Below are 55,518 nucleotides of genomic sequence, written 5' to 3'. Positions count from 1 at the left end.
ACCCCGAGAACGAGGCCCGGGTCGTCGCCGCGCTGCACGAGTGGCGCGACAACCGCGACGAGGCGCGCGCCTCGGAGGCGCTGGCCGCGCTGAAGAAGGCGGCGGCGGGCACCGAGAACATGATGGAGGCCACCGTCGAGTGCGCCCGCGCGGGCGTCACCACCGGCGAGTGGTCCTGGGCGCTGCGGGACGTCTTCGGCGAGTTCCGCGCCCCCACCGGGGTGTCCTCGGCCCCGGTCGCGGTCACCGCCGAGCCGGGCAGCACCCTCGCCCTGGTCCGCGAGAAGGCCGCCCGGACCGCGGCCGACCTCGGCGTGGGACGGCTGCGCCTGCTGGTGGGCAAGCCCGGCCTGGACGGGCACTCCAACGGGGCCGAGCAGATCGCCGTACGGGCCAGGGACGCCGGGTTCGAGGTGGTCTACCAGGGCATCCGGCTGACCCCCGAGCAGATCACCGACGCGGCGCTCGCCGAGGACGTGCACTGCGTGGGGCTGTCCATCCTGTCCGGCTCGCACGCGGAGCTGGTGCCCGACGTGCTGCGCCGGCTGCGCGAGGCCGGGGCCGCGGACATCCCGGTGATCGCGGGCGGCATCATCCCGCCGGCCGACGCCGCCTCGCTCGTCGAAGCCGGTGTGGCCGCCGTCTTCACCCCGAAGGACTTCGGCATCACCGAGATCATCGGCCGTATCGTCGACGAGATCCGGAAAGCGAACAAGCTCGACCCTCTGGAGGTCCCCGCATGACCACGCCCGCCCACCCGTCGCCCGCCACCGCCCCGGCAGGGAGCGGCTCCGCCGCGCACTCCCCGGTCAACCGGCTGCGCCCGCGCCGTTCGTGTCTGGCCGTGCCGGGCTCCAACCCGCGCTTCCTGGAGAAGGCCCAGGGGCTCCCGGCCGACCAGGTCTTCCTGGACCTGGAGGACGCCTGCGCCCCGCTCGCCAAGGAGGGCGCGCGCCACCACATCGTGGACGCGCTCAACAACGGCGACTGGAGCGGCAAGACCCGGGTCGTGCGGGTCAACGACTGGACCACGCACTGGACGTACCGGGACGTCGTCACGGTCGTCGAGGGCGCGGGGCCGAACCTCGACTGCATCATGCTGCCGAAGGTCCAGGACGCCCAGCAGGTCGTGGCGCTGGACCTGCTGCTGACCCAGATCGAGAAGACGATGGGCTTCGAGGTCGGGAAGATCGGCATCGAGGCGCAGATCGAGAACGCCAAGGGCCTGGTGAACATCGACGACATCGCCGCGGCCTCGCCCCGGCTGGAGACGCTGATCTTCGGCCCGGCCGACTTCATGGCCTCCATCAACATGAAGACCCTGGTCGTCGGCCAGCAGCCGCCCGGTTACCCGGCGGACGCCTACCACTACATCCTGATGCGCATCCTGATGGCCGCCCGCGCCCACGACCTCCAGGCGATCGACGGCCCGTTCCTCCAGATCCGCGACGTGGACGCCTACCGCGAGGTGGCGGGCCGTGCCGCCGCCCTCGGTTTCGACGGCAAGTGGGTGCTGCACCCCGGCCAGGTCGACGCGGCCAACGAGGTGTTCTCGCCCTCGCAGGAGGACTACGACCACGCCGAGCTGATCCTCGACGCCTACGACTGGTGCACCTCCGAGGAGGGCGGCAAGAAGGGCTCCGCGATGCTCGGCGACGAGATGATCGACGAGGCCAGCCGCAAGATGGCCCTGGTCATCGCGGGCAAGGGCCGGGCCGCCGGAATGCAGCGCACGTCCAAGTTCGAAGCCCCGGAGGCCTGATCATGCAGTTCGGACGCACGTATGAGGAGTTCGAGGTCGGGGCGGTCTACAAGCACTGGCCCGGAAAGACGGTCACGGAGTACGACGACCACCTCTTCTGCCTGCTGACCATGAACCACCACCCGTTGCACATGGACAGCAATTACGCGGAGAAGACGACCGATTTCGGGAAGAACGTCGTCGTCGGCAACTACGTCTATTCGCTGCTGCTCGGCATGTCGGTGCCGGACGTCTCCGGAAAGGCCATCGCCAACCTGGAGGTCGAATCGCTGAAGCACATCGCGCCGACCTTCCACGGCGACACGATCTACGGCGAGACGACCGTGCTGGACAAGACGCCGTCGAAGTCGAAGAGCGACCGCGGGATCGTGTACGTGGAGACCCGCGGCTACAAGCAGGACGGCACCGTGGTCTGCGTCTTCCGGCGCAAGGTGATGGTCCCCACCGAGACGTACATCAAGGAGCGGGGCGGCGAGCAGCCCGGCCGCCCCACGCCGTCCAACTAACCGTGCGCGGCCGTGCGGCCGTCCGCGTGAAGCCACAGGAGAAGCAGCCATGACGCGACTCGCCCAGACCGCCGGTCTGAACGACGTACAGCGGGAGATCCTCGCCACGGTCCGGGATTTCGTCGACAAGGAGATCATTCCGGTCGCGACCCGGCTGGAGCACCGGGACGAGTACCCCACGGAGATCGTGGAGGGACTGAAGGAGCTCGGCCTGTTCGGGCTGATGATCCCCGAGGAGTACGGGGGCCTGGGCGAGTCGCTGCTCACCTACGCGCTGTGCGTGGAGGAGATCGCACGCGGCTGGATGAGCGTGTCGGGCATCATCAACACGCACTTCATCGTGGCCTACATGCTCAAGCAGCACGGCACCCAGGAGCAGAAGGACGCCTTCCTGCCGCGGATGGCGCTGGGCGAGGTGCGCGGGGCCTTCTCGATGTCCGAGCCGGCGCTCGGCTCGGACGTCTCGGCGATCTCGTCGAAGGGGGTGAGGGACGGCGACGAGTACGTTCTCAACGGCCAGAAGATGTGGCTGACCAACGGCGGCACCTCGACGCTGGTGGCCGTACTGGCCCGGAGTGACGAAGGCCACCCCGAGGGGACCGCGCCGCACAAGTCGATGACGACCTTCCTGGTGGAGAAGGAGGCCGGCTTCGGAGAGGTCCGGCCCGGCCTGACCATTCCCGGGAAGATCGACAAGATGGGCTACAAGGGGGTCGACACGACCGAGCTCATCATGGACGACCTGCGCATTCCGGCCAATCGTGTTCTCGGCGGCACGACGGGCCGGGGTTTTTACCAGATGATGGACGGCGTCGAGGTCGGCCGGGTGAATGTCGCGGCACGTGGCTGCGGTGTCGCACAGCGTGCATTCGAACTGGGCGTTTCGTACGCGCAGCAGCGCCACACCTTCGGCAAGCCGATCGCCCAGCACCAGGCGATCCAGTTCAAACTGGCCGAAATGGCCACCAAGGTCGAAGCCGCCCATGCCATGATGGTGAATGCGGCCCGCAAAAAGGACTCCGGGGAACGTAACGACCTGGAGGCAGGGATGGCGAAGTACCTCGCCTCCGAGTACTGCAAGGAAGTCGTCGAGGACGCCTTCCGCATCCACGGCGGTTACGGCTTCTCCAAGGAGTACGAGATCGAGCGCCTCTACCGCGAGGCGCCGATGCTGCTGATCGGTGAAGGTACCGCCGAGATCCAGAAAATGATCATTGGCCGGCGCCTCTTGGAGGAGTACCGATTCCAGGGCTGATTGTCCGTTCTGGGGTGATTTGGTGGCGAAGAACATCACACCGGGTCACCCTCGACGGGCGGCGTTCGACAGTCCGACTCGGCTGCTGGCTTGCCCAGTTGCGCCCGGCAACCGATAGCATCTTCGGAAAGCCGCCGTCCCCCGTTGCCAGCGCGGCATCATCCGCTACGAAGGTCATCCATGCCCGACAGCACTTCCTCCGCATCCCGCGGCGGGGTCCGCATCGCCCGCGGAGCATCTCCGTGGCTCCTGCCGACCGTCGCCACCGCAGCCCTCAGCCTGGCCCGCGCCCGCACGTCGGGGCGCTGGGCGGCTGCGGCTGTGCCCACCACCGCGCTCGCGGCGGGCATGCTGTGGTTCTTCCGTGACCCCGAGCGCGAGATCTCCGAGGGCCGGGTCATCTCCCCGGCCGACGGCGTGGTGCAGAGCATCATGCCGTGGAAGGACGGGCGCACCCGCGTCGCGATCTTCATGAGCCCGCTCAACGTCCACGTCAACCGCGCCCCGCTCGCGGGCACCGTGACGTCGGTCGAGCACATCCCGGGCGGGTTCGTTCCGGCGTTCAACAAGGAGAGCGAGAACAACGAGCGGGTCGTCTGGCACTTCGACACCGAGCTGGGCGACATCGAGATGGTGCAGATCGCCGGAGCGGTCGCCCGTCGGATCGTGCCGTACCTCCCCCAGGGCACGAAGGTGGAGCAGGGCGAGCGCATCGGCCTGATCCGCTTCGGCTCGCGCGTGGACATCTATCTCCCGGAGGGGATCGATGTCGCGGTCGAGGTCGGCCAGGCCACCACCGCGGGGGTGACTCGAATTGACCGTGATTGATCCTGATACCAAGGCCGGCTGGGTGCCGGAGGCCGACGAGGAGAACGACGCCGACGGCACGGAGGACATGCCGCTGTCGATGCGGCTGTCGATAGCGGACACGCTCACGCTCGGTAACGCGACGTGCGGTTTCATGGCGGTGTACTTCACCACCACCGGCATCCTGATCCCGCACCTCACGGGCAGCGACGAGACGGGCATGGCCCGGCACTCGGCCGCCACCGCGGTGATCCTCATGCTGATGGCCGCGATCTTCGACCTGTTCGACGGGCTCGTGGCGCGCAAGCTGCGCTCCTCCCCGATGGGCGCCGAGCTGGACAACCTCTCGGACCTCATCAGCTTCGGGCTCGCGCCGGCCTACTTCGTGCTCGTGTACGGCATGGTCGCCGACGACGCCCACCAGAGGGTGTCGGCGCTGGCGGCGATCGTGGTGCTGCTGGCGGTGGTGCTCAGGCTGGCCAGATTCTCCTGCGTGACGTTGAAGGACGGCATGTTCCAGGGGATGCCGAGCCCCTTCGGAGCGCTGACGGTCGTCTCGATCGTGCTCTTGGAGCTGCCCTTCGTCCCGACGCTGCTCGCGATCGTCGGGGTGGCGTGGCTGATGGTGAGCCGGGTGGAGTACCCCAAGCCGCGGGGCATCCTCGCGGTGGCGATGCTCAGCTGGATCGTGGGCGCGATGGGGCTGCTGGCCGCGTGGGCGTTCGACGCGCCGGGCGGGCAGCTGCTGCTCCAGACGGGCTGCGCGCTCCAGGTGGTGCTCGGCGCGGTGATCCCGCTCTTCGCCACCGCGCGGCGGGTGAACACGTTCCGTGACAACCGGCGCGAGGCGCGGGCGGCTCAGCTCCCGTAGCGGCGGACACGCGAAGAACGACAGGGCGAGGGCCCGGATGCTCCCCGGCATCCGGGCCCTCGCGCGTTCCCGGTCCACGGGCGCCCCGGGGCGTCCCGCGTTCTCCGGCGCCGTGGTCAGGAGGCGTCCCGGGGCTCCAGGGCCCAGATCAGCTCGGTGCGGAGGGGGCCGTTCCGGTCCAGGAAGGCGCCGTGGGCGGGGGCGAGGCCGGCGAGCTGGGAGGCGTGGCACAGGACGGCCTCGCGCTTGGCCGCCCACTGCTCGTCGGTGAGCGTCAGCTCGTGGCGGACGGTGAGCCGGTGGGTGCGGTTCAGCCGCTGGTAGGCGGTCCCCCACTTCTCGCTCGCGGCCAGGGCGGCGCTCGCCCCGGGGGCGCCCCACCCCGGCAGGTGTCCGGTGTAGGGCAGGTCGGCGTAGACCAGGGGCTGGGGCGCCCCGGCCTCGGCAAGGACCCGCTGGGCGCGCAGCCGTACCGCCTCGTGGTCCGGCTGGTTGGTGGCGAGCGGTACGAGGACCAGGGCGTCGGGGGCCAGTGAGCGCAGCAGGGGGTCGAGCCCGGTCGGTTCGTCGCCCTCGCGGACGTACGGGCCGTCGGGGTGGCCGACGAGGACCTGCTCGGCCCCGAGGAGCGCGCAGGAGCGGGCGTCCTCGGACCGGCGGGCCTCGTACGCCTCCCGGGCGGAGCTGAAGCCGCAGAGGGCGTCCCACCCGGAGACCGGCAGGCCGTCGGCGGGCGGGCCGCCGTGGACGGTGACCACGGCGAGCGGGCCGGGGAGGGTGGGCAGCAGCCCGGCGAGGGAGAGGGCGGCGTCGTCGAAGTGCGGCGAGACGACGACGGTGCGCCAGGGCGGGGGTACGGCGGGGGGCACGGGTCCTCCGGAGGGGTGCGGGCGGCTGGTGTGCGGGCTTCGGTGGGCGGCGCCGGGCGGTGGCGTCCGGGGCGGCGGTCGGCCGGGAGCGGGCGGCGGCGTCAGGGGCGGCGGCCGGCCCCGGAGGCTCGGGGGACGTCCAGGGGGGCCAGGGCGGCGTCCCAGGCGGCGTCGTCGCCCTCCCAGCGCCCCGGGCTGAGGGGGACCGTGCCCCACAGGACGCCGGGCGGGAGGGCGGCGGCGTCCGGCGGGGGCGTCCGGCGCAGCCACAGCAGATCGAAGGCGTGGTCCGGGTAGCGGGCGCGCAGCAGGGCGTGCAGGGCGGTCAGCTCCGGGGCGCCGCTCTCGTCGAACGCGTCCTGGTGGACGTACAGGACCCGGGAGCGGGAGGCGGTGAGGGCGCGCCAGCGGGTGGCGAGGTGGCTGAACTTGGCCCGGACCGCGTCGAACTGCTCGGCGATGACGGCCGGGGTCAGCGGAGCGCCGTCCGGGGCTCGGAAGTCGTGGAAGAAGCGGATGTTCGAGCCCCGGTCCCTTACGCAGGCGCCGTCGCTGAAGGGTTCGCACAGGCCGGGGCGGAGGACGTTGGCGAAGTCGGCCGCGATGGTCTCCCGTACGGCGGCGAGGTCGAGGTCGAGCCAGTCGAAGAAGTGGGCCCGTTCGGCGCCGGTGACGCGGCGGAGCTGGTGGGTCGACTCGCAGTGGTAGCCGAGGCCGACGCAGACGTCGTACATCGCGTACCCGGTCAGGCGGCGGTGCGCCGCAGCAGGACGCCGATGGAGCCGCGTTTGCCCAGGTAGGCGCGGCCGCCGCAGACGGTTTCCAGCGCCGGGGCGACGAGCGGGGTCTCGTCGGCCTTCTCCCAGTGCGGGGTCCGCTCCAGCCAGGGGGCCAGCCCTGCGGCGAGCGCCTCGGGTTCCAGGGCGACGAAGACCAGGCCGGCGGGGAGGCGGTCGAGCAGGTCGAGGTCCTGGCCGTAGTAGAGCATCTCGATCAGGAGGTAGGCCGCACCGGGGAGGGGGCGGGCGGCCAGCTCCTCCAGGGACTCCGGGTGGACGTGCGCCGTCTCCCCCGCGCGGGCGGTGAGCCGGCGGCGGAAGGCCGCGTTGGGTTCGGTCGCGTGGACGGTGAACCCCTTGTCCACGAGCCGGGCGGTGAGCGCTCCCTCGCAGGCGCCGACCTCGACCAGGGGGCCGCTGCCGGGCGGGCAGTGCCCGGCGATCCAGGCGACGGTGGTGTCCAGCCGCTCCGCCTCGTAGGCGGAGGTGGCGAACTCCCAGGGGTCGTCCACCGCGGCGGCGTCATCGTCGAGGCTGGCCAGGAGTGCGAACAGCCGCTCGCGCTCCTCGGGTCCGGCCGCGAAGAAGCGCTCGGTGGCGTGGACCCGGCCGGTGCGGACGACGTGCTCCTCCGAGGCGGTGCGGAGCAGGTGCCCGCAGTGCCGGTTGACGAAGGCGAGTTTGGCGGCTGCCTCGGTGCGGTCCAGGGGCCGGTCCAGGTCGCTGAGGAACTGGAGGTACGGGGAGTGGCCGACGGCGTGCAGCACGGGGCGGCCCCCGGCGGCGTCGGCGGCGTCCCTGCCGAGGCGGCCGCGGCTGCGCCGGGTGTCGGCGGGCGAGTGGGTCCAGAGGCGGGCGGCCCCTCCCCCGTCCGATGCCTCGACGAGCGCTGCCAGGGCCTCGGTCCCCGGCGACGCGGCGTGCTCGTCGACCGGGCGGACCAGCGGGGCCAGGGCGTCGAGGCGGTCGGCGAGCGGCCGGCCGGCGGGGAGCACCAGGCGCTCGCCGGTGTCGCCGCACAGGACGTGGACCTCGTGCTCCTCCCCGCCGAGCACGGAGAGGAAGTCCAGGGCGGCGTCCTCGGCCCTGAGTACCGCCACGATATCGATCACGGAAGGATCCCCTCAGCAGAACGCAACAGGACTCGGCAGCGGACGGGCGGAGTTCGGTCCTGGGCGGGCCGGCTCCGGCCGTACGTGGGCGAAAGCGGGCGGACCCGGTCCCGAAGGCCTGGAGTCCGGAACGAGCTAACCACCACCGCCCCAGGTGGTCCAGACCAATTTTCCGCCGATCACGAGGGCCCGCCGGGGCGGCCGGACGGCGGCGGAGCCCCGCCGCCGCCGCTCCGGAACCGGCTACTCGCCCGTACCCCGCAGTCGAGTTCCGGCCACTGCCGTTCCCCTTCGGCTCCGGCTCCTACCATCCCGCGCGCCGGGCCGCCAGAGGTGGAGCCCCGTGGTCGGCTGAGCCGTTCCGCGTCCGGGATGAGTAGCGGATTCCCGTCACCGGGGCGCGATCCGCTTCTAGGATCGCGTCGCAACCGACGCCCGGACCACGACGGACGGAGCGCGGGCTTGTGGGACCAGGGGGGTCCGATGATGAGGCTGATGCTGGTGGGGCCACGCGTGGTGGCGGTCGCGGCGGCGGGGGTGCTGCTGGCCGGCTGCGGCGGGTCGGCGGCCGAGGACGAGGACGGGCCCGGTCCGCAGCCGAGCGGATCGGCGGAGCAGGGCGGCCCGGTGACCGGCGGGGGGAAGACCGGGGCGGCGGGGAAGCCCGATCCGCAGCGGTCCACGCTGCCGGGAGCGCTGCCCGGCGCCTACGACTTCACGCCGGACCCGGCACGGATCCCGAAGAACGCGGCCCAGGCGCGGAAGCTGACCCGCGGCGCCGCGCTCGGGGAGGACGACTGGACGGCGGGGATGGTGCGCCACACCCCGTACGAGAGCGGCGGCAGCCGGCCCGTGCTCTCGGACTCGTGCGTCTGGACCCGGTCCGCGCTGCCCCCGGGGATCCTGGACAGCTTCACGCGCCGGCTCGACATCCCGGCGGGGGACGGCAAGGGCCGGGTGCAGGGAGCGGTGACCGTGACCGTGCACCGGACCGAGGCGGGGGCCGAACGGGAGATCGAGGACACCGTCCAGGAGAGCTTCCGCTGCCCGCGGCAGGAGCTGGGCGGCGGGCAGCGCCTCAGCGGGCTGATGTCCCTGCGGTTCGACCAGAAGGACGTGCGCAACGCGGACGCCTCGCTGTTCGAGGCGGGGAAGTACACCGGGCCCGAGTCGGGCGGGGTCCAGGACTACGTGTGGTCGAAGTCCCGGATCGGCCCGGTGACGACGGCCGTGTCGGTCAAGGGCGCGAAGGGCTACCGGAACAGCGACCTGCTGCGGATCGCCGCCGAGGGCGGCGCCAAGGTGCTCTACCGCGTCGAGCTGGAGCTGAAGTGAGCGCGGACCGGAACGAGAGGCACTGATCCCTGATGGAACCGCTCCGTCCCACCGACCCGGCCCGGATCGCCGGGTACCGCGTCCTCGGCCGCCTCGGCGCCGGGGGCATGGGCGTGGTGCTGCTGGGCCGTTCGCCCGGCGGCGCGCTGGTGGCGATCAAGCTGATCCGGGCGGAGTACGCCGACGACACCGCCTTCCGGGCCCGGTTCCGGCGGGAGGTGGCCATCGCCCGGCAGGTCCGCAACCGGTGGGCGGTGCCGGTGGTGGACGCCGACACCGAGGCCCCGGCCCCGTGGCTGGCCACCGAGTTCGTGCCGGGGCCCGCCCTGAGCGAGGCGGTGTCCGGCGGGGGCCCGCTGCCGGAACGCGGGGTGCGGGCGCTCGGCTCGATGCTCGCGGAGGCGTTGGAGGCCGTCCACGCGGCGGGGCTGGTGCACCGGGACGTGAAGCCGGGCAACGTGCTGCTGGGCCTGGACGGGCCCCGGCTGATCGACTTCGGGATCGCGCGGGCGCTGGACGACACCGTCCTCACCGCCACGGACGTGATCGTCGGCTCCCCCGGCTTCCTCTCCCCCGAGCAGGCGCAGGGGAGGCGGATCGGCCCGGCGAGCGACGTCTTCTCGCTGGGCTGCGTCCTGGTGTACGCGGCGACCGGGGGGCGGCCGTTCGGCACCGGGCCGGTGGAGGCGATGCTGTTCCGCACCGTGCACGACACGGCGGAGCTGAGCGCGCTGCCGCCCGGTCTCCTCCCGGTCGTCGAGGCGTGCCTGGCCAAGGACCCCGAGGACCGTCCGGCGGCGGGCCGGGTCCGGGCCGCGTTCGCCGAGGACACGGCGGGCGGCGGCTGGCTGCCCGGTCCGGTCACCCATCTGATCGCGGAGCGTTCGGCGCGGCTGCTCGCCCTGCCCGGCATCGACGCGACCAGCCTCGACGCCCGGTCCGGCGACGCCCCGGACACCGCCCCGGGGACCGGCGCCGGGAGCACCACGTCCGTCCCGGCCCCGGTCGGCCGCCGCCGCTTCCTCGCGTACGTCACCGGAGGTGCGGCCCTCGCGGCGGCCGGGGGGACCGCGGCCTGGCTGGCCTCCTCCGGCGGCGACGAGGCCCGCGGCGGCGGGGAGGGAAAGGCGGCCCGCCCCGAACTGCACATCGGGCTCCAGGCCGATCTGAGCGGCCCCTCGGCGGCGGTCGGCAGGGGCCAGGAGCGGGCGGCGCGGCTCGCCGTGGCGGAGCACAACGCCCGGCGGGACGCCCCTTTCACGCTGCGGCTGACGGCGGTCGACGACGGGGGCGAGGAGGAGCGGGCGACGGCGGCGGTGCGCCGGTTGGCCGAGGACCCGCTGCTGGTGGCGGCCATCGGCGCCACCGGAACCGACGCGGCCCGCGAGGCGCTGGTCGCCTACGACGAGGCGGCCCTGCCGCTGCTCAGCGTGGTCGACGGGGACATCCGGCACCTGAACCGGATCTTCCTGTGCGCCCGGCCGCGCAACGACATGCAGATGCTGCCGGTGGCCGAGTACCTCGGGGCGTACGGGATCGACAGGGTCGCGCTGGTGGACGACGGCACCGAGTACGGCCGGCAGACCACCCGCTTCCTCGACGCGGGGCTGCGCGGCAACGGCCGCACGGTGTTGGCGGAGACCGTACGCGAGGGCGCCCGCGACCTGGACGCGGAGGCGGGGCGGATCGCCGCGAAGCGGCCGGGGGCGGTGGTGTACGGCGGCGGGTGGCGGGACGCGGGGCGGTTCGCCAGGGCCCTGAACAAGGCCGGCCACCTCGGACCGAAGATCGCCACGCAGGCCGCCCACGATCCGCGGTTCCTCGCGGAGGCGGGCGAGGACGCGGCGGGGTGGCTGCTCGTCTCGACCGCCGCCGACCCCGCCTCCGTCCCCTCCGTACACGCCTTCACCGCCGCCTACCGCGAGCGCTACGACGGCGCGCCCCCGCTGTTCGCGGCCGAGGCGTACGACGCGGTCGGGCTGATCGCCTCCTGCGCCGAGCGGCTGGGCCGGGAGAAGCCGACCCGTCAGGACCTGCTGCCGGCGCTGCGGACGACCTCGTACAAGGGGGTGTCCAAGAGCTACGCCTTCGAGCCCGCCAACGGGATGTACACGGGGACCGGGGTGTTCCTCTACCGCGTGGAGCGGGGGCGCTTCCGGTACATCGGGATGGACGGCCGGGAGGTTTGAGCACAGGGGGGCGTACGGACCGGGCCGTCCGTACGCCCCCGCCGGGCCGCTTCCGGCCGCGGGGCTCAGGAGCCGGGGGTGAAGGACTCGGCGACGGCGGCGACCTCGGCCGGGCGGACCACCTTCAGCCCGCCCGCGGCAGCGGCGTCCGGCTTCATGATGACGCTCTCCCGGGTGGACGGCGCCTTCGGGTCCGAGAAGTCGTGCGTCACCCCGAACTCGGTCCCGTACCCCTTGATCGTGAGGAGCGCCTTGTCGATGCCCTCGCGGGTGAGGTCCTTGTCGTCGCACGCCTTGGACAGCGCCTCGCCGAACAGGGAGGCGGCCGTGTAGCCGGCCACGACGCCGTTGTCGAGCACGTCCTTCGGGTACTGGGCGGCGTACTCCTTGGCGAGCTTGGCGGGGCCGTCGCCGGGATCCCCGATGGGCAGGGTGGAGGAGGCCACGTAGTAGTTCTTGAGCAGGGCGGGACCGGCCTGGGTCTTCAGCAGCTGGGGGGCGAAGGCCGAGTTGTTGCCGACGACGGGGACGTCGAAGCCGGTGGCCGCCGCGACGCCGACGAGGGAGGCCGCCTGGCGCGGTCCGGCGCTGATGATCACGGCCTTGACCCCGGCCTGCTTGAGGGCGGCGACCTGGGCCGTCATGTCGTTGTCGGTCGGCTTGATCTTCTGCTCGACGACGGTGAGCCCGGCCTCCTTCGCCGCGTGCTTCGAGCCGGCGAGCGCGTTCTCGCCGTAGTCGCCCTCGAAGTACACATGGCCGATCCTGTCGCCCTTCGCGATCCGCTTCTCCGCGAGGAGGTAGTCGATCAGGTTGATCGTCTCGACGTCGTAGGTGGCGCCGATGACCCGGATGTACGGGGAGCCGAGCAGGTTGGCGGACCATGCCTGGGGCAGGACGACGCCCTTGTCCTGGCCGTCGATGCGCTGCTCCACGGCGGCGACGAAGGGGGAGCCGATGAACTGGGCGAACCCCACGACCTCCGGGGCCAGTTCGGTGTACGCGGCGATCGCCTTCTGCGGGTCGTAACCGTGGTCGCGGACGGTCAGTTCGATCTTGCGGTCGCAGATGCCGCCCTCGTCGTTGGTCTGCTTCACCCACAGCTGCTGCGCCTGGGTGACGCTCTTGCCGAGCGAGGCGTAGACCCCGGTCATATCGGTCAGCACGCCGAGGGAGATCGTGGAGGAGGAGACTCCGGGGCCGGTCTTGATCCCGCCCTCGCCCTCCCCGTCCGTCTTGCCGTCGGTCGTCTTGCCGCTGCACCCGACGAGGGTGACGGCGAGGGTCGCGACCACGGCCGTGAGCACTCTCAGTTTCATGACTTCTCCCCTGGATTCTTCGGAGTCGCTGGTTGGTTCGGAGCCGCTGATCGCTCAGGAGGCTTCGGCTGCCGCGGGACCGCCGGCCTCTTCGGGACCGCCGGCCTCTTCGCGCGGTCGAGGCTGAGGCGGGCGAGGCCGCCGGGCAGGAACAGGACCACCGCGACCACCGCGGCGCCGTACAGGTAGCGGGACGCCTCACCGGGCGCCAGCCCGCCCGTGCCGGGGGCGGAGACCAGCGGCAGGGCGTCGCTGTAGTGCGTGAACACCTGCGGGAGCAGGGAGACGAAGGCGGCGCCGACCACGGCTCCGGCGACGCTGCCGAGCCCGCCGATGACGATCATGGCGAGGTATTCGAGGGACAGGATCATGCCGAAGTACTCGGGCACGGTCCGCTGGAAGACCAGGGCCAGCAGGACGCCCGCGAGGCCCGCGTACATCGAGGACAGGACGAAGACGCCCGCCCGGTAGCGGGCCACCGGCACGCCCATCACCCCGGCCGCGATCCGGTGGTCGCGGATGGCGTTCATGGCGCGTCCGGGGCGGCCCCGCAGCACGCCCCGGGCGAACAGCGCGCTCAGCAGGAGCGCGAGGAGGCCCGCGTACCAGAGCTTCTCCGACGCCCCGAACGGGACGGCGGCCACGACGAGTTCGGCGTCGTCGAAGGTGAACCCGAAGACGGACAGGGGTGGTACGGCCCGGCCGTTGTAACCGCCGGTCAGAGAGCCCGCGTTGAACAGGACGTGCTGCCCGATGAAGATCAGCGCGAGCGTCGCGATGCCGAGGTAGGCACCGCGCAGCCGCCCGGCGATGGGGCTGAAGATCCCGCCCGCCACTCCGGCGAGCAGCACCGCGAGGATCGCGGCGAGCCAGGTGGGCAGCCCGAGTCCGGTCAGCGTGTGCCCGTTCTCGGTGCCGCTCTCCCCCGCCAGGACGCAGTAGCCGTACGCGCCGACGGCGAGGAAGAACGCGTGTCCCATGGAGAGTTGGCCGGTCGCGCCGGTGAGCATGTTGAGCCCGATGGCTCCGATCGCCGCCGCCATCGCGAACAGCCCGGCCTGGAGCCAGAAGCGGTCCACGTAGAACGGGAGCGCCAGGAGCACGAGGGCGCCGATGAGGACGGCGTACGTACGGGGGCCGTGCAGCCGGGCGGCGAGGCCCCCGGTCCGGGCGGTCGCCGGGGCGGCTTCGGCGGTGGCGTCAGACACGGGCCAGCTCCTTCGTGCCGAAGAGTCCCGCGGGCCGGATGAGCAGGACCGCGACCATCACCAGGTAGGGCGCCAGGTCTCCGATGCCCCGGCCGAGGAAGGAGAGGTCGCTCTGGTAGCCGGTGGCGAGCGCCTCGGTGACGCCGACGATCAGTCCGCCGGCCAGCGCCCCGGTGGTGGAGTCGAGTCCGCCGAGGATCGCCGCGGGGAACGCCTTGAGCGCGGCCAGGGAGGTGGCGCGTTCGAGGCCGGGGGTCGGGAAGACGGTGAGGAAGAGGGCGGCGACGGCGGCGAGGGCCCCGGCGACCGCCCAGGCGGCGAGCGACACCCGGCCCAGCCTGATCCCCATGAGCGCCGCCGTCTGCGGGTTCTCGGCGGCGGCCCGCATCGACACGCCCCACGAGGTGTAGCGGAAGGCGAGCAGGAAGACCGTGATCAGCAGCCCGGCGGCGAGGAACGCGGCGATCCGGGTGTGGGCGAGGGTGACGCCGCCGACGGTGAGGACCTCGTTGCCCCAGGGGTCCCCGAGGGCGAGCACGTCGGTGCCCATCCGGCGGGTGAGCTCGGTGATCAGGAGGATGTCGACGCCGATGGTGACGATGGCCAGGACGCTGTGGTCGCTGCCCCGGTAGCGGCGCATCACGAAGAACTCGATGCCCGCCCCGACCGCCGCGGCCCCCGCGATCCCGACGAGCAGCGCGGGCCAGAACCCGATGTCGTCGTGGAGCACGGCGGTGACGTACCCGCCCGCCAACAGCAGGGAGGCGTGGGCGAAGTTGACGACCTCGGTGGCTTTGAAGATGACGACGAAACCGAGGGCGATGAGGGCGTAGACCGAGCCGATCGACAGGCCGCCGAGGAGGAGTTCGACGAAGGTGGTCATTGCGGTGCTCCCAAGTAGGCCTGGACGACGGCCGGATCGTTCTGGACCTCGGCGGGGGCGCCGCCGGCGATCCTGCGGCCGAAGTCGAGTACGGTCACCGCGTCCGCGAGCCGCATCACCACCCCCATGTCGTGCTCGACCAGCACGATGGAGATGCCGAGGCTGTCGCGCACGTCGGCCACGACGGCCGCGGTGCGCCGGCGCTCGTCCGCGGTCATCCCGGCGATCGGCTCGTCCAGCAGCAGGACCTTCGGCTCCATGCACAGGGCGCGGCCGAGTTCGACGAGCTTCTGCTGCCCGTACGGGAGCGAGCCCGCCGGGCGCTCCAACTCCTTGTCGAGGCCGATGAATTCGGCGATCTCGCGGACCCGCTCCCGGTGCCGCCGTTCCTCGCGGGCGGCGGAGGGCAGCCGCAGGCCGGTGGCGAGGAACCCGGCGCGGGTGAGCCTGTGGCGGCCCAGCAGGAGGCTGTCGGCGACGGTGGCGTGCGGGGGCAGCGCCAGGTTCTGGAAGGTGCGGGCGACCCCGAGGTCCGCGATGGCGTGCGGCGGGAGGCCGGTGAGTTCGGCGTCCCCGAGGCGGACCTGCCCGGAGGTGGCGCGGTAGACCCCGGACAGGACGTTGAAGCAGGTCGACTTGCCGGCGCCGTTGGGTCCGATGACGGCGTGCACGCTGCCCGGTTCCACGGTGAAGGAGACGCCGTCGAGGGCGGTGAGCCCGGCGAAGCGCACGGTGACGTCCCGCACGGCGAGGGCCTCCGCGACGGCGCCCGAGGGGGCGGTCGCCGCGGCGGTCACGCGGACCACCTGCTCAAGGCGTGCCGGCGCGGCTCGGCCGGGGCCCACCTGCTGAGGGTGCGCCGTCCCCGGTCGGCCGGTTCGGCGTCCGCCGCCGTCTCCTCGTCGACGACACCGAGGTAGCGGCGGCGCACCTCGTCGGAGGCGGCGAGTTGGTCGGCCGGCCCGGACAGGGCGACCTCGCCGACGTCGAGGACGTACGCCGTGGAGGCGAGCCGCAGGGCGATCGCCGCGTTCTGCTCGACGAGCATGACGGAGGTGCCGCCCGCGTTGATCTCCCGCACGGTCTCCGCGATCCGGGCCGCCATCAGCGGGGCGAGCCCGAGCGAGGGCTCGTCCAGCAGGAGCAGCCGGGGCCCTGCCATCAGGGCGCGGCCCATCGCCAGCATCTGCTGCTCGCCGCCGGACAACAGCCCGGCCCGCTGATGCGCGCGGTCGGCGAGCACCGGGAACAGTTCGTGCACCCGGGCCAGGGCGGCGCTCGTCTCCTTGCGCCCGCCGCGCGCCCCGAGGGCGCCCGCCCGCAGGTTGTCGGCCACCGTCATCCGGGCGAAGACCTGTCGGCCCTCCGGTACCTGGACCACTCCGGCGGCCACCACCTGGGCGGGACGCAGTCCTTCCAGGGGGCGGCCGTCGAACCGGATGGTCCCGGTGCCCGTCCCCCGGTGGAAGCCGAGGGTCCGTGAGACGGCCCGCAGCAGGGTGGTCTTGCCCGCGCCGTTGCCGCCGAGCACGGCGGTGATCCCGCCGTCCGGCACATCGACGGAGACATCGCGCAGCGCCCGGACCGGGCCGTACCCGACGGACAGCCCGCGGATCTCCAGCGTCGCCATGTGTGCTCCTCCTTCCGCCATGTCGTCTCGTGCACAGCTCGTCGGTCGTGCTCCGCCGTGCCCCCGCCGCCGGGTGGTGCTCGTGCAGGGGCGGGGGCCACAGACCAGCACCGGGCGGGCCCCCCGGTCCACGGCGCGGGGCCGACTCGATGCGGGCGACCAGCCAACGGGGGGCCTCGTTGTGCACGTGCACAAACGCGCGTACGGGCGGGGCGCCCGCCGGGCGGCCGGTGGCATCCTCATCGGTCGTCAGGGGCGCCCGGACCGGGGACGGAGCGGCGGATGCGGCGTGGAAGGCGGTACGGGGCGCTGCTGGGCCCGCTGCTGGCGGGCGGGGCGCCGCCGGACGTGGTGGCGGACGCGGCGCACGGCCTCGGGCTGCCGGAGCGGGGGCGGTTCGCGGTGGTGGTGCTGGGCGCGCCCGTGCCGGAGGCGGTGGCGGCGGAGGGCCCGGACGCGGACGGGACGCGCTGGTGGTGGGGCCGGGCGGAGCGCTCCCGGGGCGCGGAGGAGGGGGACGTCGCGGTGGTGCTGCTGGGCGGGGCGGGCCCGGCCGGGGCGGTGGCGCGGCTCATGGAGCGCGGTGCGGGACCGGGCGGCATGAGCCCGGTGGTGGGCTCCCCCGCGGAGCTGGGCACGGCGCGGCGGCTGGCGGGCACGGCGCTGCTGACGTGCGCGCCGGGCGGCCGGGAGGTCGTACGGCTCGACGAGCGGCTGCCGGCCGCCCTGCTGGTGAGCCGCCCCGAGCTGGCGTCCCGGCTTCTGGCGCAGGTGCTGGGGCCGCTGCTGGAACGGGGCCCCGCGGAGCGTGCGGTGCTGGTGGGGGCGGTGGAGGCGTGGTTGGAGTGCGGGGGTTCGGTGGGGCGGGCCGCGGTACGGCTGGGGTGTCACCGCAACACGGTGTTCAACCGGCTGCGGCGGCTGGAGCGGCTGACCGCGCGCTCGCTGACGCGGCCGCCCGAGCTGGTGGAACTGGTGCTGGCGCTGGAGGCGCTGAGGCTGTCGCCGGGGGCGTCCTGAGGGGCGGCTTCGTCGGGACCGGGTTCGTCGGCGGCCTGGACGCGCGAGGGCGGGGGGCTGGGGGCCGGCCGCCGGGACCGGAACCGCCCGCCGGGACCGGGACCGGGGCCGGCTCCCGGGACCGGGGCCGGCTCCCGGGACCGGGGAGGCCGCCCGTCCCGCCGTGCTCGCCGGGGGCCGCCGGGCCGGTACGTCGCGGGCGGGGCGGCACGGCCTCCGCGGTGCGCCGCCGCAGAGGCGTCGCACCGCGGGGGAGGCCGGTCTCAGGCCGTGCCCCGCCAGGCGCCGGTCGCGGTGCCGCGCTTCTCGATGAACTCCTTGAAGTTCTTCAGATCGCCCTTGGCCTGGCGGCGGACGAAGCCGAGCTTGTCGCCGACGGTGTCGGCGATGCCCTGCGGGTCGTGGTCGAGCTGGAGCATCACCTTGGTGTGCGTGTCGTCCAGGCGGTGGAAGGTGACAACGCCGGCCTGACGGACCTCGCCCCCCACCGTGGCCCACGCGACCCGTTCGTCGGGGATCTGCTCGGTGATCTCCGCGTCGAACTCACGGCTCACCCCGTCCACCTTGGTCTCCCAGTGGGTCAGGGTGGGCGTGCGCTGCTCGATGCGCTGCACCGCGTCCATGAACTGCGGGAACTCCTCGAACTGCGTCCACTGGTCGTACGCCGTGCGCACCGGGACGGCGACCTCGACGGACTCCTCGATCTTCGACATGTTCGCTCCCTGGAGTGATCGGGTTCGGATGGTGACGCACTGCCGCGTACCCGGGTCTGCCCGCACGACACCGGGCGGGACGCGATGTTCTCGGTCGGCGCGGCACGGCCGGGCCCCTCGCGTTGTGGTCCGGGCGCGATGAGGCGAACCTGGTGAGCAGGGGGTTTCCAGGATCGGAGGCGCCATGATCGTCCTCGGCCTCATCCTTCTGATCATCGGCCTGATCACCGGCATCGGCGTGCTGTGGACCATCGGGATCGTCCTGGTGGCCGTCGGCGCGGTGCTGTGGGTCCTCGGGGCGCTGGGGCACGCGGTGGGAGGACGGCGGCACTACTGGTAGCACGTCCGCCCGCGCGCTCCCCCGCGGAACCCGCGCGCCCCCGTGGAAGGGGCCGGGCCCCGTCCACGGGACGAGGGGGAGGCCCGGAGTCCGCCGGGCCCTCTCCCCCTCCCCGGAGCCTCTTCGGCCCCGGGCGCGTCAGCCGTGCAGGAAGTCCCGGGCGATCGCCTCGGCCGCCCGCTCCAGGAGCGGGCCGGCCTGGGCCATGGAGACGGCCGGGTCCGGTTCCAGCTCGGCCAGGGCGTAGGCGCGCCGGATACCCGCCTGCTGAAGGGCCTCCCGGGACAGGGCGAGCCGTCCGCAGACGGCGACGGTCTCGATCCCCGCCGCGCGGGCGGCGGCGGCGACCCCTGCCGGGGCCTTGCCGTGCAGCGTCTGCTCGTCGAGGGAGCCCTCGCCCGTGACCACCAGCGTGGCCCGGGCGAGCGCGGGGGCGAAGCCCAGCACGTCGAGCATCACCTCGATGCCGGGGCGGAAGCGGGCGCCGAGGGCGACGAGCGCCCCGTAGCCGATGCCTCCGGCCGCCCCGGCGCCGGGCAGCTCCGCCGCCTCGGGGCCCAGGATCGAGGCGTAGTGCGTCAGGGCCGCGTCGAGGACCGCGATGTCCTCCTCGCCGGCGCCCTTCTGCCGCCCGTACACCTCGGGGGCGCCCTTGGGCCCGGTCAGCGGGTTGTCCACGTCGCTGGCCAGGACCAGGTCGATGTCCTTCAGCCGCGGATCGAGCCCGGACAGGTCGGCCTCGGCCAGTTCGGCGAGGGGGCCGCCGCCGGGTCCGACGGGGCTGCCGTCCGCGTCCAGGAACCGGGCTCCGAGAGCGGCGAGCATGCCCGCGCCGCCGTCCGTGGTGGCGCTGCCGCCGACCCCGAACACGATCGTCGTCGCCCCCGCCTCCAGGGCAGCCCTCAGCAGTTCGCCCGAGCCGTAGGTGGTGGCCGTGAGCGGGGCGAACACCCCCGCGGGCAGGTGCTGGAGGCCCGACGCCTCCGCCATCTCCACCACGGCGGTGGACCCGCGCAGCGCGTACGCCGCCGTCACCGGTTCCCCGAGCGGGCCGGTCACCCGGGCCTCACGGCGTTCGAACCCGGCGGCCACGGCCGCGGCGACCGTGCCGTCGCCGCCGTCCGCGACCGGCAGGGTCTCCACCGCCAGCCCGGGGACGACGCGCCGCAGCCCGGCCGTCACCCGCTCCGCGACCTGTACGGCCGTGAGCGAGCCCTTGAACTTGTCCGCCGCGACGAGCACGCGCGCGGTCTCCACATCTGCTCCGTCCGTCACCTTGCATCCCTTGCTTTCGAACAGGCAGTCGCGCCGCCCCGACCCTATCCGCACGACCCCCGGTCTGCCCATGGCCGTCCACGGCGGTGCGATCGGCCCCTGCGCCTCGGGCGGTCCCGTTAGGCTGGCCGCCGTGACGACTCCCGATGCCGACTACGCCGTGTACATCGCCGGCCTCCCGCGGGTCCTGGCGGGCGCCGCCTCGCTCTTCCGGGACGCCGAGGGGCGGGTCCTCCTCGTCGAGCCGAACTACCGCGAGGGCTGGGCGCTGCCCGGCGGAACCGTCGAGTCGGAGGCGGGCGAGAGCCCCCGCCGGGGCGCCCGGCGGGAGACGGCGGAGGAGATCGGGCTCGACGTCGCGCCGGGGAGGTTGCTCGTCGTGGACTGGGTGCCGGGCGTCGGCCGCCCTCCGATCGTGGCGTACCTGTACGACGGCGGGGTGCTCGCCCCCGAGCAGTTGGCGGAGATCCGGATCCAGGAGGAGGAGTTGCTGTCCTGGCGGCTGGTGGCCCCCGCCGAACTGGACGGCTACCTGCGGGGCCCGCTCGGCGCCCGGGTGCGCGCGGCGCTGGAGGTGCTGGCGTCCGGCGAGGGGGCGGCGGAGCTGGAGAACGGCGAACGGGTCGGGTAGGAGCGCCCTCCCGCGCCGGGGCGGTCCACTGGTCGCCGACGACAGGAAGGGCGTCCTCGAAGCGACTTCCCGCGAGCAGCCGGTCAGCCCTGCTGGGCCTCCGGCTTGATCTCCACGTCGCGGGCCGTCGCCTCGTGCTCGGCGACGAGCGCTTCGGTGCGGTGGCCGCGCGCGATGTAGTCGCGGACCACGAGTTCGACGGCGTCCTGGGGGCTTCCCACCCCCGCGAGCACCATGACTTCCACGACGAGTTCGGCATCCAGACTGACGGTCACCTTGGCCATGGGCGGACCTTACCCCGGCGCGTTCCCCCTGAGGCCGTGTTCTGCACGATCAGTTAGTCGCTGTGTTCGCCTTGGGGGTGGGACGGTGGGGATGAATCGCTCCGGACGGACTGTGATCGACTCCAGCGAACGGCTCGGTCGCCGCAGACGGGTCATCGAACGCACCGTGCCCTGGCCGACCGGCTACCGCCGGCTCAACCACCGCTGCGAACGCCACCCCCGCAACCACCTGGCCTCCTCGGCCACGCCGCCGCTCTCTGCCGCTCTCTGCCGCTCTCTGCCGCTACAAGCGGTTCCTCTAACTGGCCGTGCAGGACACGTCCTTACTGCCCCGATTCCCCGAAGAGCCCCTCCCGGCCGGCCCGTTCGGAAGTCGCGGCGGCCGGCCGAGTCCCCTCCGGCCCACCGGCTCGTGGGCCTGTCCCGCCGGGCGGCGGAGCCGCCGTACCCCGTCGAAGGTCCACGGCGGCGGGACGGGTCCTCAGCCGTCCAGGCCCGCCGCGACCCGGCGCGAGGGCTTGAAGACGTACAGGTCGAGGATGTCCGGGGCGTCCGCGAGCCCCGGGCCCCCGGCCGCCGCCCAGGTCACGATGTCCTGTTCGGCGTGCTCGTCGTTGACCAGGCCGAGCCAGACCGGCCGCCCGCCGGCCCGGCGCCCCTCGGCGGAGGGCTGCACGACGATCACGTTGCCCTGCTCGCACGCGTCCAGGCACTCGACCGCCCGTACGGTGGCCGCGCCCTCCAGGTCCGAGCGGAGCCGGGCCAACTGGGCCGCGTGGTCGACGCCCGGGATCTTCCCGGTGCCGCAGCAGCAGCCTCGGCAGACGCTGACGGTGGGGCGGCCGGCGCCCGGGGCGGGCACGTCCTTGCGGCTGCGGCGGCTCATCGGGGCACTTCCCGTCGCGGTGGGTGGGGTGGGTCGGGACCACCATGGTCCGGGTGATCACCGCGACTCTACCGAGGAGCCCGCCGTCCGAACACCAGAGCCCTCCCCGGGCCGGTTGGGGTATCGTTGACGGCTGCGAAGGGGAGTAGCCCCGCAAACCGGTCGTCGACACACTGGAGCCCTCGGGTTCCCGGTGGCCGGGCTCGTGGATGCTGAGAAGGCTTCACGGGCGGGCGAGACCTTCGGTCCTGTATGACACGTCCACGCCCGTGGACGTCGCCGTCATGCCGGGCCGAGTGGTCCTCCGAAAAGCCCGAGCGGCGCTTCGCGAAGATCCGGGGCCCGGCTCGCACCAGAAAGCCGACCCGAATGCACCTCGACCCCCTGGCGATCATCACCGCCTTCGGGCTGATCTTCCTCGCGGAGCTCCCCGACAAGACGATGTTCGCTTCGCTGGCCATGGGCACGCGGATGCGCCCCCTCTACGTGTGGTTCGGAACATCGTCCGCGTTCATCGTGCACGTCGCCATCGCCGTGGGCGCGGGCGGCCTCCTCGGGCTGCTGCCCGACTGGATCGTCAAGCTGGTCTCCGCCTCGCTCTTCGCGCTGGGCGCGTTCCTCCTGCTGCGGGGCAGCGGCGGGGACGACGCCGAGGAGACCGAGGTGAAGACCGTGACCGGTTTCTGGCCGGTCTACTCGACCGCGTTCATGGCGGTCTTCATCAGCGAGTGGGGCGACCTGACGCAGATCACCACGGCCAACCTGGCGGCGAGCAACGGCGCGTGGTCCACGGCGATCGGTTCGGCCGCCGCCCTGATGTCCGTCTCCGCGCTGGCGCTGCTGGCGGGCAAGTTCATCGCCAAGCGTGTACCGCTGAAGACCGTGCAGCGCATCGGCGGGCTCTGCATGCTGGCCCTCGCCCTCTGGACGGCCGTGGAGATCTTCACCGGCTGAGGTACGGTCCCGCGCCGGGGGGGGCGTGCCGGCCGGGGCGCTCCCCCGCGCCGGCCGGGGAGGCACCGGCGCCGGCCCTCCACCGACACGGAACCGGGGGCGTACCGGTGCCGGCGCTCCCCCGGCCCCCGGCCCTCCACCGGCCCCCGGCACGCGCCCGGTTCAGAAGAGGGGCTGGGCCCCGCCCCGCGTTCCGCCGCTCTCGAACGCGAGCAGCCGCTGCTTGCGGTCCAGGCCGCCGCCGTAGCCGGTGAGGCCGCCGGAGGCCCCGATCACCCGGTGGCACGGGACGATGATCCCGACCGGGTTCTTGCCGTTGGCCAGGCCGACCGCCCGGGACGCGCCCGGCTTGCCGAGCTCCCGGGCCAGTTCGCCGTACGTGCGCGTCTCGCCGTACGGGATCTTCGCCAGCGCCGCCCAGACGCTCTGCTGGAACGGTGTGCCCGCCAGGCTCAGCGGGAGGTCGAAGGCCGTGCGGTCCCCGGCGAAGTACTCGCCCAGCTGCCGGACCGCCTCCCCGAAGGGTTCCGGGTCCGGGGCGCCGAAGGTCTCCTGAGCCGGCCGGTGGCGCTGGCCGGCCATGTAGAGGGCCGACAGGACGCCGTCGGTGGCGACGAGCGTCAGCGGCCCGTAGGGGCTGTCGACGACGGTGTGCCGCTTGGTCGTGGCCATGGGGTTCTCCTTCAGGCGGGGAAGTGGTTGACGGGGTGGTCGTCCACCGTCCAGAGGTACTGCACGGCGTACGCCCGCCAGGGGCGCCAGGCGGCGGACCGTGCGGTGAGGGCGGCGGGGGTGGCCGGGAGGCCGAGGCCTCGGGCCGCCCGCCGGATGCCGAGGTCGGTGGGGAGGAAGGCGTCGGGGTCGCCGAGGGCCCGCATCGCGATGGACTCGACCGTCCAGGGGCCGAATCCGGGCAGCGCGGACAGGGCGGCGCGGGCCTCGTCCCAGTCGGCGCCGGCGCCGAGCCGCAGCCGGTCCTCCGCGAGGGCGGCGACGAGGGTGGTGAGCGTGGTGCGGCGGGTGCGCGGCAGCGCCAGCGCCTCCGGGTCCAGGCCCGCCAGCGCCTCGGGCGCCGGGAAGAGGTGCGTGAGCCCGCCCCCGGGGTCGTCGACGGGGACGCCGTGGGCGGTGACCAGCCGGGCGGCGTGGGTGCGGGCGGCGGCGGTGGAGACCTGCTGGCCGAGTACCGCGCGTACGGCGAACTCCGCCCCGTCCACGGTCCGGGGCACCCGGCGGCCGGGCCCCGCCTTAACCAGCGGGGCGAGCAGCGGGTCGGTGCGCAGGTGTGCGTCCACGGCCACCGGGTCCGCGTCCAGGTCGAGCAGCCGGCGGCAGTCGCTGATGGCCCGGGTGAGGTCGCGGAGGTCGGTGAGGGAGAGCCGGCAGGCGATGTGTCCGGGCTCCGGCGCGAGGGTGACGACGCCGTGGCCGTAGGGGAGGGCGAGGGTGCGCCGGTACGCGCCGTCCCGCCACTCCTCGACTCCGGGGACGGCGGTCGCGGCGAGGTGGCCGAAGAGGTTGCTCGGGTTGAGCGGGGTCCGGTACGGGAGGCGGAGCGCGATGACGCCCGGCGCGGCGGGTGCGCGGGGGCCCCGGGCGGCTCGGGTGCGCAGCTCGCCGGGGGCCTGGCCGAAGACCTCGCGGACCGTCTCGTTGAAGGTGCGGATGGAGGAGAAGCCGGCGGCGAACGCCACCTGGGCCATGGGCAGTGCGGTCGTCTCGACGAGGAGGCGGGCGGTCTGCGCCCGCTGGGCGCGGGCCAGGGCCAGCGGGCCCGCGCCCAGCTCGGCCAGGAGCTGGCGTTCGATCTGGCGGGCGGAGTATCCGAGCCGGGCGGCGAGGCCGCTCACCCCCTCGCGGTCGACGACCCCGTCCCGGATGAGGCGCATGGCGCGGGCGACCGAGTCGGCGCGGGCGTTCCACTCGGGAGACCCGGGGCTGGTGTCGGGGCGGCACCGCTTGCAGGCCCGGAATCCGGCCTGCTGGCAGGCGGCGGCGCTCGGGTAGAAGGTCATGTTGCGGACCTTGGGCGGCACGACGGGGCAGCTGGGGCGGCAGTAGATCCGGGTGGTGAGGACCGCCGTGAAGAACCAGCCGTCGAAGCGGGCGTCCTTGGAGTGGACGGCCCGCACGCAGCGCTCGGTGTCGGTGTGCATGGGTCCAGGATGGTGCACCGGCCGGCGGCGTGGCTGGCGGAAATCCGACACGGCGGTCGGGGCGCCGCCGCGCGGCGGCCGGGTCTCCGCCCGGCCGCCGCGCGCGTTCTCAGCGCATCGCGAGGACTTCCTCGAACTCCACGTACGCGTGCGCGTCGAAGAGCACGAAGCGCACCTCCTCGACCGGCTCCACCGTCTCCGCCAGCACCGTGCGCACCGCGATCCGCGCCCCGTCGTCCATCGGCCAGCCGTAGATGCCGGTGGAGATCGCCGGGAACGCGATGGTCCTGGCCCCCAACTCGGCGGCCAGGCGCAGGGATTCGCGGTAGCAGGAGGCGAGCAGGGCGGAGCGGTCCTGGGCGCCGGAGAAGACCGGGCCGACCGTGTGCACGATCCATCGCGCGCCGAGGCGTCCGGCGGTGGTGGCGACGGCCTGGCCGGTGGGCAGGCCCTTGCCGTACCGGGAGGCGCGCAGTTCGCGGCAGGCGGCGAGGATGTCGGGGCCGCCGCGCCGGTGGATGGCGCCGTCGACGCCGCCGCCGCCGAGCAGCGAGGAGTTCGCCGCGTTGACGATGACGTCGACGGACTGGTCGGTGATGTCGCCGCGGACCAGGCGTACGACGGGGGAGACGGAGGTGCTCATGCGGACATCATGCCGCGCGGCGGGGGCCTTCGCCGCCCGGTCGGGACGACCCGTGGGGCGGGCCCGCGGCCGGCTCCCGCGGCCGGTTCCCGCCGGACGGCGACATGCGGCCGCGCCCTGCTCCTCGCCCGTCGGCCGGAGGGGCAGAATGCACCGGTACGCAACCGTTCCGCCGGAGCGGGCGGCAGCTCGGGAGGAAGGCCACGCCTCGGTGCCCTCGAACAACCCGGTCTCCCCGGACGGCTCCTCCCCGCAGGGCGCCGCGTCCCCGCCCGGCTCCGGGTCCTCGGACCGCGAGCACATCGGCAGGCCGCCCGGCGACGGTACGTTCCTCGGCCGGCGCCGGGCCCGGCGCGAGCAGTTGGCCCGGCTGCGGGGCGACGAGTCGACCCTGCTGGACCGGCTCTACGGAACCGAGTTCGAGGGGTACAGCTTCCCCGAGCCGCGCGACGTGGGCGAGCGGACCGCCGTCGCCTGCATGCGGTTCGCCCTGCGCCAGGGGCGGGAGCTGTTCCTCGCCGGGGCGGAGACCCGGGCCGTCGAGGCGGCGATCGTCGCGATCACCGCGCGCTGGGAGATGGACCACCTGACGGTCGACGTCACCTCGCGGACCCTCCAGGTCCAGTACGCGCCGCCGGGCGCCCATCCGCTCATGATGATGATGGTGACGGGGTCGGAGGACAGCCGGGACCTGAGGCAGCTGGACGATCTGAGCGCGCTGACGCACCGGGTGCTGGAGAAGGGGCTGCGGCCGCTCGAAGCCGAGCACGAGCTGACCCGGATCATCTCGCGCAAGGGGTTCTGGCCCTGGTGGACCACGGTGCTGGGAGGGGCGCTGCTGGCCGCCATGCTGTGCGTGCTCGCGTCGGGCACCCCGCAGGCCGCGGTCGTGGCGCCCGCGGTGTTCCTGGTGAGCAACCGGTTCGGCTGGGCGCTGGGGGCGGGCGGCCTGCCGTCGTTCTACGTCACCGCGCTCCAGACCGCCGCGGTGATCGGGCTGACGATGTTCCTGGCGGACGCGCACGTGCTGACCGGAGGCGAGGCGGCGAGCGTCGCGGCGGCCAACATGGTGCTGCTGCTGCCGATCCTGTCGCTGGTGAGCCTCTCGGAGGACGCCATCTCCGGGTTCCGGGCGATGGCGGCCGGGCGGCTCATCAGTGTGGGCATGTTCCTGGGGGCGATGGTCGGGGGGGTCGCCCTGGTCGGCTTCCTGCTGCGGGACGCCGACGTGGACGCCCGCAACACGGCGTTCCGCGCCCTGCCGTTGGCGCTGTCCCTGGTGACGTCGGCCATCGGGGCGCTGGGCAACGCGATCTTCATGGGCGGCCCGCCCCGGCTGCTGCCCTGGGCGGCGGGGGCGGGGGTGCTGGCCGGGCTGGTCAACGGCGTTCTGCACCAGGAGTTGGGGCAGCCCACCCCGATGGCGGCCCTGGGAGCGGCGGCGGTCCTGGGCGCGGCGGCCGGGGCGGTGGCGCCGTCCCTGCACATGCCGTCGCGCTCCCTGGTGGTGCCCGGCATCGCGGGGGCCCTGCTGCCGGGGCCCGACGTCTACCGCAGCCTGCTCCAGTACGGGCTGCACGTGCCGGGGGCGGGCGGCTACGCGGTCATGGCCTTCGTCACCACGGCCGCGATCGGGGTCGGGACCGTGCTCGGCAGCCAGACGGGCGGCGCGGCGCGGCGCCGCTGGGCGCCCGCGCCGTAGGCGGGGGGGGCTGCCGGGGACACCACCGGGCCCCGGCGCTCCGGGCGCTCGCGCTCGGGGCCGCACGGCCGGGGCCGCGCGCCGGGTGGGTCAGGAGGCGGCCCGCAGCCGTCGCCATACGGCCTTGGCGGCGTGGTGGCCGGACATGCCGTGCACCCCGGGCCCGGGCGGGGTGGCCGAGGAGCAGAGGAACACCGCGGGGTGCGCGGTGGCGTACGGGACGCGGGCGAGCTTCGGGCGGATCAGGGTCTGCAGGCCGGCGAAGGCCCCGCACGCGATGTCGCCGCCGACGTAGTTGGCGTTGCGCGCGGCGAGTCGGGGCGGTCCGGCGAGTGCGCGGGCCAGCACCAGATCACGGAACCCGGGCGCGAAGCGCTCCAGCCGGCGTTCGATGACCTCGGTGGCGTCGCCCTCCCAGCCCGCCGGGACATGTCCGTACACCCAGAAGACGTGCCGCCCCTCGGGGGCGCGGGTGGGGTCGGTGAGGCTGGGCTGGGCGGTGATGAGGAAGGGCTTGTCGGGGTCGCGGCCCTCGACGGCGGCGCGCAGGGCGGCGTCGATGGCCCCGGCGGTGGGCCCGATGTGGACGGTGCCGGCCCGGCGTGCCGCCTCCGCGGTCCAGGGGACGGGGCCGGAGAGGGCGTAGTCGATCTTGAAGGCGGAGGCGCCGTAGCGGTAGCCGCGGTAGGCGCTGCCGAGCCCGGCGATGCGGGCGAGGGCCGAGGGCGAGGTGTCGAAGATGTAGGCGCGGGCGGGAGGGAGTTCGTCCAGGCGCTTGACCTCGCTGCCGGTGCGGATCGTGCCTCCGTGTTCGCGGAGCAGGGAGGCGAGGGCGTCCGAGATGGCCTGGGAGCCGCCGCGCGGCACCGGCCAGCCGTTCTCGTGGGCGGCGAGCGCGAAGACGAGGGCGATGGCCGAGGTGGCGAAGCCGCTGGTGGGCGCTATGGCGTGGGCGGCGAGCCCGGCGAAGAGGCCGCGCGCCTTCGCACCCCGGAAGCGCCGGGCGACCCAGGTGGCGGGCTGGAGGCCGAGGAGTCCGAAGCGGGCCAGCCGGTACGGGTCGCGGGGCAGGCCGTCCCAGGGGGTGCGCAGGAAGTCGGCGGCCAGGGTGTCCCAGTGGCCGACGAAGGGGGCCATGAGGCGGCGGTAGGCGCCGGCGTCGGCGGCCCCCAGCGACATGGCGCTCTCGCCGACGGAGCGGGTGAGCGTCGCGGCCGTCCCGTCCGGGAAGGGGTGGGCGAGGTCGACCTCGGGGCGCAGCCATTCAAGTCCGTGCCGGGCCAGGGGCATCGCCCGGAACGCGGGCGAGCCGATGCCGAGGGGGTGCACGGCGGAGCACGGGTCGTGCCGGAACCCCGGGAGCGTCAGCTCCTCCGTACGGGCCCCTCCGCCGACGGTGTCGTGCGCCTCGTGGACCTCCACGGCGAGGCCCCGGCGGGCCAGTTCGACGGCGGCGGTGAGCCCGTTGGGCCCGGCCCCCACGACCACCGCATCGAGCATCGAGGTCACCTGGGACTCCTTCGTCGGCCGGCGGGCGGACACCCAGGATATTCGGGCGCGCCTGCCGTACGGACGCGGGGATCCCGGCCCTCGGCCCGCGCCGGGGCGGGGGCCGGTCCGAGGGGCGGTCCGGGCCGGGGGGGCCCGGGCCGGGGGCCGGGGGCTGCCCGTTCCCGGGAGTCTCCCGGCCCCCGGGGGCGCCGGGTCAGGCGCCCGAGCGCAGGGCGGCCAGGACGCGCCGGGCGGTGGCCTCGTCGCGGGCGGCCGTGAACGGCAGGTCGTTGCCGCCCGCGATCCGGAACGGGACGCCCGAGAGGGTGGACTGGACACCGCCCGCCTCGGTGACCAGGAGGAGGCCGGCCGCGTGGTCCCACGCGTACTCCCAGTTGAAGGCGGTGGCGTCCAGGTCGCCGCGGGCCACCGCCAGGTACTCCAGCCCCGCCGAGCCGCAGGGGCGGGCCGCGATGCCCTCCGTACGCAGGCCGAGCAGGGCCCGCTTCTGCGCGTCGGTGGTGTAGTCGGGGTGCGACATCGCCACCCGCAGGACGGCTCCGGGGGCGGGCGAACCGGACCGTATCGGCGCGCCGTTGAGCGTGGCGCCCCGGCCGCGCACGGCGACGGCCATCTCGTCCAGGACCGGTGCGTAGGTCCAGGAGGCGTGGATCTCGCCGCGCCGGGCGAGGGCGACGAGGGTGCAGAAGCCGTCCTCGCCCCGGACGAACTGGCGGGTGCCGTCGACCGGGTCCACGATCCAGACCGGGTCGTCGCCGCCGAGGGCGTCGTAGACCGCCGGATCGGCGTGCACGGACTCCTCGCCGACGACGACCGACCCGGGCAGCAGTGCGGTGAGGGCCGCGGTGAGGTGTTCCTCGGCCAGCCGGTCGGCGGCGGTGACCAGGTCGTGCGGGCCGCTCTTCTCGATGATCTCGTGGGCGGCGAGTCTCCGGTGGCGGGGCACGATCTCGGCCGCCGCGGCGGCGCGCACGGCCGCCTCGACCTCGGCGAGCGGCCCGGCGTGTCCGGCGGTCCCGTACAGGAAGTCATCGATCATGGGCCCAGCCAATCACGTCGGTACGAGCCCTCACCCGTCGGGTGAATGGGGACATCCCCGGCGCAGGGCCGGATGCCGGACAGTGTTCGCAAAGTGCAACCATGAACAAAGGACGCGTCAATTACCGGCGGATATCCTTGACCACCGGGTAAAAATCCGCTGCGTGACAAGTGGAGGCTCTGCGGTTAGTGTTGGCCTGGATTCGGGGCCCGAACTCTCGTATTGGTTCACCCCGCGCGGCCTTGACCGGCCATCGGCTGGAACGCACCACCAGGGGGAGGAAGCCGTGCCTCAGCCAGCTACCCTCTCAGGGTTACGCGACATCTGCGGGACCAGGTGGATGACCGCACCGAACCGCCGCGATCCGGGCCGGGCCCGACCGCCGTACCGCCGCGGACGCACGCCGGGACCACTGTTCCCGAGGATGTCACAGAGCCTTAACGTGCACATTCAAACCAGGAATCAAGGTCCCACGAAAGTGGAACCGGACGCGGGGCGCCAGCGTCTTGTACGGGGAATTCTCTGCCCACACACGTTGTCTACGCGTCAGTAATAAATACCGGTCCGGAATCCGATTCCCGCTTGAATACCCGGCGGTATCCCGGCACTCATAGGTGCACACCCGCGCGCTCCGCAGTTCCGCCCTCCGCCCCACCGGAGCGGACTTCGCGTCCGCGGGCGGACATCATCCCGCGAGTGCGGTTCAACACATTCACAACATGCCGAACGACACGCGGCGTCAACCGCCGCGCTGGGAGTACGAGGGGTTCTGGTATGGCCGAGAAGGGCGGACGCGGACTGGTGGTCCTGCACTCGTCACCTTTGATACGCAAGGCGATTCTCGATCTGTTCCGGGGCGATCCGGGCATCACCGTCCTGGGGGGCTGCCCGCACCCGACCGCGGTCGGCAGCCTCCCCGGCGGCCGGCCCGACGTGGCGCTCGTGGAGTACGAGCAGTGGCCGGAGGTCCTCGGCAACCTGGCGTACTGGAGCGGCACCCGCGTCATCCTCTACAGCAGGGACAACGCTCCCCGCAGCGTGGTGGACTGCATCAGGGGCGGGGCCGCCGGGTTCGTCCACGAGTCGTGCCCGCCCGAGTCCATCGTCAAGGGGCTGCACGACGTGCTGAGCGGGCGCGGCTTCTGGCATCTGGGGGCGGACGAGCCGCCTCCGGAGACCCGGAAGGCCGGTAAGGGCGGGGCGTGGAAGCTGAGCGGACGCGAGGAGGAGATTCTCGGCCTCTTACTGCGCCGGCGTTCCAACGAGGAGATCGCCCAGGAGCTCTGCCTCACCCAGCAGACCGTCAAGAACTACGCGAGCCGGGTCTTCCACAAGGTGGGCGTGTCCGGGCGCAAGGAGCTGTTCAGAATGCTGAGGCCCTGCGGATGACCTCTCCACCGACCGCCCCCGAACCGGAGGCGAACCCTCTCCTGGTCGAACGGAACGGCCGGGTGGCCACCCTCACGCTGTGCCGCCCGCACCGCCGCAATGCGATGTCCACCGCACTGCTGGAGCAACTCGCGGCCGAATTGGTGCGGTTGACAGCCCAAAAGGACGGGGCTCCGGGTGCACTGGTGCTCACCGGGGCCGGTGGGACCTTCTCCAGCGGCGCGGACACCCGGGAGCCCGACTGGCGCGATCTGTCGCGCCGCGCGGTGCGACGGGCCCACTTCCGCACGGTCTTCGAGGCGTTGCACGCGGCCCCCTTCCCCGTGGTGGCGGCCGTGGAGGGGTACGCGCTCGGCGGCGGGCTCGAACTGGCCCTGGCCTGCGACCTGGTGGTGGCCGGTGAGGGCGCGCGGTTCGGGCTCCCGGAACTGGGGGTGGGGGCGGTGCCGGGCGGTGGGGCGGTCCACTCGCTGCTGCGCCGGGCGGGGCGCGGGGTGGCCGCCCGGATGCTGCTGATCCCCGGCGAACGCGTACGGGCGGACGAACTCGCCCGGCTCGGCGCCGTGGAGCGCACGGTGCCCGACGGCGAGGCGCTCGCCGCGGCGCAGGCGCTCGCCGCGTCGGTGGCCGCCGGGGATCCGGCGCTCCTGGAGGCGGGGGTCCGCCTGCTGCGGGACTCCGGGCATCTGGACCGTACGGCGGCGCTCGGGGTGGAGAACGGCTACTGGTGGCAGGCGGCCTCCGCGGCGAACCGGGGCTCGGCGCCGCCCGGAGCCGCCCCTTCCTGACCACTCCCGCGACAGAGCGTTTCGCGCCATTCCCGGCAGGCGCTTCGTTGCAGCAGGTGAGCCGCACGGTTAGCCTGTTGATCAGATTCAGTAATCAGTGAATGTGCTGTACGTGCCGTACCGCTGTCGCTGACCCCCCACCCCCGATGCCCGCCGGACGACCCCGGCCGACCGTGGACGCACGAGCCGTGGGCGCAAGAGGAGAGCAGAAGAGACGTGACCCCTCTCATCGAATGTACGGACGTCACCAAGAGGTTCGGTGACTTCACCGCGTTGAGCCGGCTGAACCTGACGGTCCCCCAGGGCGCGGTCTACGGCTACCTGGGCCCCAACGGGGCGGGCAAGAGCACCACGATCCGGATGCTCATGGGCCTCTCCCGGCCCACCTCCGGCCGGGTCCGGGTGTTCGGCCAGGATCCGACCGACCCCGAGGTCCGCGGGCGCATCGGCTACCTCCCGGGCGAACTGCGGCTGGACGACCGACTGACGATCGGTCAGACTCTGGCGTCCTGGGGGCGGTTGCGGGGGCTGGCGGACACCGCCTACCGGGACGAGCTGGTCCAGCGGTTCGGCGTCGACCCGTCGCGCAAGGTGCGCGGGCTCTCCACCGGCAACCGCCGCAAGGTCGGCCTGGTCGGCGCCTTCATGGCCAAGCCGGAGCTGCTGATCCTGGACGAACCGACCAACGGGCTCGACCCGTTGATGCAGCAGGTGTTCCTCAGCGCCGTCGAGGAGGCCCGGGACAACGGGCAGAGCGTGCTGCTCTCCTCGCACATCCTCTCCGAGGTCGAGCGGGTCGCCGACCTGGTCGCGGTGGTCCAGGGCGGCAGGCTCGCCGCCTCCGGCCCCACCCACGAGCTGCGCCGCCGGGCCGCACAGCGCTTCCACATCACCTTCGCCGAGGGCGAGGAGCTCCCGCTCGCGGCGCTGGCCGCCCTGGAGGGGGCGTCGGCCGTGGAGCGGCGCACCCCCGACGGCCAGGAGGTCTCGCTGGCCTGGGCCGGATCGCCCGACCCGCTGCTGACCCTCCTGGCGGGCCACCGGATCACCACGCTCACCGCGCCCGAACCGGACCTGGAGGAGGCGTTCCTGGAGTACTACCAGAACGACGTGCCGGGCAGCCGGGGCGCAGCGGCCGAGGAGCCGTCCCCGGCCGTCGGCCCCGCGCGGTAACCGCCGGACGCCACCGCCACGGGTCCTCACGTCACCAAGGCCGCACCCCCGGGCCGGCCGGAAGGGAAACACATGTCATCGCCCAGCTCGGAGATCTTCCGGCGCGGAGTACAGATCCAGAAGCGCACCCTGATCGCCTGGTCGGCCGCGCTGGTCCTGCTCGCCCTCTCCGTCGTCGGCGCCTGGCCGTCGATGGAGAAGTCCGGCGCTCTGGACGACTTCGCCTCCGGCGTCTCGCCGGAGATGGCCGCGGCGTTCGGGATCGACCAGATCAGCACCGCCGGCGGCTACCTCAAGGGCAACCTGTACGCGGTACTGCTGCCGCTGCTCCTCGGCCTGATGGCCGTGACCGCGACCGCCGCCCTGACCGGCGGCGACGAGGAGGCCGGGCGGCTCGAACTGCTGCTGGCGCTGCCGGTCGCCCGCCGCACCGTCTTCCTGGTGCGCTTCCTCTGCGTCGTCTTCGGCCTGGCCGTCACCAGCGCCCTGGTCTGGCTGTCGGTGTACGGCTCGGTCGTCTCCTTCGACATGGACGTCTCCGGCGGCGGGGTCGCCGCCGTCACGCTGACGGTCGGACTGCTGGCCGTGCTGCACGCGGGGGTCGCGTACGCCGTCGTCGGATTCGGTTTCGGCCGGGGCCCCGCGCTCGGCGTGGCGGCCGGCGTCCTCGTCGTCGGATACCTGCTGCACGCCATCGCGCCGATGTCCGACGCCCTGGAGCCGCTGTCGAACGTCTCGCCGTGGGAGTGGGCGCTGGGCGGCGACCCACTGCTCAACGGGGTTCCGTGGGGCGGGGTGGCGCTGCTGGCCGCCCTCTCCGCCGTGGTCGTCGCCGCCGGTACGTACGCGGTGGACCGACGGGACGTCAAGAACGCCTGAACCGCGCCCCCGTGGCGCCCCCGCGCCCTGCCGAAGCGGCCCGGCCCCTCCTCTCGCGGAGGGGCCGGGCCGCTGCCGTGCGTACGGACGTGCTTACCCTACGAAGGCGGGAGGCCCCGCCGAAAACAGAGTACTGGCGGTCATCAAAGTGGGCACGTATGAGTACTTGACGGCCATATCGAGGCTCGTGTAAGGGCAGTTAGCTTCGGTCCATGGACAGCAGCCGAGCCCATCTCCCGGACCCCTCCGATCCCGTCGTGCTGACCGGCATCGGGTGCGTGCTGCCCGGCACCCCCGATGTCCATGCCTTCTGGGACCATGTCTCCACCGGAACGTCACAGGTCACCCGGCTGGAGAAGCCGGCGTTCGCCGCCGCCGGGCTGCCGGTCCACGCCGCCGCGCAGCTCGGCGCGTTCGACACGGCGGCCCGGCTGCCCGACCTCGCTCCGGCGCACGCCGCGAAGTACAACCGCGACATCCTGGCCACGATGGCCGCCGTCGGCGACGCGCTCGCGGACGCCGGGATCGCCCGCGGTCAGATCGCCCCGGAGCGGCTGAGCATCATCCAGTCCTCCTCCCGCGGCCCGCTGTCCTGGTGGGCCGAGACCATCACGGCGGGCCCGGAACAGGACCCGTACGCCGGCAAGGCGACGGCCATGTTCCGCGGTCTCGCCGGCTGCCCGGCCACCCTCGCCGCCATCGCCGTAGGGGCGAAGGGCCTGGTCACCACGGTCAGCAGCGCCTGCGTCGGCGGCCACCACGCGATCGGCCTCGCCCTGCGCGAACTGCGTTCGGGCAGCGCCGACGTGGTGCTGGCCGGGGGGCACGAGTTCCCGATCACCCCCGAGGTCGCCCGCTGCTACCTGGGCCTCGGGGACGGGGTGCTCTCGCCGGAGCGCGACGACCCCGCCACCGCCGTCCGCCCCTACGACCGCGACCGGCGCGGGTTCGCCCTGGGCGAGGGCGCGATGACGCTCTGCCTGGAGCGCGAGTCGTCGGCCCGGGAGCGCGGCGCCCGGATCTACGCACGGGTCCTGGGCCACCGCGCCCTCAACGAGGCCCACCACGCCACCAGCATGGACCTGGTCGGGGACGTCACCGCCTCGGTCGTCTCCGGGGTGCTCGACGACGCCGGGCGCAAGCCGGAGGAGATCGGCTACGTCTGCGGCCACGGCACCGCCACCCGGTACAACGACCTCGCCGAGAGCCGTGCCCTGCGACGGCTGCTGCCCCGCCACGACGACGCGGACCTGCCGCCGCACGGCTCCAACAAGCCGATTTACGGCCACACCTTCGGCATGGCCGGAATCATCAACGTCGCCGCCACCTCGCTGATGCTCCACCACCAGCGGCTGGCCCCGACCGCCAACCACCGCACGCCGGACCCCGAGTGCGACCACGACCACGTCGCCGAAGGGCCGCGCGACACCGCGTTCGACCTCGCGGTCTCGCTGTCCTTCGCCTTCGGCTCGCAGACCTCCGTCATGGCCCTGGAGCACGCATGACCACCACGCCCGAACGCCCCTTGGGCGCCGCCCGCCCCGCCGGCCCCTTCGTGGCCGCCGGTCCCGACGAGCTGATCCGCCGCTTCGTCCGCGAGGGCGACCATGTGCACGCGGCGGCGACGATGTCGCGGCCCAACGCCCTGCTGAACGCGGTCTGCCGGACCTTCGCCGGGAGCCGCAGCCTGACCGTGAGCACCACCGCCGTGCACTCCAGCGCGCACGCGCTGGCCCTCTCCGGGGCCGTACGCAAGGTGATCACCGGTTTCGTCGGCGACACCTACCCCTCGCCGCGGCCCAACCGCCTCTACCGCGAACTGGCCGAGGGCAGGCCGTTCGAGATGGAGATGTGGTCGCTGCTGAGCTACACCCAGCGGCTGATGGCCGGGGCGCTCGGCCAGCCCTTCGCCACCACCGGTTCGATGCTCGCCGAGACCGACCTGCGGCACGGCAAGGAGGGCATCCTCCACCTGGTGCCGCACCCCGAGGACCCGGAGCGCACGGTCACCCTGCTCAGCCCGCTGCGCCCGCGCCTCACCCTCTTCCACGGCGTCGTCGCCGACCGCCGGGGCAACGTCGTGGCCTGCCCCCCGCTGGGCGAGGGCCCCTGGGCCGCGTACGCCGCGACCGACGGCGTCCTCGCCTCCGTCGAGGCGATCGTCGACGACGAGGTGATCGCGGCCATGCCCGACCGGGTGGTGATCCCCGCCGCCCGCGTCCTCGGCCTGTGCGAGGCCCCGCTCGGCGCCCACCCGCAGTCGCTGCGTACGGGCGGGCTCGCCGGGGTCGACGGCTACCTGGACGACTACGCGTTCCTCACCGACATCGTGGCCGCCTGCAAGACCCCGGAGACCGCCGCCGCCTGGTACGAGGAGTGGGTCGGCGGGGTGCCGGACCACGCCGCGTACCTGGAGAAGCTGGGCGGGACGCGCCGTACCGAGCTGGTCTTCCCCGCTCCCCCGGGCGGCCCGGCCGCCGCGGGGAGGACCCCCGCACCGGTGGACGCGTCCGCCGCGCCCACCGAGCAGGAGCAGCTGATCGTGCTCGGCGCCCGCGCGGTCGCGGACCTGGTGCGGGAGCGCGGCTACGACACGCTGCTCGCCGGGATCGGCACCTCGCACATGTCGGCGTGGCTGGCGGCCCGGCTGCTGGCCGACGACGGCGTCCAGGTGCAGGTGGCCGCCGAGCTGGGCCTGCAGTCGATGGACCCCGAGCCCGGCGACGTCTTCCTCTTCAGCCAGCGGCACGCGGAGCGCTCGCAGATGCTGGCCGGGGTCGCGGAGACGCTGGGCGGCGCGGTCGCCGCCAACCCGCGCTGCCTGGGCGTGCTGTCGGCGGCGGAGATCGACCCGGACGCCAACATCAACACGACGCTGCTGCCGGACGGCCGGTGGATCACCGGCTCCGGCGGGGCCAACGACATCGCCTCGTCGGTGGAGTGCGTGGTGATCGCGGTCGCTTCGCCCCGCCGCTACGTCCCCCGGCTGACCCACCTGACCAGTCCGGGCCTGCGGGTCCGCGACGTGGTCAGCCAGTTCGGGCGCTTCACCCGTACGGGGGCCGGCGCCGCCTTCGAACTGACGAGCTGGCTGCCGCCCGTGCCCGGCCGGGGCCGCACGGAGGCGGACCTCCCCGACGGGCCCGAGGCGGCGGTCCGGGACCTCACCGGCTGGGACTTCCCCGACGGCTCCACCGGGGTCGGCGCGTTCCTGACCGAGGAGAAGGCCGTCACCACCGAAGAACTCTCGCTCCTGCGCACCATGGACCCGGAAGGCTTCTACCGATGACCACCACCGCCGAGACCGTCCCCGACCCGGCGACGGCCCACCTCCGGCCCCTGCCGCCCACCGCGATCGCCCCGGTGCGGCTCGCCGGGATCGGCCACTACTTCCCCGGCGAGCCGATCACCAACGCCCACTTCGAGCAGCTCGACGCGCTGGGCATCGACGACGCCTGGATCCGCGAGAACACCGGGATCGTCAGCCGCCACTGGCCGGCCGACGAGAAGGAGCGCGCCGTGGAGATGGCGGCCAAGGCGGTGGACGACGCGTTGAGCGCCGCCGGCCTGGGCCCGGACGACATCGACCTGGTCATCGGCACGACCTCGACGACCCGGCCGCGCACCAACCCCTCCAGCGCCACCAACAACTACATGGACATCTCGCTGCCGCTCCAGAAGCAGGTGGGGCTGCGCCACGCCACCTGCTTCGACGTCACCTCGGTGGCCTGCGCCGGCTTCATGTACGGCACCGCGACGGCCGCCGCGATGCTCCCGGCGCTCGGCATGCGCAACGCGCTGGTCGTCTGCGCGGAGAACCCGCGCCCCATCCTGAACTTCGACTACCGCTACTCGGCGCTGTTCGGGGCGGGGGCCGCGGCGGCCGTCTGGTCGGCCGACACCGCGGAGCACGGACTGCTGGACGTGGCGCTGCACGCGGACGGCTCGTACTTCGACGCCTTCGACATCGACGAGAACGACAAGATGCTGATGCGCGGCCGGGAGGTCGGCGCGGTCGGCCCGAAGCTGCTCTCCCACGTGGGCCGGGAGATCCTGGAGCGCAACGGCCTGACGGTGGACGACATCGACTGGTTCGTGCCGCACCAGGGCAACCTGAACATGATCAACCAGGTGTGCCGGACGCTGGAGATCCCGCGCGAGAAGCTGCTGACCAACATCCAGGAGCGCGGCAACACCTCCAGCGTCTCCATCCCGAGCTGCCTCTCGGAGAACCTGCGCTCGGGGAAGATCCGCTCCGGCGACCTCGTCGCGACGATCGGCATCGGGCGCGGCTTCAGCTGGGGCGCGATGCTCCTGCGCATCCCGTGAGCCCGGACGCTCCCCCCTCCGCCGGGCGCCCCCCGGCACCACCGCACAGTACGGGAAGACGAGAGATGCACGACGAGACCTCCCTGTGGCGCGAGAGCGGACTGCGCCTGTCCGGCTTCGGGCACTACTACCCACGCCTCCTGGTCGAGAACGAGAGCGCCGAGGACCCGGCGGGCAACGCCGTGGACGAGGCCGTCATCGGACGGCTCGACGTCCGCAGCCGCCATGTGGCGGACGAGGAGGAGACCCCCGCGTACATGGGGGTGCGCGCCGCCCGCGCGGCGCTGGAGCAGGCCGGCGTCACGCCGGACCAGGTGGACCTGGTGGTCTTCAGCAACTGGACGGACCGCCAGTTCGTTCCCGAGTGGGCCCCGCACACCGCCCATCTGCTGGGTGCGGACCGGGCGTTGGCCTTCGACGTGTGCGGCGCCTGTACGGGGTTCGTGCACGGGGTCCAGACGGCGGCGGCGTACTTCGGCACGCACGCCGACTGGCGGCACGCGCTCGTCGTCTCCAGCGAGCGGTTCTCGCGCCGGGTGCGGCCCGGCAGCAAGGGCGAGCTGATCGTGGGCGACGCGGCCGGGGCGGCCGTACTCTCGCGCGGCGCGGAGCCGGGCGCGGGGCTGTGGGACTCACTGCTGATCAGCGACGGTTCCGGCCGGGAGACGGTGACGGTGTACCCGCCCAACGGGTGGATCAAGAGCAGCCGGGAGCTGGTCTCCATCGCGGCCGACTCGCACGCCGACCTGGCCGCCCGGATGCTGGCCCGTTCGGGCACGAAGATGGACGAGATCGACTGGGTGGTGCCGCACCCCGGAACGGGCCAACTGCACACCGCCGTACGGGAGCGCCTCTCCATCCCCGAGGAGCGGTTCATCACCAATTACGAGACGCGGGCGAACACCGGCAGCGCCTCGGTGCCGATCGTGCTCTCCGAGATGGCGCGCGACGGCCGGTTGAAGTCCGGCGACCTCTGCTACACCCCCACGGTGGGATCCGGCTGGTACTACGGGGGGCTGCTCTTCCGTGTCTGACGAGCCGTCAATCCCCATGACGCAGAACGGTGTGCGCGGCGCGGCGCTGGTCACCGGCGGCAGCCGGGGCCTCGGCTCGGCCATCGCCCGCCATCTCGCCTCCGCCGGCTGGCACACCGTGATCTGCGGACGCGACCCGGAGCGCCTGGACGCCGCCGTGAAGACGGCGGCCGACGACGGGATCGCCCTGCACGCCGTGCGGGCGGACGTCACCGACGAGCGGTCGGTGGGCGACCTCTTCGAGCGGCTGGCCGAGGACGCCCCGCCGCTCGGCCTGTGCGTCAACAACGCGGGCAACAACTTCTCCCGCCGCCTGGTGAGCGTGAGGGAACGGCCCGACGGGCCGCCCCTGCTCTCCCCGCATCCGCTGGAGGACTTCGAGCGCGTGGTGACGTCCCTGCTCACCGGCACCTTCCTGGTCGGCCGGCACGCCGCGCAGGCGATGCTGGCCGCCGGTACGCCCGGCGCCATCGTCAACATCTCCTCCACCGTCCGCAAGGGCGCGTACGGGCAGTCGGCGTACTGCGCGGCCAAGTCCGGGGTGGAGGCGCTGACCCGGACCTGGGCGACCGAGCTGGGCGAGTACGGCATCCGGGTCAGCGCGGTGGCCCCCGGGGTCGTCGACGGTGAGGCGCTGCGCCGCCGTTCGGCGGCGAGCGAGCGGCACGCGGCCTACATGGCCGACCTGCGACGCCATGTCCCGCTGCGCCGCTGGTGCGACGAGAAGGACGTGGCGGAGGCGGTCGCCTTCGCCGCCGACAACCCCTCGGTGACCGGCACGGTGCTGGAGGTCGACGCGGGGGGACTGCCCGCCCGCGTCCTGCCCCCGGCCGGCCGGACCCCCGGAACACGTACGACGGCCGCGACGGCGGACCTCCCCGAGAAAGCGGAGAACACAGCATGACCAGCGGCTTCGCACCCACCCTGCTCCAGGGCAGGACCACCTTCCTGACCGGCGCCAGCAGCGGCATCGGCGCCGTCCTGGCGACGATGCTCGCCGCCCACGGCTCCCGCGTGGCGCTCATGGCACGCAGCGAGAAGGAGCTGCGGCTGCTCGCCGAGCGGATCGAGGCGGACGGCGGGCGGGCGGTGGCGGTCCCCGGCGACCTCACCGACGCCGCCAGCGTGCGCGCCGCCGTCCGGGAGGCCGAGGAGCGGCTCGGCCCGATCGACCGGCTGGTGCACTGCGCGGGCGCCGCTCGCGACCAGGCGTTCCTGTGCGACCAGGACGAGGACCAGTGGATGGCCACCCTCGACATCAACCTGCTGGGGGCCTTCCGGGTGGCGCGGGCGATCGTGCCGGGGATGATGGAGCGCCGCGAGGGCAACATCGTGATGGTCTCCTCCATCGCCGGGAAGCGCGGTCTTCCCGCCAACACCTCCTACTGCGCCTCGAAGTTCGGGCTCAACGGCATGACGCAGGCGCTCGCCTCCGAGCTGGGCGCCTTCGGCGTGCGGGTCAACGCGGTCTGCCCCGGGCTCACCGACAGCCCGGCCGCCACGGACGGCGAACGGTACGGCGACCCGTTCATGGCCGCCATCGCCAAGCACCACGGGCCGCCGGACCTGACGTGGGACCGGTATCTCAAGCGGGCGGTCAACAGCACCATCCTGCGCCGCCTGGTGCGCCCCGAGGAGATCGCGGCCCAGGTGCTGTTCCTGCTCTCCGACCTCTCCGGCGGGATGACCGGGCAGGCCGTCAACGTGGACGCGGGGGCTCTGTGAGCGAGGAGTACGGCCAGGAGCGGGACGGGCTCCCGTCGCCCGAACGGCTGCTCGCCCCGGCGGCCCGCCCCTGGGCCCCCGGGCCCCGGGACGCGCTGGTCACCGGCATGGGCTTCTGCCTGCCCGGCGCGGGCGACGAACCCGTGCGCACGGCCGCTCAGGTCTGGGCGACCGCGTCCACCGGTGCCAGCCACGTCGAACGCGACGGTTTCCACCACGGCACCGTGCGCGGGGCCCGGGAGGCGTTCGCGGAGCTGCTGCCCGACATCCCGTCCCGCTACCTGCGCAGCTATGCCGACGTCCACCTCTACGGCCTGGTCTCGCTGGTCGAGGCGTGCCGGGACGCGGGACTCGACCACGCGGCGGGCGCGTTGCGGGGCGCGGACGTGCTGACCGCCCGTGCGGGGGTGGACAGCAACTACGACAGCTACCGCGCCTGGCACGACGCGGACCCGGCGACGATCAGCCCCAGGGACGCCAAGTCCCTGTTCGTACGGCTGCTGGTGGCGGGCACGTCGAGCGATGTCGGACCGGTCCAGGCGGCGTTGCTCGGCTCGACCGGCGCCAACTACACGGTGAGCTGCGGCTGCGCCTCCTCCTCGGTGCTGCTCGGCATCGCCCGCACGATGATCGCCTCCGGCCAGAGCGACCTCGTCGTCGTCACCGGGGTGGACCGTTTCGACACCGAACGGGTGCTGCACGGCCACCGGTTGCGGGAGGTCGTCGAGCGTGAGGCCGTCACCGTGCGGCACAACGACGACCCGCCGGCCGCGCCCCGCCACGACCGGCCGATGCGCCCGTACGACGCGGCGGGCGACTGCATGAACTACGGCGACGGCTCGGTGACCCTGGTCCTGGAGAGCCGCGAACACGCCGCCGCGCGCGGCGCCCGCTCCCACGGGGCGGTCCTCGGCCAGGCCACCACCCGCTCCGGGCTGAGCAGCGCGGTCGCCATCGACACCGGCGGTACGGGGCTGGCCGAGGCGGCCCGCCGCGCGCTGGGCGACCACACCTCGCTGGGACGCATCCCGTACGTCAACGGGGGCGGCGAGGGCGACGCGCTGTTCACCCGCATCGAGTCCAACGCCGTCCGTTCCCTGTGGGGCGAGAAGTCCGGCCAGGTGCTGGTGAGTTCACAGGAGGCGTGCTTCGGGCACAGCGGCGCCCCGCTGGGCAACCTGGGTGCGGCGCTGACGCTGACGATGATGCGCGAGGGCGAGGTCTGCCCCACCGCCAACTGCGCGGCCCCGTCGCCGGTCTGCTCGTTCGACCCGGTGCCCGGGACGAAGACGCGCGCCCTGGAGTTCGACCGGGCGCTGAGCTTCAACTACCAGGTGGGCGGGGTCAACAGCGCGCTGCTGCTGGGAGGTGGCGATGCCTGCTGAGCTGCCGCTGCTGCGGCTCTCCGGCGCCGGGTTCGTGCTCCCGGGACCGGACGGCCGGGCCTGCACCGACCTGGACACCTTCTGGCGGGTGGTGCGGGACGGGACGAGCTGCCTCTCCCCGTTCACCCATCCCGAGCTTCCCCTCCGGATAGCCGGAACGGTCCAAGGGTGGGACGCGGAGGCCGAACTCCCGCTGTCGGAGCGGCAGATCCGCCGCTCCTCGCGCGCCGGGCTGATGGCCACCGGTGCGGTGCACCGTGCCCTGGAACAGGCGGGGCTGAGCGCCGCCGACCTCGATCCGGAACGCACCGCACTGGTCGCCTGCTCGCTCCAGTTCGCCTTCCCGGAGACCGAACGCTACTACCGGCTGGTCCGGGAGGAGGGGGTCGCCGCCCTCGGCATGGAGTACTGGCTCAACGGCACCCCGCCCAGCGTGATCGGCACCGTGGCCTCCGGGCTCCGGCTGCCGTGCCAGACGCTGAGCGTGGCGGGCTCCTGCAACGTGGCGCTGCGAACGCTCCACCTGGTCCAGCAGATGTTCCGGTGCGGGGACATCGACCGGGCGGTCGTCGTCGGCGTGGACACCACCGTGGACCCGGTCTTCGTCGCCGGCACCAGCCACACCGGGCGCAGCGGCTACCGCGCCTCCTCGCTCTCCGGCGACCCCGCCGACGTCCGGCCGCACGACGAGGTCCAGACCGGCAACGCCACCGGGGAGGGCGCGCTCGCCGTGGTCCTGGAGGACCCGGCGGCGACCGGGGACCGCCCGGGGCTGCTGCACCGGACCCATCTGCGTACCTCCCGCTCCAACGGCCCCTCCACCGTCGCGACCGGGCCGCCCGCCAACGTGGTGGGCGATGTGCTGGCCACCCTGGCGTCGGCCGGGCGCGGGCTGAGCGACCTCGCGTTCGTCAACGACTACGCGGACGGCAACAGGTTCGTCGAGGACCACCTGTGCCAGGCGCTGGCCGGGGTGCGGGAGGCGGCCGGGTACGGCGGCGAACTGCGGCTGACCAACCAGGAGGCGGTCTTCGGGCACGTCGCCGGGACCGGCGGCCTGGTCAAACTCCTCGGCAGCCTCCTCATGCTGCGCCACGGGCGGATCGCGCCCAGCGCCAACACCCTGAAGCCGTACGCGGCCCTGCCCGGCGACCCGGTGCTCGCGGGGGGCCTGGCGACCGGGGGCGACAGCGCGCTGGTGCTCGCCTCCGGGGCGGGCGGCGACGCCACCAGCATGGTCATCGAATACGAAGGCGGCGACTTGCCATGACCCACGTACACGACACGGCGACGCGGCCGGGGACGCCCGAGGCGGAGGACCCGCTGCGGACGCCGGTCAGCACCCGCGTGGTCGTCGACGCCGCCGGAGCGCCGGGCAGGGCGGCCGACGCCCTCGCCGACGCGCTCACCGCCCTCGGCCTGGCCCCCGAGGCCGCCGAGGCCGCCGAGGTCTCCGGGGCCGCCGGGGGGCCGGGGGCCGCCAGGGCTTCCGAGGCTTCCGAGGCTTCCGAGGCTTCCGAGGCTTCCGAGGCCAGTGTGGCGCCGGGCGCCGGGCGCGGCGTCGCTCCCGGCTCCGCTCCGGCCGCCTACTGCGCGCTGCTGCTGGGCGAGGAGGCGTTCGGCGCGGAGCGCTCGCCCGGCCTGGAGCGGGCGCGGATCCGGGCCGCCGCGCTGGCGATGGCGGCGGCGGGCCGGGGCCGCCTGGTCCTGGTGACCGACGTGACGGGCGGGACGCACGCCGGCACCGACCCCGACCGGCACGCCCGGCTCGCCGCCGACCGGGCCTGGTGGCAGCACCTGGTCACCGAGGTCGCCGGGCACGGCGTCGTCGGCAACACCGTGGTCACCGGCTACTCCCCCGAGCTGGGCCACCGCCTCTCCCCCGTGGCCGAGGCCGGGCTGCTGCGCTACCTCGTGCAGCGCCGGGCCACCACGGCCGCCGACGCCGCCGCCGCCGTGGGCTTCCTGGTCTCCAAGGGGTGCTCCTACCTGGTCGGGGAGACCCTGCCGGCCGACGGGGGTGCGGGGCTCGGCCAGATCCCGTCGCTGCCCGCCGGACCGCCGACCGCCGTGCCCGCGCCGCGTCGGAGCGCCCCGGCCGAGCGGCCGGTACCGGTCACCGGCCGGGACCTCCTGGGCCACACGGTCCTGGTGGCGGGGGCCAGCAGCGGTATCGGGCGGGCCGCCGCCCTCCATCTGGCGGAACGCGGCGCGGACGTGGTGCTGGCCGCGCGCCGGACCGGGGCGCTGGAGGAGGTCGCCGCCGGGATCGAGGCGGCGGGCCGCCAGGCGTGGACGCTGCGCTGCGACCTCTCCGACCCCGAGGACGCGGCCTCGCTCGGCGAACGCGCCTGGAAGGCGGCCGACGGGGTCACCTCCCTGCTGTACGCGGCCGGGCACCTGGGGTTCAGCGCGGTCGGCGGCGACGCGGCGTCCGCCGCCCGGACGTTCGCGGTGAACCTGCACAGCTTCGTCGCCGTCACCGAGTACCTGGCGGCCCGCTGGCGGGACGAGAAGACGCCCGGGGCGGTGGTCGGGGTCTCCTCGGTCAGCTCCACGCTCAGCCCGGTCGCGGGGCTGGAGTACTACGGGGCGAGCAAGGCGGCGATGGCGCAGTACATCCGCTGCCTCGCGGTCTCGGTGGCCCGCCACGGCATCCGCGCCAACTGCGTGGCCCCCGGCATCATCGAGACGCCGATGGGCGACGCGGCGGGCCCCGAGCACCGGCGCGGCTGGATCAGCCGGATTCCGGCCGGGCGGGTCGGCGACCCCCGCGAGGTGGCGGCGGTCCTCGGCCATCTGCTGAGCGGCTCGGCCGCCCGGGTGACCGGCGCGGTGCTGCGCGTGGACGGCGGCTTCGGCCTCGGGGACGTGGCCCCGCTCCGGCCGGGCTACCCGGAGTCGGCGCCGTCCGCCCCGGCGTCGGCGTCGGCATCCGCATCGGACCAGGCTCACGGGGAGGGCCGGTGAGCGCCGCGGGAGGGCCGGGCGTCCCCCCGGCCGCCCTCGTCGCCGGGGCGTCTTCCGGCATCGGGGCCGCCGTCGCCCGCCGCCTGGCCGCGCGCGGCAGTGCCGTGGCGCTGGTCGGGCGACGGGAGGCCGAGCTGAAGGAGGTGGCGGAGTCGATCCGCGAGGCCGGGGGCGCCGCGCTGCCGCTCGCCCTGGACCTGGCCGAGCCGGGCGCCCCCGCCGACGCGGTCGCGGCGGCCGCCGCCGCGCTGGGGCCGGTCGGGCTGCTGGTGTGCAGCGCGGGCGCGATCCGGCTGGCCGCCGTCCACGAGACCGAGGAGCGGCACTGGGAACGGCAGCTGCGGGTGAACCTCACCGTGCCGTTCCTGCTGGCCCGCGAGGTGCTGCCCGGGATGCGGGAGCGCGGTTACGGCTGGGTCGTGAACATCGGCTCGGGCGTGGGCTCGGAGGTGGTGCCGGGCAGCGGCGGCTACGGCGTGAGCAAGCACGCCGTGCACCGGCTCACCGAGCTGATCCACGAGGAGAACCGCGATCACGGCGTCCGCGCGGTGACCGTCGCGCCCGGCTGGGTCTCCACCCGGCTGGCGGCCCGCCCCGCCGACCTCGGGGTTCCCGAGGAGGAGGTGCTGGACGCGGAGGACATCGCGGACACCGTCGCCTGGCTGCTGGACCGGCCGGCCCGGATGAGCGTCGGCCCGCTGGTCCGCGTCGAGCCCTCCGCGAGCCGGGCCGCCGCCGGTGACGCCATGACCCGCCATCTGAACCGCTCCCGCGCCGAGGGCGCCGGACGGACCGTTGAGGAGAACCGCTGATGGGCAGGACCACTCTCGTCGAGCACGACGTGCCGGTGGAGATGCGCGACGGAACGGTGTTGCGGGCCGATGTGTGGCGTCCCGCCGAAGGGCCGCCCTCGCCCGCCGTCCTCTTCCGCACGCCGTACGGCAAGTCCCAGCTGGGCCTCGCCACGTTGACCCCGGCCCAGTGCGTGGACCGGGGGTACGCGGCGGTCGTGCAGGACACCCGGGGCCGGTTCGGTTCGGAGGGCGAGTGGGCCCCGCTGGACTGGTCGCGGGAGGGCCCGGACGGGTACGACACCGTCGAGTGGACCGCCGGGCAGCCGTGGTGCGACGGGAACGTGGCCATGGCGGGCACCTCGTACCAGGCGATCGTGCAGTGGCTGGCCGCCATGGAGAAGCCTCCGCACCTGCGGGCCATCGCGCCCGCCATGTCCACCTCCGCGCCGTTCGACGCCGAGCAGTTGGGCGGATGCCTGCGGCTGGACCACCTCACGAGCTGGCTCGGTCTGACGGCGCTGGAGTGGGTGCAGCGCCGGGCGGCGGCGGGCGATCCGGTGGAGGGGGCGGTCGTCGCCGAGGTCGTGCAGTTGCTCACCGAACCCGAAGCGCCGCTGCGGCGCTGGCCGTTGTCGACGATCCTCGACTTCGAGGGGTTCCCCGGCCGGCTGCGGGACATCTTCGCCGGGAAGGTGGCGACGGTGGCCGACTACCGTCTCGGCGAGGTCGGGGTGCCCACGTTCTCGGTGGGCGGCTGGTACGACGTGTTCTCCCACGGCACGATCGAGCTGCACCGCGCGATGCGCTCCCTGGACCCGGCGGCCGGGCGGCACGAGCTGGTCGTCGGGCCCTGGGTGCACTCCGGGCAACTCCCTCAGGTCCAGGGGGAGGTGAACACGGGCCCGTACGGTTCGGCGCAGGGCGCGCGGCTGGCCGATCTCCATCTGGACTTCTTCGACCGCCATCTGCGTCCGGGTGCGGAGAACGCCGGGGAGGCGGCGGGCGGGGACGTCCGGTACTTCCTCTTCGGCGACGACGCCTGGCACCGCGCCGAGAGCTGGCCCCCGCCCGAGGCCGTGGACGCCTCCTGGTACCTGGCGGGCCCCGAGGGCGGCGAGGAGGACGGCCGGCTGCTGCCCGAACCGCCCCGGGAGGGCTTCGGGCAGGACGCGTTCACCTACGACCCGGAGAACCCGGTCCCTTCGCACGGCGGACGGGTGCTCCAGCTGGGCCGGCTGGTGGCGGGCCCGCTCGACCAGGCGCACCTGGAGGCCAGGCCGGACGTGCTGCTCTACACCTCCGAGCCGCTCACCGAACCGCTGGACGTCGTCGGCCGACAGCGGCTGCGGCTGCGCTTCGGCTCGGACGCGCCCGCCACCGCCGTCGTCGCCAAGCTCACCGACGTACACCCGGACGGGCGTTCGCTGCTGGTGGCCGAGGCCAGTCTCCGGCTGGAGACCGAGGACGGCGCCCCGCCGGAGGAGCCGTACGACGCCGACCTGCTGCTCGGGGACACCGCGTGGCGCTTCGCCCCCGGGCACCGGCTGCGCCTCCACGTGACCAGCAGCAACTTCCCGCACCTGGACCGCCATCCGAACGTCCCGGGCCCGGTCGGCACGGCGGAGCACTGCCGGCCGGCGCGGCAGACGGTCTGGTACGGCGGCCCGTACGAGAGTGTGCTGCGGCTGCGGGTGCTGCCGGCCCCGGGCGCCGGGGGGACGGCGTGAGCGAGGAGATACTCGACCCGGGCTCCGCCGAGGTGCCCACCGCCGAGCAGTGCGTGCTGGGCCCGCTGCTGCGCCGCCGCGCCGCCGCCGCGCCGACGGCTCCGTACGCGCTGATGCCGGACGGCGGGACCTGGACGTACGCGCGGACCCTCCGGGAGACCGAGGAGACGGCCGCGGCCCTCCAGGCGCTGGGCGTCGCCCCGGGCGAGCTGGTGCTGAGCTGGCTGCCCAACGGGCCGGACGCGCTGCGCGTCTGGTACGGGGCCAACCTGGCGGGCGCGGTCCTGGTGCCGCTGAACATCGCCTACCGGGGGGCGATCCTGCGCCAGGTGGTCGCCGACAGCGGGGCCGAGGTGCTGGTCTGCCGGCCGGCGCTGGCGGCCCGGTTGGAGGAGGGGGGCGAGCGGGCCGGGGCGGTGCGCACGGTGGTGCTGCTGCCGGGCCCCGAGGACGCGCCGGACGAGGTGGCGGCGCTCGCCGGCCGGCTCTCCGCGTACTACCGGGTGGAGACCGGACTGCGTTCGGACCGGGGGGAGTTCACCGAGCCGGTGCCCGCGCCGCAGCCGTGGGATCCGCAGACGGTGATCTACACCTCCGGGACGACCGGCCCCTCGAAGGGGGTCGTCTCCTCCTACGCGCACCTGTACAGCAGTTGCACCGCCGCCTTCCACGGCATGGCCGGCCCGGACGACCGTTACCTGCTCCAACTCCCCTTGTTCCACGCGGGTGGCACGATCGGGGCGTACGGGATGCTGGTGTACGGCGGATCGGTGACGGTCGTGCCCGCCTTCACCACCGGTGAGTTCTGGCCGCTGATCCGCCGCACCGGGACGACCCTGTGCACGCTGCTCGGCGTGATGGCGACCTATCTGCTCAAACAGCCGCCGCTGCCGCAGGACACCGGGCATCCGCTGCGGGCGGCCTACGTCATCCCGTTCACCGAGGGGGCCGCGGAGTTCTCCAAGCGTTTCGGCGTCTCCGTGCGCGCACTGTTCAACATGACCGAGGTCGCGTGCCCGGTGCTCTCCGGACCGGACCACCACCCGGGCGTCCCGATGCACTGCGGGCACCCCCGGCCGGGCATCGCCGCCCGGGTGGTCGACGACCACGACCGCGAGGTGCCGGTGGGCGAGGCGGGCGAACTGGTGCTGCGCGCCGACCGGCCGTGGTCGTTCCTCAGCGGTTACCTCGGCCGCCCCGCCGAGACGGCCGCCGCCTGGCGCAATGGCTGGTTCCACACCGGGGACACCTTCCGGCGCGCGGCGGACGGCGGGCTGGTCTTCGTGGACCGCAAGAAGGACGCGATCCGGCGGCGCGGCGAGAACATCTCCTCCTTCGAGGTGGAGGCGCAGGCGGTGGCCCATCCGGGGGTGCTGGAGGCGGCGGCGGTGGCGGTCCCCGGCGACGAGGGCGAGGACGAGGTGCTGCTGGTGGTGGCGGGCCGCGATCCGGCGGACCCGGTCGACCCGGCGGCGCTGCTGGAGTTCCTCCGGGAGCGGCTGGCCCACTTCATGCTGCCGCGCTACATCCGGGTGCTGCCCGAACTGCCCAAGACCCCCACCGGAAAGCCGACCAAGCACACGCTGCGCGCCGAGGGCGTGGCGGCGGGGAGCTGGGACCGCGAGGCCGCCGGGGTCCGCGTCCGCAGGGAGAGGATCGTATGAGCCGGGAAATGCCCGAAGCGGGCCAGGAGTTCGCCGCCGAGTGGGCGGGGGCGGCGACCGAGTCGTTCGCGGACTTCGCGGACCGGGTGGACGGCAAGGAGGACGTACCGCTGCGGGCCTCGCTCGCGGGCGGGGTCGCCACGCTGACGCTGGACCGGCCGCGCCGCCGCAACAGCCTCGACCTGACGCTCTCCCGCCACCTGCTGCTCGGCCTGATGTGCGCGGGCGACGACCGCCGGGTCCGTACGGTCGTGATCACCGGGAACGGCGGGGCGTTCTGCGCGGGCGACGACGTGGAGAGCGTCCGGCGGTGGCGGCTGGGCGACCGGGTGGACACCCCCTTCGACCCGGTCACCTCGGACGCGCACTACCTCCGGGTCTGCGAGGCGATCCTGCATCTGCCGAAGCCGGTGATCGTGGGGCTGACCGGTGCGGCGGCGGGCGCGGGGGCGGAGATCGCCTGCGCCGCCGACTTCCGGCTGGCGGACACCCGTGCCTCGATCGGCAGTTGCCTGGCGGGGGTCGGCCATGTGGGGAACGTGGTGCTGATGTCCCGGCTGACCGGTCCGGCGCGGGCGACGGAGATCTACCTCACCGGGCGGATGGTCGCGGGGGACGAGGCGGTGCGGCTGGGGCTGTTCGACCGGCTCTGCGCCCCGGAGGATTTCGACCGCGAACTGGCGGAACTGGCAGGCAGGTTCGCCGCGCTGCCGACCGCCTCGGTGGGGTTGTTCAAGGAGCTGCGGGAGCGGAGCTGGGGGCAGCCCGCCGAGTACGGGCTGCGCCTCCAGGACGCGTACCACCTGAAGACGCACGCCACGGTGGCCGACGCCCGCGAGGGGATGGCCGCCTTCGCGGAGAAGCGCCCGCCCCGCTTCACCGGCGACTGACGGGCGGAGGGGCCCGCGCCGGGGCCGCCGACGGGCCCGGCGGGGCCGTCCGCCTTTGCGGCCGCGACGGAGAGAGTATTCTGATTCCGATGAACGAAGCGCTGCGGCACCCCCGCCCGGCGGCCTCGCCGCCTCCTCCCCCGCCTCTGCCCGCACCCGCGTACGGGCCCCGGTCCAGACCCGCGGGCGCCGGGGGCCACGACGGGGAGCCGGCACGATGACCCGCCCCGAGAACCGGACCGTCGCCGGATCCCGGGTCGTGGAGACGGCGCACAGCACCGAGGTCTCCGGCGCCCGGCTGCACTACTGGACGGCCGGTCCGGCGGACGGTCCGGGCGTCGCCCTCACCCACGGCGCGGGGGCCGACCACCGCATGTTCGATCCCCAGATCCCCGCCCTGGTGGAGGCGGGTTTCCACACCTTGCGCTGGGACGTGCGCTACCACGGGGCGTCCGTCTCCGGCACCGGCAGGTTCCGTACGGCCTACGCGGCGGACGATCTGGCGGCGGTGCTGGACGCGGCCGGGATGGACCGGCCGCTGGCGCTGCTGGGCCAGTCGATGGGCGGCAACGTCTCCCAGGAGTTCCTGCGCCGCCGGCCCGACGAGGTCTCCGCGCTCGTGGTGATCGGCTCCACGTCCAGCACCCTGCCCGTCACCCGGCGCGAGCGGCGCGGCCTCACCCTTTCCCGCGTCCTCATGCGGCTGGTCCCCTACCGCCGGCTGACCCGGTCGATGGCGGCGGCGTCGGCCGAGGAGGCCGGGGCCCGGGAGTACCTGCGGGAGGCGTTCGCCGCCAACGGGCGGCGCGCCTTCCTCACCACCTGGGACGGGATGACCCGGGCGATCGACCCCTCCCCCGGTTATCGCGTGGAGAAGCCCGAGCTTCTGATCTGCGGCGAACACGACGGCACGGGTAACATCCGCTCGGCGATGGAGCGGTGGAGCGAACGCGACCCCCACAGCGAGTTCCATGTGATCCCCGGCGCCGGGCACGTCGCCAACCTGGACCGTCCCGACGAGGTCAACCGGCTGACCGTCGCCTTCCTGAAGGCTGAGACTTCGAGGAGACCATGACCGACGACGGCAACACACCCGACGCGGGCCCCCTTCCGCCGACCGGCGCCGGGGGGTTCAGCGACGCGGAGGCGTCCTTCATCAGCGCGATGGGTTCGCTGATGGAACGCTGGGGGCTCCCCCAGGCCACCGGCCGCCTCTTCGGCTACCTCCTGCTGCGCAACAAGCCGGTGGACCTCGACACCATGACCCGTGAGCTCGGCCAGGCCAAGAGCGGACTGAGCGTGGCCGCCCGCCAGCTGGAGGCGTGGACGCTGGTGCGCCGCTCCACCCGGCCCGGCAGCAGGCGGATCGACTACGAGGCGGTGGGCGACCTCCAGCACCTGCTGCTGGTGAACAACGCCCACATGCGCAAGTTCACCGAGACGCTGAACGCGGGCGTCCCGGTGGCGCGCGGCGAGGCACGGGAGCGGCTGGCGTCGCTGGCCGGGCTGTTCAGCGGCTACGTGGAGCAGACCGAGGCGCTGGTGGCCGACTGGGAGGCCCGCCGCGCCGCCGCCTCCTGACCCGCCCTCCGCACCGTCCCCACCGATCCTTCCCCCCACTCCGGCTTTCCGACTCCCGACTCCGACGGAGCGATCGTGAACGTGTCGTACGGCCTCGCGCCGAGCAACGGAACAGCGGCGGAGGCCGCCGCGGCGACGCCTGCCGCCCCGGCCCGCCCGCCGGTCGTGGACGCCTGCTCCCTCGTGTACGACGACGCGGGCTGGCGGGCGTACCTCAACCGGCTGGGCGAGAACGCCCCCGAGTACCTGGACGTCTTCTCCGCCTCGTTCTGCCGCTACTTCGGGGCCGCGCACGCCGCGTACCGCCAGGCCCTGGCCGTCCGCTGGCAGGACGCGGTGGACGTGCTCCTGCCGCCCGGCCGGCCGCCCTTCGACCTGGCCGCGCACCTCGCGGACCGGCGGCGGCAGGGGGTGGTGGCGGAGTTCGCCATGGGCTCGGCGGAGCGGCTGCCGGACGGCCGGACCGTCAACGCGTGGCTTCTGGAGACCGTCCGGGACGTCCGCGACCGGGTCCAGGTGTGGGCCGGGGTCTCCCTGCGCGACCCGGCCGCCGCGCTGCGGGAGGTGGAGAGTTCGCTGGCGGCGGGGGCGACCGGGCTGTGCGTGATCCCCTTCCTCGACGGCACCGACCCGGCCGACCCGCGGTTCGCCCCGGTCTGGGACGCGGCGGCGTCCGCGCGGCTGCCGGTCTGGCTGCACACCGGCCACCACTTCGCCCGGAGCCACCCCAGCGGCCTGGGCAGCTGGCGTACGGTCGAGGCGCTGGCGGCCCGCCACCGCGAGCTGCTGCTCGTCGCCGGGCACGCGGGCTGGCCCGACGTGCGGGAGACCCTGCTCACCGCCGCCCGGCACCCCGGGGTCTACCTGGAGTTCTCCTCGCACCGCCCCCGGCACATGTCCCGGCCCGGCTCGGGGTGGGAGCCGCTGCTCCACCACGCCCGGGGGCCCGCCCGCGACCGGGTCCTGTTCGGCACGTCGACCTGGGTCAACCCGGGGCCGACCGGTCCGCTGGCGGACGAGGTGTCCGAGCTGTCGCTGCCCCAGGAGGTGGTCACCGCCTGGCTCGCGGGCAACGCGGAGGCGCTGGTCGCCCGCTCGGCCGGGGCGCTCCGGGGCTGAGCCGCGCCGGGGATGGTCCGGAGGGTTCGCAGCGGCCTCCCGGGGCAGGCGATCCGCCGGACGGCCGAGCGCCGCCGACGCGTCGGGAGCCACTTCCCGGCACGGGCGGGCGAAGCGCCGATCCTGGCCGGACCGGGCCTACCGTCGGCCTGGTCAGCCACCCCGACCAACGGAGATGTACGACATGGCAAAGATCCTTTTCGTGGTGTCCGGCGCGGACCACTGGACCCTGGCGGACGGCTCCGCCCACCCCACCGGCTTCTGGGCCGAGGAGGCGGTGGCCCCGTACCGGGCGTTCACCGGTGCCGGACACGAGGTGGTCGTCGCCACCCCGGGCGGAGTCGTCCCGACCGTGGACCGCGGCAGCCTGGCGCCCGACGCCAACGGCGGCCAGGAGGGCGCCGACGCGGTGGCGGCCGGACTGGAGGCGTTCGAGGAGCTGCGACGGCCGATCGCCCTGGAGGACGTGGACCTCGACGCGTACGACGCCGTCTTCTACCCCGGCGGCCACGGCCCGATGGAGGACCTCGCGGTGGACCCGGCCTCGGGGCGGCTGCTCGCCGAGACCCTGGCGTCGGGCAAGCCGCTCGGGGTGGTCTGCCACGGACCGGCGGCCCTGCTGGCCGCGACCGGCCCGGACGGCGTCAACGCGTTCGCCGGGTACCGGCTCACCGGCTTCACCAACGCCGAGGAGGCCCAGGCGGGCTTCGCGGACCGGGCGAAGTGGCTGCTCCAGGACCGGCTGGTGGGGCTGGGCGCGGACTTCCAGGAGGGCGAGCCCTGGGCCCCGTTCATCATCACCGACCGCAACCTGATCACCGGTCAGAACCCGGAGTCGTCAGCCCCGTTGGCGGAAGAAATCCTCAGCCGGCTGAGCTGAACGGACGCCCCGGCGGACCCGGGCCGGCCGACCCGGGGCCCGGGTCGGCCGGGCTCCTCAGAGCCAGTCCCGACGGGCGGGGGGCTCGCAGAGTTCCAGCACGACCGCGCCGTTCTCCGGCTCCTCCCCGGAGACGGGCCGCACGCGCGCGCCGACCGTCACCAGGTGCGGAGCGGCGCCGACGACCCGGCAGCGGAAGACGAACCCCTCGGGGAAGCGCACCAGGGACTCGTTGCGCGCCTCGTCGGTGTAGCGGTGGACCACGGCGGTCCGGACGACCACGCCGTGTCCGGTGGTGCGTTCGGGCTCCAGATCGCTCGACGCGCACACCGGGCACAGCAACCGCCGGAAGGAGGCGGTGCCGCACCAGCGGCAGCGGTGGTAGGAGAGACCGCTCTCCTCGTGCGCCTTCCGGACGGTGCCCATTCCTGTCTGGGACATGGCTCGACCCCCTGCGCTCGACTCGGAACGCGCCGTACCCGCACGGCCGGCGCGTCCGCACCATATGGCACCCAGTGCCGGACCGTAAAGGCACTGAGTGCCTATTGGTACTCAGTTCTCGCCGACGGCGGCCTCGATCTGCTGCACGACCCGCCACATCGGGGTGCCCTTCTGCGCGACCATCACGATCACCTCGCCCTCCGGGCCCCCGGCGCCGGAGAGGGGAAAGGGGGCGGCCGGGGTGGGGGCGGGCCTGCCCCAGACCTCGCGCACCAGGGCGAGCGCCCGGTCGACCGCCGCCTCCGGGTCGCCCTCCCCGCCCGAACGCAGCCACAGGCGCAGCCCGTTGTTGTGCGCGGCGACCACCGACGCCGCGATCAGCTCCGCGCGCAGCCCCCCGTCGCCGTCCTCGCCGAACCGGCTCCGCAGATGGCCGGCGAGGGTCTGCTCGTACCGGCGCACCACCGACAGTTCGTACGTCCGCAGCCCCGGCACCTCCCGGGTGAGCCGGTAGCGCCGGACGGAGAACTCGGGGTTGTCCGCGTACATCCGCAGCACGATGCGCGCCGCGTCGCACACCGCGCCGACCGGGTCGCCGTCGTCCACGGCGGCCAGGAACGCGGTCATCTCGGCGAGGCAGCGCTCGTGGTCCGGGAAGACCACGTCCTCCTTCGAGGGGAAGTACCGGAAGAACGAACGACGGCCCACCCCGGCCCGCGCCACGATGTCGTCCACCGTCGTCCGCTCGAAGCCCCGCTCCACGAAGAGCTGGAAGGCCGCCTGTGCCAGCACCTCCCGCATGGGTGGCTTCTTCTCGGGTCCTCGCGCCTCGCTCATGCGGCGAAACGTAACACCGGAAGACCGTTTTTGGCACTGGGTACCTTTACAGAGGGTACTGAGTGCCATAATCTCTCCACCAGTACCCGTGACACCCAGGTAGGCAGGAGAGCCGGCGTGAGCTTGAGGATCGTTGTTTGTGTGAAGTACGTGCCCGACGCGTCCGGTGACCGGCGTTTCGCCGATGATCTGACGGTGGACCGTGAGGATGTCGATGGTCTGCTCTCGGAGTT

Annotated in this window: 53 protein-coding genes and 2 pseudogenes (1 of these 55 only partly in view); 36 read left to right on the top strand and 19 right to left on the bottom strand. The window is 74.0% G+C overall.

Translation table 11 applies throughout. The features are described 5' to 3' along the window. The 6 genes from ACH4K1_RS26350 to pssA form a co-directional block, all read left to right on the top strand. On the top strand, positions 1-743 hold the end of the coding sequence (locus ACH4K1_RS26350; protein ID WP_398092020.1) for a protein meaA. 1,270 nt of this gene lie to the left of the window's left edge; 743 of the gene's 2,013 nt are visible here — the last part of the coding sequence; its start codon lies off the left edge, out of view; its stop codon occupies positions 741-743. Next, the gene (locus ACH4K1_RS26345) at positions 740-1,762 is read left to right on the top strand and encodes an HpcH/HpaI aldolase/citrate lyase family protein (RefSeq protein WP_398092019.1); all 1,023 of its coding nucleotides are present in this window, start codon (positions 740-742) and stop codon (positions 1,760-1,762) included. Before ACH4K1_RS26350 ends, ACH4K1_RS26345 begins: the two co-directional genes overlap by 4 nt. A gap of 2 nt (positions 1,763-1,764) precedes the next feature. Next, entirely contained in the window at positions 1,765-2,268 is a 504-nt protein-coding gene (locus ACH4K1_RS26340; RefSeq protein WP_398092018.1) for a MaoC family dehydratase, read from the top strand. A gap of 49 nt (positions 2,269-2,317) precedes the next feature. Next, entirely contained in the window at positions 2,318-3,523 is a 1,206-nt protein-coding gene (locus tag ACH4K1_RS26335) for an acyl-CoA dehydrogenase family protein (RefSeq protein WP_398092017.1), read from the top strand. 180 nt (positions 3,524-3,703) lie between these two features. After that, complete coding sequence (locus tag ACH4K1_RS26330; RefSeq protein ID WP_073770033.1) at positions 3,704-4,351, top strand: phosphatidylserine decarboxylase; 648 nt, start codon at positions 3,704-3,706, stop codon at positions 4,349-4,351. A 22-nt stretch (positions 4,352-4,373) separates the two neighbouring features. Then, complete coding sequence (pssA, locus tag ACH4K1_RS26325; protein WP_199876467.1) at positions 4,374-5,201, top strand: CDP-diacylglycerol--serine O-phosphatidyltransferase; 828 nt, start codon at positions 4,374-4,376, stop codon at positions 5,199-5,201. A 116-nt stretch (positions 5,202-5,317) separates the two neighbouring features. Here the strand turns inward: pssA and ACH4K1_RS26320 are convergent, their stop codons facing one another. The 3 genes from ACH4K1_RS26320 to ACH4K1_RS26310 form a co-directional block, all read right to left on the bottom strand. Then, a complete protein-coding gene (locus tag ACH4K1_RS26320) occupies positions 5,318-6,070 on the bottom strand; it encodes a PIG-L deacetylase family protein (protein WP_398092016.1) in 753 nt (250 codons plus the stop codon). 101 nt (positions 6,071-6,171) lie between these two features. Further along, positions 6,172-6,804 carry a papain-like cysteine peptidase gene (locus tag ACH4K1_RS26315; RefSeq protein WP_398092015.1) on the bottom strand — a complete coding sequence of 211 codons (633 nt, stop codon included), beginning with the start codon at positions 6,802-6,804 and terminating at the stop codon, positions 6,172-6,174. A gap of 11 nt (positions 6,805-6,815) precedes the next feature. After that, on the bottom strand, positions 6,816-7,961 hold the full coding sequence (locus ACH4K1_RS26310; protein WP_398092014.1) for a hypothetical protein: 1,146 nt from the start codon (positions 7,959-7,961) through the stop codon (positions 6,816-6,818). A gap of 486 nt (positions 7,962-8,447) precedes the next feature. On the opposite strand from ACH4K1_RS26310, the gene ACH4K1_RS26305 reads away from it, so the two are divergent. Both ACH4K1_RS26305 and ACH4K1_RS26300 read left to right on the top strand, forming a co-directional pair. Beyond that, entirely contained in the window at positions 8,448-9,296 is an 849-nt protein-coding gene (locus ACH4K1_RS26305; protein WP_398092114.1) for a hypothetical protein, read from the top strand. A gap of 32 nt (positions 9,297-9,328) precedes the next feature. Next, positions 9,329-11,485, top strand: coding sequence for a bifunctional serine/threonine-protein kinase/ABC transporter substrate-binding protein (locus ACH4K1_RS26300; RefSeq protein WP_398092013.1), 2,157 nt, complete (start codon positions 9,329-9,331; stop codon positions 11,483-11,485). A gap of 65 nt (positions 11,486-11,550) precedes the next feature. On the opposite strand, the gene ACH4K1_RS26295 is transcribed toward ACH4K1_RS26300, so the two are convergent. Genes ACH4K1_RS26295 through ACH4K1_RS26275 form a run of 5 tightly spaced genes read right to left on the bottom strand, consistent with a single transcriptional unit; the run spans position 11,551 to position 16,525 of the window. Further along, entirely contained in the window at positions 11,551-12,804 is a 1,254-nt protein-coding gene (locus ACH4K1_RS26295) for an ABC transporter substrate-binding protein (RefSeq protein WP_398092011.1), read from the bottom strand. Continuing rightward, on the bottom strand, positions 12,801-14,012 hold the full coding sequence (locus ACH4K1_RS26290) for a branched-chain amino acid ABC transporter permease (RefSeq protein ID WP_398092010.1): 1,212 nt from the start codon (positions 14,010-14,012) through the stop codon (positions 12,801-12,803). Before ACH4K1_RS26290 ends, ACH4K1_RS26295 begins: the two co-directional genes overlap by 4 nt. Next, positions 14,005-14,895, bottom strand: coding sequence for a branched-chain amino acid ABC transporter permease (locus ACH4K1_RS26285; RefSeq protein WP_073770025.1), 891 nt, complete (start codon positions 14,893-14,895; stop codon positions 14,005-14,007). Before ACH4K1_RS26285 ends, ACH4K1_RS26290 begins: the two co-directional genes overlap by 8 nt. After that, positions 14,892-15,701: an ABC transporter ATP-binding protein gene (locus ACH4K1_RS26280; protein WP_398092008.1), complete on the bottom strand. Its 810-nt coding sequence runs from the start codon at positions 15,699-15,701 to the stop codon at positions 14,892-14,894. The genes ACH4K1_RS26285 and ACH4K1_RS26280 overlap by 4 nt, the downstream gene beginning before the upstream one ends. Next, on the bottom strand, positions 15,689-16,525 hold the full coding sequence (locus tag ACH4K1_RS26275) for an ABC transporter ATP-binding protein (RefSeq protein ID WP_398092006.1): 837 nt from the start codon (positions 16,523-16,525) through the stop codon (positions 15,689-15,691). The genes ACH4K1_RS26280 and ACH4K1_RS26275 overlap by 13 nt, the downstream gene beginning before the upstream one ends. A gap of 282 nt (positions 16,526-16,807) precedes the next feature. Here ACH4K1_RS26275 and ACH4K1_RS26270 point away from each other — a divergent pair, with 282 nt between their 5' ends. Next, on the top strand, positions 16,808-17,545 hold the full coding sequence (locus tag ACH4K1_RS26270; protein WP_398092004.1) for a PucR family transcriptional regulator: 738 nt from the start codon (positions 16,808-16,810) through the stop codon (positions 17,543-17,545). Positions 17,546-17,808: 263 nt separating this feature from the next. Here ACH4K1_RS26270 and ACH4K1_RS26265 read toward each other — a convergent pair whose 3' ends face one another. Further along, positions 17,809-18,258 (bottom strand): SRPBCC family protein, encoded by a 450-nt coding sequence (locus tag ACH4K1_RS26265; RefSeq protein WP_228989129.1) that lies wholly within the window; start codon positions 18,256-18,258, stop codon positions 17,809-17,811. Between the two features lie 184 nt (positions 18,259-18,442). Between ACH4K1_RS26265 and ACH4K1_RS26260 the strand changes: the two genes are divergently transcribed. Continuing rightward, the gene (locus tag ACH4K1_RS26260) at positions 18,443-18,598 is read left to right on the top strand and encodes a DUF6131 family protein (protein WP_228989128.1); all 156 of its coding nucleotides are present in this window, start codon (positions 18,443-18,445) and stop codon (positions 18,596-18,598) included. A 138-nt stretch (positions 18,599-18,736) separates the two neighbouring features. On the opposite strand, the gene ACH4K1_RS26255 is transcribed toward ACH4K1_RS26260, so the two are convergent. After that, positions 18,737-19,855: a glycerate kinase gene (locus tag ACH4K1_RS26255; protein WP_398092112.1), complete on the bottom strand. Its 1,119-nt coding sequence runs from the start codon at positions 19,853-19,855 to the stop codon at positions 18,737-18,739. 151 nt (positions 19,856-20,006) lie between these two features. Here ACH4K1_RS26255 and ACH4K1_RS26250 point away from each other — a divergent pair, with 151 nt between their 5' ends. Further along, entirely contained in the window at positions 20,007-20,504 is a 498-nt protein-coding gene (locus ACH4K1_RS26250; RefSeq protein ID WP_398092003.1) for an NUDIX domain-containing protein, read from the top strand. Between the two features lie 83 nt (positions 20,505-20,587). Here the strand turns inward: ACH4K1_RS26250 and ACH4K1_RS26245 are convergent, their stop codons facing one another. Beyond that, complete coding sequence (locus ACH4K1_RS26245; protein ID WP_073770019.1) at positions 20,588-20,788, bottom strand: type II toxin-antitoxin system VapB family antitoxin; 201 nt, start codon at positions 20,786-20,788, stop codon at positions 20,588-20,590. Positions 20,789-20,900: 112 nt separating this feature from the next. Here ACH4K1_RS26245 and ACH4K1_RS26240 point away from each other — a divergent pair. Next, a pseudogene (locus tag ACH4K1_RS26240) lies at positions 20,901-21,049 on the top strand (IS5/IS1182 family transposase); the annotation flags it as partial. A 220-nt stretch (positions 21,050-21,269) separates the two neighbouring features. On the opposite strand, the gene ACH4K1_RS26235 reads toward ACH4K1_RS26240, so the two are convergent. Further along, the gene (locus ACH4K1_RS26235) at positions 21,270-21,674 is read right to left on the bottom strand and encodes a (2Fe-2S) ferredoxin domain-containing protein (RefSeq protein WP_073770017.1); all 405 of its coding nucleotides are present in this window, start codon (positions 21,672-21,674) and stop codon (positions 21,270-21,272) included. Between the two features lie 369 nt (positions 21,675-22,043). Here ACH4K1_RS26235 and ACH4K1_RS26230 point away from each other — a divergent pair, with 369 nt between their 5' ends. Next, positions 22,044-22,628 carry a TMEM165/GDT1 family protein gene (locus ACH4K1_RS26230; protein ID WP_398092001.1) on the top strand — a complete coding sequence of 195 codons (585 nt, stop codon included), beginning with the start codon at positions 22,044-22,046 and terminating at the stop codon, positions 22,626-22,628. Positions 22,629-22,790: 162 nt separating this feature from the next. Here ACH4K1_RS26230 and ACH4K1_RS26225 read toward each other — a convergent pair whose 3' ends face one another. From ACH4K1_RS26225 to ACH4K1_RS26215, 3 genes are all read right to left on the bottom strand, one after another. Continuing rightward, positions 22,791-23,300, bottom strand: a complete 510-nt coding sequence (locus tag ACH4K1_RS26225; protein WP_398092000.1) for a methylated-DNA--[protein]-cysteine S-methyltransferase — start codon at positions 23,298-23,300, stop codon at positions 22,791-22,793. An 11-nt stretch (positions 23,301-23,311) separates the two neighbouring features. Next, the gene (locus ACH4K1_RS26220; protein WP_398091999.1) at positions 23,312-24,784 is read right to left on the bottom strand and encodes an AlkA N-terminal domain-containing protein; all 1,473 of its coding nucleotides are present in this window, start codon (positions 24,782-24,784) and stop codon (positions 23,312-23,314) included. Positions 24,785-24,893: 109 nt separating this feature from the next. After that, complete coding sequence (locus ACH4K1_RS26215; protein ID WP_228989122.1) at positions 24,894-25,427, bottom strand: O-acetyl-ADP-ribose deacetylase; 534 nt, start codon at positions 25,425-25,427, stop codon at positions 24,894-24,896. A gap of 148 nt (positions 25,428-25,575) precedes the next feature. On the opposite strand from ACH4K1_RS26215, the gene ACH4K1_RS26210 reads away from it, so the two are divergent. Continuing rightward, positions 25,576-27,129, top strand: a complete 1,554-nt coding sequence (locus ACH4K1_RS26210) for a threonine/serine exporter ThrE family protein (protein ID WP_398091997.1) — start codon at positions 25,576-25,578, stop codon at positions 27,127-27,129. Positions 27,130-27,219: 90 nt separating this feature from the next. Here ACH4K1_RS26210 and ACH4K1_RS26205 read toward each other — a convergent pair whose 3' ends face one another. Then, positions 27,220-28,638 carry a phytoene desaturase family protein gene (locus tag ACH4K1_RS26205; protein WP_398091995.1) on the bottom strand — a complete coding sequence of 473 codons (1,419 nt, stop codon included), beginning with the start codon at positions 28,636-28,638 and terminating at the stop codon, positions 27,220-27,222. Positions 28,639-28,834: 196 nt separating this feature from the next. Then, positions 28,835-29,680 (bottom strand): inositol monophosphatase family protein, encoded by an 846-nt coding sequence (locus ACH4K1_RS26200; protein WP_398091994.1) that lies wholly within the window; start codon positions 29,678-29,680, stop codon positions 28,835-28,837. A gap of 774 nt (positions 29,681-30,454) precedes the next feature. On the opposite strand from ACH4K1_RS26200, the gene ACH4K1_RS26195 reads away from it, so the two are divergent. From ACH4K1_RS26195 to ACH4K1_RS26095, 21 genes are all read left to right on the top strand, one after another. Further along, entirely contained in the window at positions 30,455-31,069 is a 615-nt protein-coding gene (locus ACH4K1_RS26195; protein ID WP_398091993.1) for a LuxR C-terminal-related transcriptional regulator, read from the top strand. Continuing rightward, entirely contained in the window at positions 31,066-31,857 is a 792-nt protein-coding gene (locus tag ACH4K1_RS26190; protein ID WP_398091992.1) for an enoyl-CoA hydratase/isomerase family protein, read from the top strand. The genes ACH4K1_RS26195 and ACH4K1_RS26190 overlap by 4 nt, the downstream gene beginning before the upstream one ends. Before the next feature lie 216 nt (positions 31,858-32,073). After that, positions 32,074-33,030 carry an ABC transporter ATP-binding protein gene (locus ACH4K1_RS26185; RefSeq protein ID WP_398091991.1) on the top strand — a complete coding sequence of 319 codons (957 nt, stop codon included), beginning with the start codon at positions 32,074-32,076 and terminating at the stop codon, positions 33,028-33,030. Positions 33,031-33,102: 72 nt separating this feature from the next. Beyond that, positions 33,103-33,909 (top strand): ABC transporter permease, encoded by an 807-nt coding sequence (locus ACH4K1_RS26180; RefSeq protein ID WP_398091990.1) that lies wholly within the window; start codon positions 33,103-33,105, stop codon positions 33,907-33,909. Positions 33,910-34,121: 212 nt separating this feature from the next. Beyond that, positions 34,122-35,414: a beta-ketoacyl-[acyl-carrier-protein] synthase family protein gene (locus ACH4K1_RS26175; RefSeq protein ID WP_398091989.1), complete on the top strand. Its 1,293-nt coding sequence runs from the start codon at positions 34,122-34,124 to the stop codon at positions 35,412-35,414. Further along, entirely contained in the window at positions 35,411-37,198 is a 1,788-nt protein-coding gene (locus tag ACH4K1_RS26170) for a CoA-transferase (RefSeq protein WP_398091988.1), read from the top strand. Before ACH4K1_RS26175 ends, ACH4K1_RS26170 begins: the two co-directional genes overlap by 4 nt. Next, entirely contained in the window at positions 37,195-38,238 is a 1,044-nt protein-coding gene (locus ACH4K1_RS26165; protein ID WP_079190553.1) for a ketoacyl-ACP synthase III, read from the top strand. The genes ACH4K1_RS26170 and ACH4K1_RS26165 overlap by 4 nt, the downstream gene beginning before the upstream one ends. Positions 38,239-38,303: 65 nt before the next feature. Continuing rightward, entirely contained in the window at positions 38,304-39,272 is a 969-nt protein-coding gene (locus tag ACH4K1_RS26160) for a ketoacyl-ACP synthase III (protein WP_398091987.1), read from the top strand. A gap of 16 nt (positions 39,273-39,288) precedes the next feature. After that, positions 39,289-40,176, top strand: a complete 888-nt coding sequence (locus tag ACH4K1_RS26155; protein WP_398091986.1) for an SDR family NAD(P)-dependent oxidoreductase — start codon at positions 39,289-39,291, stop codon at positions 40,174-40,176. Further along, the gene (locus ACH4K1_RS26150; RefSeq protein WP_228989109.1) at positions 40,173-40,997 is read left to right on the top strand and encodes an SDR family NAD(P)-dependent oxidoreductase; all 825 of its coding nucleotides are present in this window, start codon (positions 40,173-40,175) and stop codon (positions 40,995-40,997) included. The genes ACH4K1_RS26155 and ACH4K1_RS26150 overlap by 4 nt, the downstream gene beginning before the upstream one ends. Beyond that, the gene (locus tag ACH4K1_RS26145; RefSeq protein WP_398091985.1) at positions 40,994-42,382 is read left to right on the top strand and encodes a beta-ketoacyl synthase N-terminal-like domain-containing protein; all 1,389 of its coding nucleotides are present in this window, start codon (positions 40,994-40,996) and stop codon (positions 42,380-42,382) included. Before ACH4K1_RS26150 ends, ACH4K1_RS26145 begins: the two co-directional genes overlap by 4 nt. Next, complete coding sequence (locus tag ACH4K1_RS26140) at positions 42,372-43,652, top strand: beta-ketoacyl synthase (protein WP_398091984.1); 1,281 nt, start codon at positions 42,372-42,374, stop codon at positions 43,650-43,652. The genes ACH4K1_RS26145 and ACH4K1_RS26140 overlap by 11 nt, the downstream gene beginning before the upstream one ends. After that, entirely contained in the window at positions 43,649-45,352 is a 1,704-nt protein-coding gene (locus ACH4K1_RS26135) for an SDR family NAD(P)-dependent oxidoreductase (RefSeq protein ID WP_398091983.1), read from the top strand. Before ACH4K1_RS26140 ends, ACH4K1_RS26135 begins: the two co-directional genes overlap by 4 nt. After that, the gene (locus tag ACH4K1_RS26130) at positions 45,349-46,164 is read left to right on the top strand and encodes an SDR family oxidoreductase (protein ID WP_398091982.1); all 816 of its coding nucleotides are present in this window, start codon (positions 45,349-45,351) and stop codon (positions 46,162-46,164) included. Before ACH4K1_RS26135 ends, ACH4K1_RS26130 begins: the two co-directional genes overlap by 4 nt. Further along, the gene (locus ACH4K1_RS26125) at positions 46,164-47,873 is read left to right on the top strand and encodes a CocE/NonD family hydrolase (RefSeq protein WP_398091981.1); all 1,710 of its coding nucleotides are present in this window, start codon (positions 46,164-46,166) and stop codon (positions 47,871-47,873) included. The genes ACH4K1_RS26130 and ACH4K1_RS26125 overlap by 1 nt, the downstream gene beginning before the upstream one ends. Continuing rightward, positions 47,870-49,537: an ATP-dependent acyl-CoA ligase gene (locus ACH4K1_RS26120; RefSeq protein WP_398091980.1), complete on the top strand. Its 1,668-nt coding sequence runs from the start codon at positions 47,870-47,872 to the stop codon at positions 49,535-49,537. The genes ACH4K1_RS26125 and ACH4K1_RS26120 overlap by 4 nt, the downstream gene beginning before the upstream one ends. Further along, positions 49,534-50,427, top strand: coding sequence for an enoyl-CoA hydratase/isomerase family protein (locus ACH4K1_RS26115; protein WP_398091979.1), 894 nt, complete (start codon positions 49,534-49,536; stop codon positions 50,425-50,427). Before ACH4K1_RS26120 ends, ACH4K1_RS26115 begins: the two co-directional genes overlap by 4 nt. A gap of 217 nt (positions 50,428-50,644) precedes the next feature. Continuing rightward, entirely contained in the window at positions 50,645-51,502 is an 858-nt protein-coding gene (locus ACH4K1_RS26110) for an alpha/beta fold hydrolase (RefSeq protein WP_398091978.1), read from the top strand. Further along, positions 51,499-52,008 (top strand): GbsR/MarR family transcriptional regulator, encoded by a 510-nt coding sequence (locus tag ACH4K1_RS26105; RefSeq protein ID WP_398091976.1) that lies wholly within the window; start codon positions 51,499-51,501, stop codon positions 52,006-52,008. The genes ACH4K1_RS26110 and ACH4K1_RS26105 overlap by 4 nt, the downstream gene beginning before the upstream one ends. Positions 52,009-52,083: 75 nt before the next feature. Further along, complete coding sequence (locus ACH4K1_RS26100) at positions 52,084-53,127, top strand: amidohydrolase family protein (protein ID WP_398091974.1); 1,044 nt, start codon at positions 52,084-52,086, stop codon at positions 53,125-53,127. Positions 53,128-53,311: 184 nt separating this feature from the next. Further along, positions 53,312-54,007, top strand: coding sequence for a type 1 glutamine amidotransferase domain-containing protein (locus ACH4K1_RS26095; RefSeq protein WP_398091972.1), 696 nt, complete (start codon positions 53,312-53,314; stop codon positions 54,005-54,007). A gap of 57 nt (positions 54,008-54,064) precedes the next feature. Here the strand turns inward: ACH4K1_RS26095 and ACH4K1_RS26090 are convergent, their stop codons facing one another. Then, a complete protein-coding gene (locus ACH4K1_RS26090; protein ID WP_228989408.1) occupies positions 54,065-54,433 on the bottom strand; it encodes a Zn-ribbon domain-containing OB-fold protein in 369 nt (122 codons plus the stop codon). 126 nt (positions 54,434-54,559) lie between these two features. Next, positions 54,560-55,249, bottom strand: a complete 690-nt coding sequence (locus ACH4K1_RS26085; protein ID WP_398092111.1) for a TetR family transcriptional regulator — start codon at positions 55,247-55,249, stop codon at positions 54,560-54,562. A gap of 153 nt (positions 55,250-55,402) precedes the next feature. Here ACH4K1_RS26085 and ACH4K1_RS26080 point away from each other — a divergent pair. Beyond that, a pseudogene (locus ACH4K1_RS26080) lies at positions 55,403-55,518 on the top strand (electron transfer flavoprotein subunit beta); the annotation flags it as partial.

The organism is Streptomyces sp. NPDC017448 (genome assembly GCF_044330565.1).
Taxonomy (GTDB): Bacteria; Actinomycetota; Actinomycetes; order Streptomycetales; family Streptomycetaceae; genus Streptomyces.
This window is presented reverse-complemented; position numbering and strand designations above follow the sequence as displayed.

Excerpts from the sequence above, each read along its gene's own strand:
- ACH4K1_RS26125 (WP_398091981.1), top strand. The coding sequence starts at position 46,164 with ATGGGCAGGACCACTCTCGTCGAGCACGACGTGCCGGTGGAGATGCGC.
- ACH4K1_RS26175 (WP_398091989.1), top strand. The coding sequence starts at position 34,122 with ATGGACAGCAGCCGAGCCCATCTCCCGGACCCCTCCGATCCCGTCGTG.
- ACH4K1_RS26225 (WP_398092000.1), bottom strand. The coding sequence starts at position 23,300 with ATGGCCACGACCAAGCGGCACACCGTCGTCGACAGCCCCTACGGGCCG.
- ACH4K1_RS26340 (WP_398092018.1), top strand. The coding sequence starts at position 1,765 with ATGCAGTTCGGACGCACGTATGAGGAGTTCGAGGTCGGGGCGGTCTAC.
- ACH4K1_RS26295 (WP_398092011.1), bottom strand. The coding sequence starts at position 12,804 with ATGAAACTGAGAGTGCTCACGGCCGTGGTCGCGACCCTCGCCGTCACC.
- ACH4K1_RS26260 (WP_228989128.1), top strand. The coding sequence starts at position 18,443 with ATGATCGTCCTCGGCCTCATCCTTCTGATCATCGGCCTGATCACCGGC.
- ACH4K1_RS26090 (WP_228989408.1), bottom strand. The coding sequence starts at position 54,433 with ATGGGCACCGTCCGGAAGGCGCACGAGGAGAGCGGTCTCTCCTACCAC.
- ACH4K1_RS26135 (WP_398091983.1), top strand. The coding sequence starts at position 43,649 with ATGACCCACGTACACGACACGGCGACGCGGCCGGGGACGCCCGAGGCG.
- ACH4K1_RS26105 (WP_398091976.1), top strand. The coding sequence starts at position 51,499 with ATGACCGACGACGGCAACACACCCGACGCGGGCCCCCTTCCGCCGACC.
- ACH4K1_RS26085 (WP_398092111.1), bottom strand. The coding sequence starts at position 55,249 with ATGCGGGAGGTGCTGGCACAGGCGGCCTTCCAGCTCTTCGTGGAGCGG.
- ACH4K1_RS26155 (WP_398091986.1), top strand. The coding sequence starts at position 39,289 with ATGACGCAGAACGGTGTGCGCGGCGCGGCGCTGGTCACCGGCGGCAGC.
- ACH4K1_RS26140 (WP_398091984.1), top strand. The coding sequence starts at position 42,372 with ATGCCTGCTGAGCTGCCGCTGCTGCGGCTCTCCGGCGCCGGGTTCGTG.
- ACH4K1_RS26180 (WP_398091990.1), top strand. The coding sequence starts at position 33,103 with ATGTCATCGCCCAGCTCGGAGATCTTCCGGCGCGGAGTACAGATCCAG.
- ACH4K1_RS26195 (WP_398091993.1), top strand. The coding sequence starts at position 30,455 with ATGGCCGAGAAGGGCGGACGCGGACTGGTGGTCCTGCACTCGTCACCT.
- ACH4K1_RS26150 (WP_228989109.1), top strand. The coding sequence starts at position 40,173 with ATGACCAGCGGCTTCGCACCCACCCTGCTCCAGGGCAGGACCACCTTC.
- ACH4K1_RS26095 (WP_398091972.1), top strand. The coding sequence starts at position 53,312 with ATGGCAAAGATCCTTTTCGTGGTGTCCGGCGCGGACCACTGGACCCTG.
- ACH4K1_RS26315 (WP_398092015.1), bottom strand. The coding sequence starts at position 6,804 with ATGTACGACGTCTGCGTCGGCCTCGGCTACCACTGCGAGTCGACCCAC.
- ACH4K1_RS26275 (WP_398092006.1), bottom strand. The coding sequence starts at position 16,525 with ATGGCGACGCTGGAGATCCGCGGGCTGTCCGTCGGGTACGGCCCGGTC.
- ACH4K1_RS26165 (WP_079190553.1), top strand. The coding sequence starts at position 37,195 with ATGACCACCACCGCCGAGACCGTCCCCGACCCGGCGACGGCCCACCTC.
- ACH4K1_RS26200 (WP_398091994.1), bottom strand. The coding sequence starts at position 29,680 with ATGATCGATGACTTCCTGTACGGGACCGCCGGACACGCCGGGCCGCTC.
- ACH4K1_RS26210 (WP_398091997.1), top strand. The coding sequence starts at position 25,576 with ATGCACCGGTACGCAACCGTTCCGCCGGAGCGGGCGGCAGCTCGGGAG.
- ACH4K1_RS26220 (WP_398091999.1), bottom strand. The coding sequence starts at position 24,784 with ATGCACACCGACACCGAGCGCTGCGTGCGGGCCGTCCACTCCAAGGAC.
- ACH4K1_RS26305 (WP_398092114.1), top strand. The coding sequence starts at position 8,448 with ATGAGGCTGATGCTGGTGGGGCCACGCGTGGTGGCGGTCGCGGCGGCG.
- ACH4K1_RS26330 (WP_073770033.1), top strand. The coding sequence starts at position 3,704 with ATGCCCGACAGCACTTCCTCCGCATCCCGCGGCGGGGTCCGCATCGCC.
- ACH4K1_RS26190 (WP_398091992.1), top strand. The coding sequence starts at position 31,066 with ATGACCTCTCCACCGACCGCCCCCGAACCGGAGGCGAACCCTCTCCTG.
- ACH4K1_RS26270 (WP_398092004.1), top strand. The coding sequence starts at position 16,808 with ATGCGGCGTGGAAGGCGGTACGGGGCGCTGCTGGGCCCGCTGCTGGCG.
- ACH4K1_RS26170 (WP_398091988.1), top strand. The coding sequence starts at position 35,411 with ATGACCACCACGCCCGAACGCCCCTTGGGCGCCGCCCGCCCCGCCGGC.
- ACH4K1_RS26115 (WP_398091979.1), top strand. The coding sequence starts at position 49,534 with ATGAGCCGGGAAATGCCCGAAGCGGGCCAGGAGTTCGCCGCCGAGTGG.
- ACH4K1_RS26335 (WP_398092017.1), top strand. The coding sequence starts at position 2,318 with ATGACGCGACTCGCCCAGACCGCCGGTCTGAACGACGTACAGCGGGAG.
- ACH4K1_RS26345 (WP_398092019.1), top strand. The coding sequence starts at position 740 with ATGACCACGCCCGCCCACCCGTCGCCCGCCACCGCCCCGGCAGGGAGC.
- ACH4K1_RS26245 (WP_073770019.1), bottom strand. The coding sequence starts at position 20,788 with ATGGCCAAGGTGACCGTCAGTCTGGATGCCGAACTCGTCGTGGAAGTC.
- ACH4K1_RS26110 (WP_398091978.1), top strand. The coding sequence starts at position 50,645 with ATGACCCGCCCCGAGAACCGGACCGTCGCCGGATCCCGGGTCGTGGAG.
- ACH4K1_RS26160 (WP_398091987.1), top strand. The coding sequence starts at position 38,304 with ATGCACGACGAGACCTCCCTGTGGCGCGAGAGCGGACTGCGCCTGTCC.
- ACH4K1_RS26235 (WP_073770017.1), bottom strand. The coding sequence starts at position 21,674 with ATGAGCCGCCGCAGCCGCAAGGACGTGCCCGCCCCGGGCGCCGGCCGC.
- ACH4K1_RS26285 (WP_073770025.1), bottom strand. The coding sequence starts at position 14,895 with ATGACCACCTTCGTCGAACTCCTCCTCGGCGGCCTGTCGATCGGCTCG.
- ACH4K1_RS26230 (WP_398092001.1), top strand. The coding sequence starts at position 22,044 with ATGCACCTCGACCCCCTGGCGATCATCACCGCCTTCGGGCTGATCTTC.
- ACH4K1_RS26300 (WP_398092013.1), top strand. The coding sequence starts at position 9,329 with ATGGAACCGCTCCGTCCCACCGACCCGGCCCGGATCGCCGGGTACCGC.
- ACH4K1_RS26215 (WP_228989122.1), bottom strand. The coding sequence starts at position 25,427 with ATGAGCACCTCCGTCTCCCCCGTCGTACGCCTGGTCCGCGGCGACATC.
- ACH4K1_RS26265 (WP_228989129.1), bottom strand. The coding sequence starts at position 18,258 with ATGTCGAAGATCGAGGAGTCCGTCGAGGTCGCCGTCCCGGTGCGCACG.